Consider the following 57,671-nt stretch of genomic DNA (forward strand, 5'->3'; position numbering starts at 1 on the left):
TCAGATGTTGTAGGCGACATCTGCTACAACTTTATCGATAAAGATGGAAATGCATCAAAAAATTATTGGAATGAAAAAGTTGTTTCTTTGGATTTAAATAAACTCAAGAAAATTCCGTTAGTTATTGGTGTTGCAAGTGGTAAGGAAAAAATTGAGGCCATAAAAGCTGCACTTCACGGTAAGCTCGTTCATGTTCTAATTACTGATGAGATAACTGCAGAAGGTCTGGTACAGATTTAATGAAATTTTCTTTCTTAAAATCATGTGATACTAGCAATCCGCTAGTTCAAATATTTTTCAAACTTAATAGACTTAAAACCATCTAAAGGAGGGGGTTGATTTGTGGGGAGCCTTCATAGCAATATTCGCAGGGATATGGTTATTACAAATTTTTCTAACACAGGTTCAACTAAAACATTATCGAGATACGATTAAATTAATGAGTAAAAGAGCTTCTGGTTATCTGGGAGCGGGGGTAGAGAAACGTAAACTAGGGGTAGGAAAAGTAGTCATTATTGTTTGTGATGAAGATGGTGTTATAGTAGATAGTCAATTGATGAGTGGGGTAACCGTATTTGTACGATTTAAAACCTTCCATGAAATCATAGGAAATTCAATTTATCAAATAGAAAATAACAAAGAACTAGAAGATTTACGTGTACCAATATCTATGGCTATCACAAATATTAAGGCTCAAATGAACAAAATATAATATAAGGTAAGGGGGAAGTTTAATGGATTTTTTAGTTAAGTTAGCAGAAGGTTTTATAGGAATGTTCCAAGAAGGTGGGAATACCTTCATGGGGCTGTTCACCGGAATTATTCCAACCTTGATTGTGTTAATTACATTTGTAAACGCTATCATTCGTTTGGTTGGTGAAGAAAGAATTCATAGACTTGCAGAGAAGAGCACTAAGTATTTTGTTTTAAGGTACACACTGTTTCCGGTATTGGCCGTATTCTTCCTGACAAACCCAATGGCTTATACATTTGGTAAGTTTCTTCCAGAAAAGCAAAAGCCTGCATTTTACGATTCAGCAGTATCTTTCGTTCATCCAATTACTGGATTGTTCCCGCATGCAAACCCTGCAGAGCTGTTTGTCTATATGGGGATCGCGGCGGGAATTACCGAATTAGGTTTATCATTAGGACCATTAGCAATTCGGTTCTTTATCGTCGGTGTAATAGTTATCTTAATCCGTGGCATGGTAACTGAGTTTATTACTGCTCGTATGATGCAAAGACGAGATCAAGAAAAGCAAGAGCAAGGTGTGGCATAAAAATATTAAAGCCAAAGGAGGAGAATTAAATGAGTGAATACCAAGCTGTTAAAGTTTCAAAGGGTTCAAATGGCTGGGGAGGACCTTTAGTAATAAAACCTACTGACAAAAAGAAATACATCGTCTCTGTCACGGGAGGTGGAATCGATCCGGTTGCAGAAAAAATAGCAGAAATGACCGGAGGTATTGCTGTAGATGGATTTACGAGGAAAGTAGAGAATGATGAAATGGCATGTGTTGTTATCGACTGTGGTGGTACAGCAAGATGTGGAGTCTATCCCAAATTAGGTATCTTGACCATTAATTTAACAGCTACACCTCCATCAGGACCATTAATGCAATTCATCAAAGAGGATAATTTTGTTTCTGGTGTAAAATTAAAAAATATTGAATCTGATGATGGTTCTGGACTCGAAATGGATTCCTCTTCAACTACTATTAAAAAGTCTGCTCAACAGTTAAAAGAGGAAGCAAAGAAAAAAGTAGCATACACTAATACTCAGAAAAAGAAAGTGCCACTCCTTGAAAAAATAGGTCGAGCGATGGGTGGAGTTGTTAACGTATTTTATCAGGCTGGTAGGGAAACAGTTGAACAGGTAATAAAAAATATTCTTCCATTCATGGCTTTTGTTAGTACATTGATAGGTATCATTACTTATACCGGAATTGGAGACTTTATCGCTAATGTTATTTCACCTTTAGCTGGAAACATCGTTGGTTTGCTTATATTATCGGTTATTTGTGCAATACCAATTCTTTCTCCAGTACTTGGACCAGGTGCAGTAATAGCTCAAGTCGTTGGGGTGTTAATTGGGGTAGAAATTGGACGTGGAAATATACCACCTCAACTTGCTTTACCAGCTTTATTCGCAATCAACCCTCAGGTTGGGTGCGACTTTGTTCCTGTTGGTTTAACGCTTGGAGAAGCTGAACCAGATACAATTGAAGTTGGGGTCCCAGCTGTATTGATTTCTCGTCAGTTTACAGGACCAATAGCTGTTCTTATTGCATATGTATTTAGCTTTGGTCTATATTCTTAATATATAAAAAACAGCTTTTTAGGGGGACAACACCATGAATACCATTTATAGTTCAGTAATTAAAGACCTAGGTAATGATGTGGGAGAAATTTTACAAGCAGATGTGTTAATTATCTTTAATGATACGGTACCTAATGAGCTGAAAAGTGTAGCAGCTATTCATGAACAAGGTGAGTGGCATGGTGAAGTGGAAATTGGAGATGACTTAATCATTGGAGATATCGTGTATCGAGTAACGTTTGTAGGTGAAAAGGCAAACGAAACCCTACACAAGCTAGGGCATTGCACTATTAAGTTTGGTCATGAGGGACCTGATTTACCTGGTACAATTTGTGTGGGATGTAATGAAACACCACAGCTTGAGAAGGGTCAATCAATTAAGTTTGTAAGAAATTTATATTAAAAAAACAACGTTTGCTTGTAGTTACAAGCAAACGTTGTTTTTTTAACGGATAACTGGATGAACGATTATTTACATTAGATACGGTTGAATGTTGAATAAACTTAGGGAACTTTAATGAATATAGAGGTTTAATTAGAAGCAGGAACCTAAAATGTAACAATAGGCTTCAACTTTTTAAACATTTTCTCTTAATAATTCTATCGCGGTTTGTTCATCAATTATAAGTACATTAATGTAATCTCCCTTTAATGCAGCCAGTACACATTCAGCTTTATGTGAACCTGCCACTACTGTAATGACTTTCTTAATTTGCTTTATTTGTTCTAAGGAAATGCCAATGATGTTTTTATTAAATGTATTGACAGGCTCACCAACTCGATTGAAGAAGCGGAAGCCCATATCACCAACTACTCCCATTTTACGAAGTTCTTCTAAATCATCTTCTTGAAGATAGCCTAGTTCCGCTAGTGTAGAATCTTTATATGGATTACCTATCCCTATTAAGGCAATATCGACTTGTTCACCTTCATGTAGAACTTCATTAATATCCTCCATCACCATTAGACGTTCCCTAAGTTCCTCTGTTTCTACCGTCGCTGGTGCATATAGATATGAACAAGAACCCCCCATTTTCTTGGCCAGCTCATAGGCCAACTGATTTGAATGTATTTCTACTCTTTTTCTTCCCATTCCACCTTCTAATGGAATAACTTTTATCCCTTCTCGTAGTTCGAAAGGATATTCTCTAACAAGAGTAGCCAAAGTGGATCCCCAAGAAACACCGAGACTATTAACACTTTTTAGATTTTTGGATAAGTAATAGGCGCCTGCTTGTCCAACGGATTGTTGAACAATATCTGGAGTTTGTCCAGAGATAGGAACAACGACAGCATCCTCTAATCCGAACTTCCTTTCTAATTGTTGTTCTAGCTCAACTGTATGAACAGTTTCATCTTTTATAAACACTTCAATAATCCCGTTTTCTTTTGCTTTTTGTAAAGACTTAGAAATAACTGGTCTTGATACCCCAAACTTTTTTGCAATTTGTTCCTGTGTCCAACCATCATTGTAGTAGAGGTTAGCTATTTTAACTAACTGTCGTCTTTCTTCCCAATTTAACATATAAAACTTCCCTTCATTTTCAAATCATGATGTGATGTGAATTTTATAATGCTTTATTTGTTCCTTTAGATTACATTAGTAATTTAATAGGTCTCTATAGATATTAATATAATTAGTTGTTTTTGTCCATTTCACTTATATATTGTTGATAAATAAAGTGTTGTGGACGCTTGACGTAATGCTATAAATATTATATTGTATTTACAAAGGTAACGCATACGAACAAATGTAAATAGGAGGTTAAAAAATGATTAAAACTGTAAAACTACCCCCTCAAATTACGGAGGAGAAATTAGTAAATTTGTTTAAAGAAATGTGGTTAATTCGTTTTTTCGATGAAAAGGTTGATGAATTTTTTGCGAAAGGTATGATTCACGGTACAACGCACTTATGTGTTGGACAGGAAGCTTCTGCATCTGGTGCATGTGCAGTGTTAGAAGATAGAGATAAAATCACTAGTACACACCGTGGGCATGGTCATTGTATTGCTAAAGGTGCTGAAGTCAACAGGATGATGGCTGAGCTATTTGGAAGAACAACCGGTTATTGTAAAGGTAAGGGAGGTTCGATGCATATTGCGGATGTTGATAAAGGTAACCTAGGTGCTAATGGAATTGTTGGTGGTGGGATTCCACTTGCAGTTGGAGCAGGTTTAACTTCTAAAATGAAAGAAGAAGGCTATGTGGTTCTTTGTTTCTTTGGGGATGGTGCTTCGAACGAGGGTAGTTTCCATGAAGCTATTAACCTAGCATCAATTTGGGATTTACCAGTTGTGTTCATTTGCGAAAACAATCAATACGGAATGTCTGGACCAGTAAAAGAAATGGTTAATGTGGAAAATATTGCGGATCGTGCAGCTGCTTATGGAATACCAGGAAAAGTTGTAGATGGTAACGACATTATTGATGTAATGAATGAAGTTAACGAAGCTGTAGAACGTGCACGTAATGGTAAGGGTCCATCAATTATTGAAGCAAAGACATATCGCTGGAAGGGACATTCTAAGAGTGACGCTAAAAAATACCGTACAAGAGAAGAAGAAAAAGAGTGGAGAGAAAAAGATCCAATTGGACGATTACGTAAATTGTTAATAGATGAAGGGATTCTAACGGAAGAAAAAGCTGATCAATTAAAACAGGAAGCAAAGAAGGAAGTAGAAGATTCAGTTGAATTTGCAAAAAAAAGTCCAGAACCATCAATTGACACTCTTATGGAAGATATTTATGCATAAACCAGTAAGGGAGGAATAAAAAGATGAGAGAGATAACATATTTAGAAGCTGTAAGAGAAGCAATGAGTCAAGAAATGAGAGAAAATAAAGACGTATTCATACTCGGTGAAGATATAGGTGTGTATGGTGGTGCATTTGGTGTAACTCGTGGAATGATTGAAGAATTTGGAGAAGAGCGAGTACGAAATACACCAATTTCTGAATCTGCAATAGCTGGTACTGCTATTGGTGCAGCATTAACAGGCATGCGTCCAATATTAGAACTGCAATTCTCAGATTTTATAACGATTTCAATGGATCAAATCGTTAACCAAGCGGCAAAACTACGTTATATGTACGGCGGTAAAGGAAAAGTACCAATGGTCTTACGTACTCCTGCGGGTTCTGGCACAGGTGCAGCTGCTCAGCACTCTCAAAGTCTAGAAGCATGGATGACGCATATTCCAGGATTAAAAGTAGTTCAACCTTCTACAGCATATGATGCAAAGGGTCTTTTAAAAGCAGCGATGGATGATGACAATCCAGTTATTTTCTATGAGCATAAATTACTCTATAAAACAAAAGGTGATGTTCCTGAAAAGCAATATTCTATTCCATTAGGGAAAGCAGATGTTAAGCGTGAAGGTACAGATGTAACAATTGTCGCAACCGCTATCATGGTTCACAAAGCGCTAGAAGCTGCAGTCGAACTTGAAAAGGAAGGAATTAGTGTAGAAGTTGTTGACCCCCGTACTCTTGTACCATTAGACACAGAAACTATTATAGAATCTGTGAAAAAGACTAGTAGGTTAGTAGTTGTACACGAAGCGGTAAAACGTGGAGGATATGGTGGAGAAATTGCAAGTGTTATTGCGGAAAGTGACGCATTTGATTATTTAGATGCTCCTATCAAACGATTAGGTGGAAAGGCCGTTCCGATTCCTTATAACCCCAAATTAGAAAAAGCAGCAGTGCCTCAAGTGCCGGATATTATTGAAGCAGTAAAAGAAACATTAAACAAACGCATTGCTACACATGCATAGAGAAGGGGGAGAATTGGTTTGGCTAAAGAAGTATTCATGCCCAAATTGAGCAGTACGATGAAAGTTGGAACCTTACTTCAATGGTTTAAAGAAGAAGGAGACAGTGTTGAAATTGGCGACCCACTTTTTGAAATTATGACAGATAAAATCAATATCGAAGTTGAAGCTTATGAGGAGGGTGTCCTACTCAAACGTTATTTTTGGGAAGACGATGAAGTTTCGGTAAATCATGTGGTTGGTTTTATCGGAGAAGAAGGGGAAAATGTACCAGATTCTCCACCAGGTGAATCTGGAGCAGCTGATGAATCGGAGAAAGAAGCCAGCTCAACAAATGAAGTAGGAGAAGAACAAAGCCAGTCAACAGAAGCAGTCAGTGAAACAATAGAAAGAGAGTCAGGGGATAAGGTGCGTGCAACACCAGCAGCTAGAAAATTAGCTGACAAAGAAGGTATTAGTCTGTTTGATGTATCTGGCTCTGGCCCGAATGGCAGAATTCATTCAAAAGATGTGAGTGACTACTCACACTCATCGCCAAAAGCTACTCCGTTAGCGATAAAGGTTGCCAATAATAAAGGAGTCGATCTATCAACAGTGGCTGGTACTGGAGTTAATGGTAAAATATATCGCTCTGATATAGAAGAGAACGAGGTACCTCTTGAAACTGAGGTTGCCACTAGTGATCGAGTTAAACTTGATGGTATTGGAAAAGTGGTTGCAAAACGTATGGTGGAAAGTGCCTTTACTGCACCACATGTTACTATCACAAGTGAAATTGATATGACTGAAGTTATCACGATGCGTAAGCAGTTATTGGATAAAATCGAAAAGCAAGTTGGATATCGGTTATCCTATACTGAAATCATTATGAAGTCTGTAGCACACACACTTAAGAAGCACCCGATTGTTAATGCTTCGCTTCAAGGCGATGAAATTGTTAAGCATAAGGATGTTAATATTGGCCTTGCAGTAGCGGTTGGAAATGGGCTACTCGTACCAGTAGTTAAAAAAGTGGACCAAAAAGGCTTAGCAAATTTGACAGCAGAATGCAAGAAATTGGGTAGAGAGGCTAGAGATAACAAGTTAGAGCCTGCCTCCATGTCAGGTGGTACGTTTACGATTAGTAATCTAGGTATGTATGCCGTTGACACCTTTACACCAATTATTAACCAACCAGAATCCGCGATTTTAGGTGTAGGAAGAATCAATGAAAAGCCAATCGGTGTTAACGGAGAAATAGAACTTAGACCTATGATGACATTAAGTCTATCATTTGATCACCGTATTATTAACGGTGCACCAGCTGCAGCATTTTTAACTGATTTGAAATCGGTTCTTGAACAACCGTTTGAATTATTAGTCTGAGGGGTAGATAATCTTGAAAAAATATGAGGTAGTCGTAATAGGAGGCGGCCCGGGTGGTTATGTCGCTGCGATTAGAGCTGCAAAGCTAGGGAAAAAGGTAGCGTTGGTTGAAGCAGATTATCTTGGTGGTACGTGTTTAAACCGTGGGTGTATTCCTTCAAAAACATTACTTAGGCATGCTGAGGTTATTGAAAATATTGAAAAAGCAAAGGCTTGGGGGATTGAGACGGGACCAGTAACCTTCTCTTTATCAAAGATGTTAAAACGTAAGGACCAAGTAATTGAACAGTTGAGAACAGGGATTGGATTTTTGTTAAAAAAAGGAAAAATTGAAGTTTATGAAGGTTTTGGTGTAGTCCAACCTAACCATGAGATTACTGTTCAGTTGAAGGATAGAAAGGAAACCATTCAAGCAGAAAAAATTATTCTTGCAACTGGTTCCACTCCAGTCATACCAACAATTGAGGGCGTGAATGAAACTCCATACTTCACGAGTGATACCATATTTAATATAGAAAAAATTCCGGAATCTATAGTAATTATAGGTGGTGGTATAATTGGAGTTGAATTTGCTTGTATATTCTCTAGTTTAAACGTAGACGTTACAATCGTAGAGATGGCTGACCGAATCATTTTTACAGAGGATCTGGAAGCTTCTAAAGCACTTAAAAAATCATTAGAGATAAAAGGCGTAAAGTTTTTAACGAAAACAAAAGTTATGAAGCTTGGACAAACTGATGGTAATAAACAAGTTCACATTGAAAAATCAAATGGTAGTAGGGAAATAATTGATACTGAGATTATCCTATTATCTGTTGGTCGTAAGCCGAACCTTTCTGCAGCCAAAAATTTAAACTTGAAAAAAGATGGTCCATTTATAGAAATAAATAAAAAAATGCAAACGAGTGAACCATCAGTGTATGCGGTAGGAGACGTAATTGGTGGTTATCAACTAGCTCATGTTGCGAGTGCCGAAGGACTTGTAGCGGGAGCGAATGCTAGTGGTGAAAATGAAACAGTCAATTATAAAGTAATTCCTCGTTGTGTATATACAAACCCAGAGGTAGCAAGTGTTGGGTTAACGGAGGAAGAAGTGAAGGAGAAAGGTATCAAATATAAGGTAGTAAGAGTTGACCATAATAGTAATGGGAAAGCATTAACTTTTGATGAGAAAGAAGGCTTCGTTAAGATTATTGCAGGTAAAAAATATGGTGAAATTCTTGGTGTAACAATGGTTGGTCCCCATGTTACTGAGATGATTACAGAACCATCAGCATTTATTCATTTAGAAGGAACTATTGAAGAGCTTGCCAATATGATTCATCCCCATCCATCAGTATCTGAATCTCTATTTGAAGCCGCAGCAGTATGGTTGGGAAAAGGGATGCACTCTTAATTATTATTGAAAGGTTTTTGTTGAGCCCCTTCTACTTTTATGATGACTGTGTTGTACTGTATTAAATAGTGAAATCGACGATTCAATAGCTTCTTTAATGTTAGGGTGACGTAATAAACAAATATAAAAAATGGAAAATTAATATTTAAGTGGGATATTCTACATCTTTTTGTACTATAATAAATGTAAATAAATAGGCTGTGAGAGTAGGGGGAAGTTTAGTGAAACAAACATATCTAGAATCTGAGTTGTTTTGCATTCAGTGTTTGGACCATACTGTTCATAAAATAACATATGTCAATAATCAAATAACTAAGGTTGAATGTGAAGAATGTCACAACATACTCGAAATTAGAGTAGATATAATGAACGAATTATTCAAAGAATCTTATAATAGAGTTGCAACCAAACCCTCTAGAGTGACTAAAGAATATAGAGAGGATTTAAGTCATTTTCTGTTCAGTTTACCCATTCGTGTTATGACTAAACCGTACCGAGTTGCAAAAGATATTAAAGGAGCGCGAAAAATAATAAAAGATTATAAGCAGCAATAAAAAACAAAAACTAACACACATAATAAGCCTCATGATGTAATACTCCACCTCTCTCTTATCAGAAATGATTAAGTGAATTTTCCCACCTAACTTAAAACATTATTTGTTTCTTAATAAAAGACTACATCCGTTCAGGAAGTAGTCTTTTTATGCATTAGGCAACACATTAAACTACTGGGTGGAAATTTCTTGCACTTTTGAAATGGCAAAAGTTTAACACAAGTAGTGCATGTCCAAGTGGAATTGTGCGAAGTAAGGGAGCCCCCATAAATAGACGAGTTAAATCAAGTTGGCTTAGAGAATCAGACAATACTTATAGTTCTTCATAAAGCCACTAAAAAATGTGACGTCATATTAGGTCTGTTCAAAAACTAAGAGAAAATAAGTGTAATGAAGAGAAGTATATTTTTGGTTTAAGTATTGTTTAAATATGATTTAAAAGTAAGACAATTTTGAGTATAAAATTCTTAATTGAAAGCGGATACATAATTGGTGCGACAGTGGTAAAATGAAAAAGTAAGGAGGAGCTCCGAATGTATCTTGATAAGAGAAGTAAGAGTATTTTGGAAGACCTGATCAGTCATCCAAATATGTCTAGTAAAGAGATTGAGAGTAAAACTGGACTTACTAGAAGGCAAATTAAATATAGTGTAGAAAAAATAAATAATTGGCTAGAGGATAACAATTATCCTTTGATAAAGAGGCTGAAAAACGGGAAATTTATTATTCACCCAGCGTTAGCTGAATTACATGCTAATGACGAACTGCGGGTTGCAGAAAATTACATACCATCAGAAGAAGAAAGGGTTTTGTTAATTCTCTTTATACTTTTAGCTCAAAGTGATTTGTCCTTAATCCATTTTACACAAGCTCTTAAGGTTAGCAATGTAACAATATTAAGTGACATGAAACAAGCGCAACAACAGGTGAAGGGGTTTCATTTAGAAATAAACTATTCACGGGCTGAAGGATATCGATTGGTTGGTGAAGAGTGGAGTCAAAGAAACCTTTTGTATTACATTCTTCATGAGTTAAGTGTTAGGTATGGTGGACTTGCTTTGATTCAAGATTTTGCCACTCTAGATGAACAAGAACTCGATTTTATTTTTTTGCAGTTGGAAAAAATCGAGGAGTTCCTAGGAATCAAATTTACTGATGAAAAAATGCAACTGCTACCATATTGTATTGGAATTATCTTAGAACGAGTAAAGCGAGGAAACATTATCACTTTTGATTTTCAGATTCAATACAAAGAACTGTCGGATACAAGAGAATATGAAGCGACCGAACATCTTATAAAGAACGAAACGAGCTTGCCTGAGGTTGAAAGATTATATATTACGTTACAACTTTTATCTACAAATATATTCTCCGGTGAAGTACTATCTGAATATGGTTTAAAAGGTGCTTTGTTAGAAACACTTAATTTATTTGAAAAAAATGCATTTATAGAATTGAGAAATAAAGATTATTTAATGAAAAAGTTGATGTTGCATTTAAAGCCTGCTTATTATCGAATTAAATATAATCTGACTACTTTTCATGAAACAGCAGTTCGTTTAGATAAAGCATATATGGAGCTTGAACACATCGTTGGAATGTCTTTAAAGCCACTTGAAACGTATATAAATAGTAAAATCCCAACAAATGAAAGGTTATACATGACTTTATTTATTGGTGGACACTTAATTGAGACAAAACAAGTTCTTATTGAAAGAAAAAAAGCTGTTATTATTTGTCGAAACGGTGTTACCCTATCAAAATTATTAAGAGACTCATTGACCAAATTATTTCCGGAATTTTACTTCTATGAAACTATGTCTGTAAGAGAATTCAACGAGAAGAAACCAGATGATGTAGAAGTAGTTTTTTCTCCAGAACCAATAAAATCTAGTGTCAATCTCTTTATTGTTAATGGATTTCTAACTGAAAAAGATAAAATCCAATTAAGGCAAAGAGTAATGAAGTGGTTATATGGATTTAATAGTGAAACACTCGACATAGAACAATTGATAAGCATTATTGGAAAATCTGCTGATATTCATTCAAGTGAAAATTTAATATTAGGTATACAAGAATTTTTCAATCCAATAAAAAGCGAACCTTTTGAAGAAGAACCAAAGGATGAAAATCCAGATTTATATCAACTAATAAATGTAGATTCGATTCAAATGATTGATGCTGTACCGGATTGGAAAACTGGAATACGTTTCGCAGCAAAACCATTATTAGATAACCAATCAATTACAAAAGAATATGTAGATACAATGATTAATTCCCATGATTTTAATAACCCATATATGTTTTTAGGGAAATTAATGGCTATACCGCATGCGAGTCCAGAAAATGGTGTGAACAGACTTAGTATGAGTTTGCTAATTATAAAGAATGGTGTGTTATTTTCGAAAGAGTTAAACATCAACTTTATTGTTGTTATTGCACCTACAGATGCTACACAACATGTAAAAGCAATCTATCAGCTTAGTAAGTTGGCCGAAAATGATTTACTGTTACAGAAAATTTTGGATGCAAATAGTAACAGATCCATCGTGGAGACCCTTGAAGACTTACAATTAGTCAATCAGGATATAAAGAAGGAGGGCTCTTAATGATTATAGATGATGAATTAATTTTAATTAATCTTGTAGCTGAAACCAGAGATAGAGCTTTAAGTGTACTTGGTAACCGATTATTCGAGGAAGGTTATGTGACTGCGGATTTTGTTCGAAGTGTGATGGAAAGAGAAAAGGTTTACCCTACTGGATTACCAACAAGTCCATATGGATTAGCCATTCCTCATACGGATTCAGATAAAGTCATTAAGCCAAAGATTGCAATTGCTACATTAAAAGATCCAGTTAAATTTTTATCGATGAGCAACCTGGAAGAGGAAGTCGATGTGAAAATAATCTTCATGTTAGCTTTAAAAGATCCTCTTGAGCAACTTGAAGTTCTACAAAAATTGACTGGGATTTTTCAAGATAGTGATGCTGTAACAAGGATTGCCAATGTAGAAAGTTCTGAGGAATTCTATCAATTATTAGTTTCGTTGGATTCAATGTAGGTGGTTATGTTTTACCCATATAAAAAAACTAAGAGGAGGATTCGCAATGAGTGTATTACAGTGGTTTGTTGACTTAGGTGCAAGTGTTATGTTACCGATCATTATTTTCGTTTTTGCCTTGGTATTAGGTACAAAAGTAGGGAAGGCTTTTCGTGCTGGTTTAACGGTTGGTATTGGATTTATTGGAATCAATTTAGTTATTGGATTATTAGGAAATAGTTTAGGACCAGCCGCTCAAGCAATGGTAGAAAATTTTGGTGTGGAACTTAGTATCATTGACGTAGGATGGCCGGCTGCAGCCGCAATTTCCTATGGTACGGCTTTAGGAAGTTTAGCAATACCAATTGGTATTGGTTTAAACGTAGTATTGCTTGCATTTGGTCTCATGCGTACCCTTAATGTAGACATTTGGAACTATTGGCACGCTGCATTCACTGGTGCATTAGTGTATGCCCTAACTGGTAACTTTGCAATCGGTATTGCGACAATTGTGGTCCACTTAATGCTATTATTCTTGCTTGCTGATTTAATTCAAAAAGATATTGAAAAATTCTATGGGTTTAAGAATATTACGTTTCCCCATGGTACATCAGCACCATCGTATATAGTAGCTAAACCATTAAACTGGTTGTTTGATCGTATTCCAGGGTTTAACAAATTAGAGGCGAATCCCGATACAATCCAAAAACGTTTAGGTATATTAGGTGATTCAACTGTTATGGGTGTTATTATTGGTTTAATAATTGGTATTTTAGCTGGTTACGATATTAAAGGAGTATTAAACTTAGCAGTTCAAACAGGCGCAGTTTTGTTACTTCTTCCTCGTATGGTATCCTTGTTAATGGAAGGGCTTTCACCTATTTCTGAAGCCGCAGGTAACTTTGTTAAGAAACGTTTTCCAGGAAGAGATTTATATATTGGTATGGATAGTGCAATAGCGATAGGGCACCCTGCTGTATTATCAGCATCTTTATTACTTATACCAATAACATTATTCTTGGCAGTTTTTCTTCCTGGAAATAAAGTACTACCTTTTGCTGACTTAGCGACTATTCCGTTTATAATAGCCTTGATGGTACCTGTTTTTCGGGGTAATATTATTCGTACAATTATTGGTGGTTCCTTGTACATTGGTGTTGGTTTATATATTGCAACATGGGTTTCCCCGTTATTAACCAGTACGGCTGCGTCTGCAAACTTTGATATAGGCAATAATGCTAGTATTTCTGCATTAGTAGATGGTGCTGTTTGGACAACATTCATATTTGTATGGTTGCCTAAGATTTTCAGCTGGTATAGTATTGCGTTTATTGGAGTTGTCGTACTAGGATTAATGATTTATATAAATAAAATTAAAGTCAAAAAAGTAGTTGAAGAGTCTGACAAACAAAAGGCAATTTAATTTAATTTATAGGGGTGAGCAACATGAAGAAACTATTGATCATGTGTGGAACTGGAGTGGCAACTTCTACGGTTGTTACAGGGAGAGTAAAAGAATGGTTAGAAAAAGAGGGTTTAAAAGATAAGGTAACTCTTTATCAATCAAAAGTAGCTGATGAAATTAATAGAATTCAAGATTATGATATAGTAGTTTCTACTACCATTGTTCCAGACCATGTTAAAGAACACGTAATTGATGGGTTACCTTTATTAACTGGAATGGGTATCGATGAGATGTACGAAAAGATTAAGAGCAAAATTAAAAATTAATTTTGATAAGGCTATGTCGATATTTGGCATAAGCCTTTTTTTTATAAGTTTCACTCTTAATCCTAAATCTTGAAAAAGATACATTTTGGGATTAGTTTTATTTCCAACCTGAATGGAAAATCGATTTACATGGGTTAGTAAAATGTATCACTGATTAAATTATGATGTTCAATATCAGTCGGTATCCGCTTTAATATCGTAAGGTGGAGGCTGTTTAAGGGGCGTGTTGCACTAAGGGAACTTAAACATACAGGACGAAGATAACCCATGAAGCCGGAACAATTGCCGTTGCTCTTTATGTTGTTGATTGTTAATATGCAAGTGGCTTTCATATAAATCAAAGGGAAAAAACGCTAGATACATTATCGAGTCGAAAGCACTTAGATTTTGCATTAATCATGAAGGTTTGCTAAAGGGTATCAGATATATCAAACCTTAATTAACACTAAATTTTAAGGCAAGCATTTTTCAGACTTTGTCCGCAATAATTCAACGTGGTACAGGTTGAGACAGGGAAGGTGTTGGAAAAGGAAAAAGTATTGAGGTCAACTAGTAGAGTTGTTTATATGGGGTAGTGGTTGAACCAAACGAATAATTGAGGGAGAGAGTAATTTCTAGCTAGCCAGTAGCAATTCTCCTTACTTGTTGGTAGTTAAGAGACTGGGATATCTGGTGGTTCCTTACAAAGAGTCTACAAGAATAAACTAAGACTACCATTATGGTAGTCTGGTTTTTCAAAGCAGGAACAAGCGCCATGCCTGAAAGCCGTTTTAAATTCGATGATTATTTGTCAATCATTTAGTCCATCATTGAGTAAAGTGGAAGATTTAACCTTTTTGGGGCTTGATTGATTTTTGTCTAGCACCCAAGTTCCTCCAATCTTTTTACATTCAACAAGATCGTTGGCACAAAGGTTTTTGATATAGCCAGGTGATAAATCCCATAACACTGAAGCTTCTTCGACACCCATAATATCTTGTAATGGTCCCATCTCTAACCATTTCCTTTCCTTTTTAAATGGAATTCTATTGTTTTTTCAGTAGTTTTATTTACCAATACTTGAAGGTATATCATAATGAGTGGATAATAAAAAAAAAATGGCAGTTTGATCAAAAAAAGCTTTTATTGTCGCTTATTTTGTTTGGTATTCCTATAATGACGTTTCTGAATAGCGCTTCTTTGCAAGCCATCTAAGAAACTCCTTCTCCCTCATGGTCAGTGAACGATTAAGCTTCCTTTCAAATTCATCGTTCAATCGTTTGAAGTAAGTCATCTCTCGCAAGGTCAAACTAGATACCCCCATTCAGATTAGGAAAATCATTGTTCCTTTATTAGTTTTCCAATCTTTTCGTGAATCTCATTCAGAACTTTCTCTTGTTTTTCCATACGCTCCATTAGTGTATGGTTGTAAGCCTCATGTCTTTTTTTAAAATCCTGTATTTCCTTGTGTAGTTCGTTATAACTAGCGTTATGACGAGTGTACGAAAATATATTATCATATATTTCAGCTTCTGACAAATCATCACCTTGGACCCAAGACATTACCGCGGAGGCTGATCGTTTAAGTGTCATTTCGGGAAATTCCTTGATTTCTAATAACTTTTTTAGAGAAACTATGTCGTTTTCATAATACCCCCGGTGTCCTAACTCATTTTTATGAAACTTATAACCAGCATCCTCAAGCAATAAAACATATTTTCGTAAAGTTGACTCTTTAATATTTAATAAAGCCGCAGATTCGCGGCTGTTGAAAATCTTTTGTGTTTTTTCCTGATTTCTGTTCATCATAGCCCCACCCCTCGTATATTGTTTTAAAGATGAACGCTTTCTCAAAGGCAAAACATTCATTGTTGCTCCGTAATTACTATCCTAATATTTTATTTTACTATGTGCGCCATCGCATTTCAATATGCATTTAATTTTTAAATAATTCACAAAATACTTTAGGTATGAATTGAAAAGGATGCCACGGGGGTTTTACTAATTATTGTCTCCTTTACCCTCATTTATACACTCGTAAAAAAAGTTCAGCCCATAAAAATCTAACTATTTAGAGTGGATGTGGTGCCTTTTGTAAAAGTCAGTTTTTCCAGCTGAACTCTGGCTCCCAAAAGAGGTGGACAAGCTAAGGCTTGAAGCTTGATTATTTCTTTACCTCATTATATGATTGGGAGCGTATGTTCTTTTTAGATGTGAATGAAGATACTGAAACTATGAAACTATTTATTTCGTAGATAGATTAACTAGTTTATCAATTTAAATTTTTTTAAAAAATGAAAGTCAATCTAGAGAGTACGCCTCCCGTGTTAGCAAAGGGTTAAATAATTGACTACATATAAAAAACGAGTTGTTAAGATAGAAAGGACGTGCTATGAATAATGAAGGACTTGGCTGACCAAACCCTAATTGAAGCATATATAAAAGCAAAAGAATTGAGTTTAGACCCAGAATTTATCTCTATTATTGCAGATGAAATAGAGCACCGAAAATTAAATTTAATTGATATCAATGCTGATTAATAATCATGGGGCGGTTCGTGTGTTTAACTATGCGTAATTATATAAAGTGTCAGGCACAATATGGATAGATGTCCATTTTAGTACCTGACACTTTTTTTGTTCGAGTATAGAGAAGAGTAATCTTTGTTAGTTTGGGACTGCTTCTTAAATTACCTAATTAGGTTAGATTTTGTGCCAAATATTTTTTTATTGGAAAAAGAGGCGAAAGAACCGTCCCCTGATATTATCTTCTGAAATTACCTATTATTTCTACAGTTTCATTGATACTTGCAAATGCTTTGGGATCAACCTTAGTAATAAGCGATTTAACTAATGTCAGCTCATAGCGCGAAATAACTGTGTAGAGCACTTTGCGTTCTGTATTAGAATATCCACCTTGACCGTCCATTACGGTGATTCCACGTATTAAATTTTTAATCAGCTCATTTTTCAATTCTTCTCCACGGTCGGTTACAACCATTAAGCTAAGCTTAATATGACGGGTATGGATACGGTCAATAACTATTCCGAATATATAAATGGAGGCCATTGTGTACATAGCTAATTCCCATGAAAATACAAAACCAGAGATAAAGACGACAATACTATTCAAAGCAAAAATTAATCCTCCGAGCGGAATATCACGTTTCAATGTTAGCAGAAGTCCAATAATATCAGCTCCGCCAGTTGATCCATAAAACCTGATAATAAGACCGACTGCTACACCTGCAATGACTCCTCCAAATACAGATGATAACAAGGCATCCTCCGTTATTTGAGAGACAGGGACATATTGCATTGTTATGGAAGTTATGAATACTGAAAATATGCTATTCAAAATAAATTCCTTTCCTAGCTTCATCCACCCGACAATAAAAATTGGGGCATTAAGAATCACTAGCCAAATACCAGAATTTATAGGAGTGAGTAATCCAAATAACATAGCTAGACCGGTTACCCCACCAGATAAAACCTCATGAGGCAGTAGGAACAGGTTAAACGAAATACCTAAAATTATCGAGCAAACAAAGAGTATTAATAATCTATTTAAACGTTTCATTACATTTCACTCCAATTTTAGTTATTCAAAATGCTAACCTGAATTCTAATTGGTCATTATGTCGGAAGTCAATAGTGTATAGCCAGAAAAGCAGTTTTCCTTTTTTGTAAAGTTATGTGAATCGTATAATGTTTCTTGCACAATCGAAACATGACTCTATAGCTGGGACCTAATTCTAAATATTACAAAGAACTCTGGAAAGCAATTATCAACAAGGATTTTCGAAGTAAATAACTTCATTTAAATGGAATCCCGTTAGAAGCAGTCAACCAAGAAAGTTTAGTGTTATAAACTTAAAGTGAAAAGTGTGATTTGGGCTGATTAGAGTACTTGGCCTACTTCTCGTAGCAAAATGTAAAAGGCGTATGTATAGTGCCGAGTGAGGAGGGGTTATATGAAAAGATGCAAAGTTTGTAGGAAGAAACCACGAATCAGGAGACGAGTTAATAATGAAGGGATTCTTTTTTGTTCAGACGATTGCTATGAGGAATTCGAGGATTCTCCAGATGACATTGATCATCCTTATATTAATGACTACGAAGCTATTCGGTACGAGTACATTCAGTGGATGAACAACTACGTAGACGATCTCTATATGTATTGGTTGTATGGTGCACCGAAGAAAGAAAGTCTACTCGAACAGATTGATGACTTGTTAGGGGAGTTTATTGATTTTTATGCATTAGAAGGTCAGGATGGTGTATTTTCTGCTGAAATCTACAACTATCTAATCGATTTTGAACAATTGCAAAAAGAGATAAGGAATTTTGAGGTAGATGAGAAAGAATTGAAAAAGCGCCGCGAAGTCTTGTATGAAGAAAAAAGAAGACGGACAGAGAAAGAGATGTGGGGGTAGACTTGTCTTCTTTGGGTCTTGGAGCAAGCGGGCTAGATAGTACGTAGGAGACATATACTACATAATAAAAACTTTACTTAGGTGCCTTCGAGAATGAATGTATAGAAGCAAATAAGTACTCCCCAATTAAAGGGAGTGCTTTATTTTCTGTTTTCGATTTGTTTGACCTTAATTATTGTCCACCTAAAAATCCAACCAATAAAAATGTAAATAGGGAAAGAATAGATGTGTTTCCAGTTATAGATTTCATAAATACCTAACCACTCCGTCAAAGGTTCAAAAACAAAAGAAAAAATAAACGATGCGATTGTCATAACTGTTAAATATGATTTCCAAGTAGTAAAGAATTGATAAATTATCATATAAATAATTGGTAGATGCACATGATGAATTTCAATTATTGGAGGTATCACTGGTATTATTGTGTCTGGATAAGACCATAAAACTAATGTAATACCGATTATATCCAAAATAAAAGTTGTAGTTCCTATTATAAGACCAAACGAAGCGATTTCAATAATTCTTTTCTTATCGACAACGATGACCCATATGACAAAAAAGATAATTGTAATGGTTAAAAGGAACCACCAATTAAAAGAAAATAAAGTATTACTTAGCCAATGGTCCATCAGCATATCTCTAATTTGTCTGCGTTGTCTGATTATTTCATCCCAATTAGGACTTATCGAAAATAAATTTAAGGTTTTCACCAAAGACATTATGTCAAATCTCCTCAAAAAATAATCCTATATAAGTTATAATGGGCTTTTAAGTGCTTAAGTATTCTTAAACGAGTGCTTACTCAATTCAATAGAAAAATGCTCACAAACGGATGTGTTTGTGAAGAAAGTTCAAACTAAAAAAGAAAACAGCTTTAAGAGGTATCCGAAAGTTTAGGTGGATACCTTTTGCTTTTTAGAATATTATAATGCCCGACACTTTGGAATTTAAATATAATTCGTAGGGGAAAGTGGCGAAAGAACCGTCCCTATTGCTTCACCCACTTAATCCTTTTTAAAAGAATAGAAAACATTAAATAAACATTGATCAATGAAAGCCTGTAGTAATTTAGGTAATTGATAAGAATATTGACATATAACAAGCACCCCACTGTTTGATGAAATAGATTTGTCGAAAATCACATTACCATACAGAAGAGGTGCTTCCTACAAGATAGCTAATAATACCCAAAATACTCTTAGGATATAAAGCAATTAACCGTTATTCATCATCAATTTCTCCGTCGCCAATTTCATCTTCTTCTTCAATTTCTTCAATTTCTTCCCCTTCCTCAGGTGCTTCTTCATCACAACCTGCTAAAGAGAAAACTGAAAAGGTTAAGAAAAATACTAAATAGAATTTTTTCATTTATTAATAACCTCCTTTTGTATAAGTCTTCCCATTCTTATTTTGTAATATGAATTTTATTCATTTAAACAGTACATAATTCAGGAAATGGTATCCATTCCTATTGATTATGGGACGGTTTGTGTGCATTTCATCATTCGTATCAGATATTAGAAATGTCAGATGATCATTTAGTATCTAAGATTTTGGGTATTTTTAATCAAAGAAGCAAAAGAACCGTCCCTATATTTTCTTTGTAGTTGAAGCAAACTAAGCAAAAAACGAGAGGAGTTTCAGCCATGGAGTTTGAGATAAAAGCAAAAGATGGTGCGTTTGCATGCGAGGTAATTATTGACGAGGATAACGGTAGGTATATGCTCCGAAATGCGGACACAACGGGAGAATTTTTTAACGATCCTGTCCAACTAAAAGAATGGATTAAGAACAACTGGCACGCTAATCGGTTTGAAGATCCAAACAAGTACCAGCAGCTCATGAATGAACTCGAGACCTATTCTTAATAAAACCCATCAGATCTTGCCTATGGATAAGGGTTAACAATAAATATCATAACCAATTAATTTTAAGGAACACTATAATCGGAGGTGATTAGAGTGTCAAAAAGAAAAGCTAATCCGACAGAAAGTGGTTTGGGTTCATCAGAAACTAAAGGTCAAGGAACAACATCAAGAGAAACTGGGAGGGTAAAAGCTGACTCTTCCAGAAAGAAACAAAAGCGTACTTAAATAATCATAGGGACGGTTCTTGTGTTTCCTTTCAATATGTAATCAAAGTAATATATTAAAGTGTCAGGTACCTATGGACAGAAAGATGTCCATTTTAGTTCCTGACACTTTTAGTATTTAAGCGAAGGTCTTCAAATTGAAGGTTTATTTTTTGTGCTTAATAGATTTTTGATTAGATAAAGAATCGGAAGAACCGTCCCCTTGAATAGACTTTTTGGTTATTTACTTTTGCTATTTGTACCGTTATTTATAATAATAAAATCAGACCCTTGGTTCAGACACTTTTTTATCTAATTGCCTGGTCCGATTGCGTGAAGGGGCTTGATGAGTTGGGTTTGTTTAATAAAAACAAGAATGTTTTTTCTGAAATGAGTACGAAATCTTTCATTATAATGTTCCACTGTTCTATTTTTTTATGTTCGTTCCGAAGCCTGAATGTAAAAACAATTCATAAGGGGGATGAGTAAAATGTATCAAGAACTGAAGGAGGTTGACCATCGTCCTTTTCCGCTTCCAAAGAGTCCATGGCTTATGACACAAGTGTGGGATCAATTGCTATTTATGCATTGGCCTATTCCCGTTGAAGAACTTAAAAAGCATATACCACCTTCGCTTGAGCTAGACTCATTTGATGGAACTGCTTGGATTGGCCTTGTTCCATTTGCGATGAATAAAATTAGGATGCACGGGTTTCCACAGGTTCCTTATGCTAAGTCCTTTCTTGAATTAAATGTGCGGACATATGTGAAATATAACGGAAAACCAGGTGTTTATTTTTTTACATTAGATGCAAATCATAAGCTAGCGGTAGCAGGTGCACGAGCGTTATTCTCCTTACCATACGTTAATGCAGACATGAAAATGACAGCTGTAAATGGAAGAATTGATTTTAAAAGTGAACGCACACATCGAGGTTATCCAGATGCCAGCTTCCATGTTGCTTATCGCCCAACGTCCCCGGTCTTTACTGCTAGAAAAGGTAGCATAGAAGATTGGTTAACTGCCCGGTATTGTTTATGGACAACGAAAGGTAAGCATGTTTATCGAGGAGACATTCATCATGTTGCGTGGGATCTACAACAAGCAGAAGCAGAAATTAAAATTAATAAGATAGCTCCTTTTCTATCAGAGACTTATTTCGATAGTGATCCGTTGCTTTTATATGCACCATCGAATCGCGCTTTTGTGTGGAAGCTTGATCGTATTAGATAATCTTTTATATTACTTTATTGAAATAAAACGTTATTGGAAAGTAAAAAAGTGGAGCATGTTTTATTTGTTATAGCCAATAGTAACTGTTAGGTAAGTATCAACTGCATTAACATTAGTAGTTAGTATCAAATATAAAGTGAGATGGAAAGCAGCAAACAGGGTACTATCCGTATGTTTCCTTATCAAGTATATTTAAAGTGTCAGGCATTAGATATGGTCATGATGTCCATTTTAGTGGCTGACACTTTTGGTATTTAAATTATTCACGGGAAAAAGAAGCAAAAGAACCGTCCCTGAATTCAAATCCTCAACCCAGTACGGTACTGTAGCATATAGTTTGTGCTTGCTAACTCGGAGGGTTTTAATTCGTTGCCAATCGACCCATTTTCTAGTAAAATAATTCGGTCAGCCAGGGCGACGGCATCCGTTTGATCATGGGTTACGAAGATGGAAGTAGTATTTGTATGTTTTAGTATCTCCCTTAGTTCGTTCCGAATCTTTATTTGCAAATGAGCGTCCAGATTACTAAATGGCTCATCAAATAATAACAACGAAGGTGCCGGTGCTAAGGCTCTAGCTAAAGCTACACGCTGCTGTTGCCCACCGCTTAACTCATAGGGATAGCGATTTTTGTAATCTTCTAACCTGACTAATTGGAGCATTTCGTCTAATCGTTGTTGTTTCTGAATTCGTGACATTTTTCTTAGGCCGTATTTAATATTTCTTTCCACTGTCATATGAGGGAAAAGAGCATAATCTTGAAAAACGATACCAACTTCTCTTTTTTCAGGAGGTAAGAAGTGATGGTGATTAACAATTACGTTATCATTAATGGAAATGGAGCCAGAATTAGGCGTTTCTAGTCCGGCAAGTAAGCGTAAAATCGTACTTTTACCACTACCACTCTCCCCAAGAATAGAAATAATCTCTCCCTTTTTGATCTTTAAAGAGAAGTTCTGAATGATGGCTTTCGTTGACTTATTGTACTGGTACTTCAAGTTCTCAATCATTACAAACATTACTTCTCACTTCCTTTTTCAGAAATTTTATGAAAGAAATAAATACAAATACCGCTAATAAATATTATGATTAAAGATGCCGATGCAGCTTCGCTAACCATCTCGTCGTTTGCATAGCGGAAGGCCCTCGTTGCTAAAGTGAAAAAATTAAAAGGCTGCAATAGCATCGTTAATGGCAATTCTTTTAAAATATCAATAAAAACAAGGATGAATCCTCCAAATATTGCTCCCTTTACCATTGGAACGTCGACTTTAAAAAACGTACCTATAGTAGAAACACCAAGCGTCTTAGATGCTTCGGTAAAAGAATTACCAATTTTTTCGAACCCAGATTCAATACTGTTATAACCAACTGTTAAAAAGCGAATGACATATGCTGTGATTAGCATGATAATACTCGTTCGGAAAATAATTAGAGGATCCATTTGAAAGTAATTAAAAACTGATAACAAATAGTTATCAAGCGCAACAAAAATGGAAAGAACTGAAATAGCAATTACTGCTCCTGGTATCGAGTAACCGATTACAGTTACTTTTGAAATCACTTTCGCGTAAATACCTTGATAAATTCTTGTGTAGTTCGCGATAATCACGCCAACGATGACGATAATAACTGCTGAAATAGCCGCCACAAAAAAAGAATTTTTTATAAGTCCGAAAAACTCAACTGTTACGATTTTATCATAGGTCATGACCATCCATAGAAATAATTGTGCAAACGGAATTAAAAAAGCAAGGCAGAAGATTACTGCGCAATATCCGGATGCTAGCATTGCTTTTGATTTTGTTAGTTTTTTAGGAATAATTGGTCTGATTTTTGAAGTGGAATAGCTATAACGTTTTCTCCCTCTAGCGAATTTTTCAAATAGTAATAGCAAAATTACAACTACCATTAAAGTTCCTGCTAGTTTAAACGCTGAGTCCAAATCACTCATACCAGCCCACGTTTGGAAAATTGCTGTGATAAAAGTCTGAATCCCAAAGTATTTTACCACGCCATAGTCATTAATTACTTCCAAAGCGATAATACTGACTCCACCGATAATGGCTGCCCGTGAAATCGGAAGAATAATTCGAAAAAATATCTCGATTGAGTTCCCACCCAGAATACGGGCATTCTCAATAATAGATGAAGATTGATTTTCTAAAAAGCTCTTTGTGATCACATACATATATGGATAGAGGAATATGGTAAAGATGAAAATTGCGCCTCCAATATTCATAATGTCAAAGTATTTTTGTTCTACTTGTACATCAAATTGGTTGCGAAGGGTTGATTGAATAACACCGGTATAGTTTAGTATGCCATGGTAGGTGTAAGCGCCAATAAATGGTGGAATTGCTAATGGTAAAATCAACGCCCATTTAAAGAAATTTCGAAGGGGGAATTGATAAACCGTGATCAGCCAGGCTAGACTAACGCCGATCGCCGTCGTTAAGATACCTGTCATAGCCATTAATACTAACGTGTTGGATAGAATATCTAGCAGCAAATATTCTTTTATATGTAACCAATTCTCGTTTGGTTTGGCAAAAAAATGTTTACCAACAAGCATTGCTGGTAGCAAAATAACCAAAATAAACATACTGCTTAGGATAGCCCAAATATTTATTTGTTGTTTTACTTGCTGTATGAGTCTCATTGTCCAACACCTTAACCTAGTCTAATATTGTAGTGAATGATTTATGCCCAAAAACTAATGTAACCGTACCACTGGTAAGTGGTACGGCAATGTATATCATTTTATTTCCAACCAACCTCATTGAAAATTTGAATTGCTCTAGTGTTATTTGTTCCAAGGATTGTCAAATCAATGTCTTGTTCTTTGAACTCTCCCCATGAATTTAATAGCTCAGATGCCTTCGCTTCTGGATTAACAGGATATTCGTTGTTTCCTTCTGCAAAAGCTTCCTGCGCTTCAACACTGGATAAGAATTCAATAAATGCTACAGCATTGTCTACGTTCTTAGCATGTTTTGTTACAGCAACTCCACTGATGTTTACGTGAGTACCAGTCGTTTCTTGATTAGGGAAGAATACACCAACCTGCTCAGCGATTTTTACATCTTCTGGATCTTCAGAGTTTGCAAGTCTACCAACGTAATAAGTATTTGCAATTGCAACATCACCTTCACCAGCTACAACAGCTTTAATCTGGTCAGTATCGCCACCTTGTGGGTCTCTAGCCATGTTGTTCACAATGCCTTGTGCCCATTCCTTAGCTGCTTCCTCGCCGTTCAACTCAATTAATGAACCAAGTAACGATTGGTTATAAATATTTTCTGATGAGCGAATTAACACCCTATCTTTCCACTGCGGCTCTGTTAGAGCTTCATAAGTTGATAGTTCACTAGGGTCAACGCGGTCTAGTGAATACACAATGACACGGCCTCTTTTCGTTACACCAAACCACTCGTTATCAACATCACGTAATTTTTCTGGAATATTATTTAAAATTGTTTCGCTTTCAACTGCTTGTGTTAAACCTTTTTCTTTTAAACGAGCTAGGTTACCAGCATCAGCAGTGATAAACAAATCAGCTTCTGTTGCTTCAGCCTCAAGATCAAGGCGCTCCATTAATTCATCGCCATCACCTTGTACAACATTTACTTCAATACCAGTTTGTTCGGTAAATTGCTCATAAAGTGCTGTATCTGTATCATAGTGTCTACTTGTATATAAATTGACAACTCCACTTTTTTCCTCTTCAGCTTCTGTTTCATTCTCATTGGAAGAAGATGTTTCTTCCGAAGATGTTGCCTCAGGCTCCTCAGCAGCTGCATCTTCGGATGATGTATTACATCCAACCAATGCAAATAACGATATTACTAAAACAATAACCATACCAAAAAAATTTTTGTTCATTTTGTCCTCCTATGTATGCGTTTTTATTGATAATCACTTTCAATTAGAATTATAAATGATAATGATTATCAATGTCAATAACTTTTTCGATATTAGTATTTGGGATAAATCACGTGGTGCCTGTATCTTTATATAAATATAGAAGTTGAAAGAGGGAATAGGTGAACCTCTTCTATCAATTCTCTCTCTTTTGTACAACACTTAGCACAAAAGTTTAATATTTTCGTAGTGATCCGCTGCTTTTATATGCTCCATTGAATCGGGCCTTTTTGTGGAAGCTAGATTGTATTCGATAATGTTTTATATTGAAATAGAGCATTATTGGAAAATTAAAAAATGGAATATGTTATATTTGTTATAGGTCAATAGTAACTGTTGGATAAATATTAACTGCATTAATAATTGTAGTTAGTATCAGTAAGGATTTTTATAATAACGCTTCCATCGAATATAAGTGAGATGGAAAGTACAACAGTAGAAAGGAATTACTTTATGGAATTTGTTATTAATCAAGAAATGTTGAAAAATGTATCTGCTGCAGATGATAACTCATCAACGCTAGGTTCATTATTTTATCAGGAAAAAGAAGCTTTTAGTGGTGTCAATAAGATTGCGAGCAAGGTTATGCATGATATCGAGTTGGTTTTCGGATATGCACCACAAGTAACCACAGATAGAGAGAAGCTAGGGAAGACTGCTATTTTGTTTGGAACAGTCGATCACAGTCCAATGCTTGAGGAACTTAATGAGAAAAAGCTGATAGATCTATCAGAAATAACAGGAAAGAGAGAAGTATTTTTGTTTCAAGTGATTGAACATCCATTTGAGGGTGTTGAAAAAGCCTTGGTAATCGCGGGAAGTGATAAACGCGGTACAATTTATGGTCTTTTTCATCTGTCGGAGCTACTTGGTGTTTCTCCACTGGTAGACTGGGCTGATGTGAAGCCAAAACGTAAAGATTCCATATCCTTAAATGGAGACTTGAAATACATATCTAAAGAGCCATCTGTTCGCTACCGTGGCTTTTTTATCAATGATGAATGGCCTGCTTTTGGCAACTGGACGATGAAGAGATTTGGTGGTTTTAATGCAGAAATGTATGAGCATGTATTTGAACTGTTGCTAAGAATGAAAGGAAATTACATGTGGCCTGCCATGTGGTCAGCACGATTTTTTGATGAAGGACCTGGACTTGCTAATGCTGAACTTGCGGACGAGTATGGCGTAGTAATGGGTGCATCCCACCATGAGCCTGCTCTTCGTTATGGAGAGGAATATAAGTATCTGCGCGGAGAGGACTCTATTTATGGAGACGCTTGGAACTTTGTCACGAATAGAGAGGGAATCACGAAGTTCTGGGAAGACGGATTAAAGCGTGGAGGTCAATTTGAAAATGTCATAACTGTCGGTATGCGTGGTGAACAAGACACTTCCATTATGGGAAAAGGATCCACATTGGCTGACAATATTGAATACCTAAGAGATGTGATACAAACTCAAAACGAGCTGATCAAGGAAAATGTCAATCCTAACCTTTCAGAAGTGCCAAGAATGTTAGCGCTATATAAAGAGGTAGAACCATTCTTTTATGGGGATGAGGATACACCGGGGTTGATGAACTCGGAGGTGCTTGAGGATGTCATCCTGATGCTTTGTGATGATAACCACGGTAACTTACGAACATTACCTACAGAAGAAATGCGTAGCCATTCCGGTGGCTATGGCATGTATTATCATTTTGATTACCATGGTGGACCAGCATCTTATGAGTGGATCAACAGTTCTTACCTTCCTAAGGTATGGGAACAGATGACGATGGCTTACGACTTTGGTGTTAGCGATTTATGGATTGTAAATGTTGGTGATCTTGCTACGCAGGAATTCCCATTATCTTATTTCATGGACTTGGCGTATGATTTTGAAAAGTGGGGAACAAATGCGATTAATTCAACAGATATTTATACAAGACAATGGATTGACAGACAGTTTGATGGTGTATTCGATGCGGAGGATAAAGAGAAGGTATTTGAATTGCTCACAGGCTACACAAAAATAGCACATAACCGTAGACCTGAGGCAATGAATGAAGCTATTTATCATCCGGTAAATTACAAGGAAACAGACCATACACTGGAGCAAATCGATTACCTTTTAACTATTGCTGAAGAAATATATAAGAAGGTGGATAATGGTGACTTTTCCACTTATTTTACACTCGTGTACTATCCTGCAGTAGGAAATCTGAACTTGCAGAAGATGTGGTTGCTTACCACAAAAAATCATTATGATGCTAAGCTTCGTAAAATGGAAGCAAACAAACTGACAGATCAGATTAGAGCTTGCTTCAAAAGGGATAAAAAGCTAGTCGAACAGTATCATACAATTGATGAAGGTAAATGGTATGGAATGGGACTTTCTGAGCACATCGGTTTTACCAACTGGAATGAAGAAGAAGCCAAGAACCCAGTGCTAATGAATGTATTACCTGCTAATAAGCCTAGAATGGTAGTCACGGTGGACGGAACAGAACAGTACAACGAAGGTCCTGAATGGCATAATAATACAGTATATTTAAATGATTTCTTACAGCCGGATATTGAAGAAGCAACATTTACCATATCTAGTATGAGTGACAAACATGCAGATTATGAGATTACTTCTGAAAATCAGTGGTTGACATGTTCTAAGACGAGCGGCAGCTTAGATGGTGTAGAAAAAACAACCGAAACAATCAATGTAAAGATTGACCGTAGTGCGATGAATGATGAGACAGAAGGAAAAATTGAAGTGAAAATGTCGATTGGTACCTGTATCATTGTTGTAAATGCTACACCAAAAACTGAATTCAGTGAATTCCCTGAAATGACCTTTGTCGATACAAATGGATATATATCGATAGAAGCAGAGCATTATTCCGTAAATAAGGAAGCAACGAATCAACAGGGTGATGTTAACAGGTTTGAAGTCCTTCAGGAATATGGCAAGACATTATCTGCAGTAAAGGCTTTTCCAACAACGGAATATTTTACGGTAGAGCAGGACGCGCCATATCTGGAGTATTCTTTCGTAGTACAGGAAGCAGGCTCTTATGAGTTGGAATTATATATGCAGCCTTCCAATCCGGTCACTAAAGACAATTTGTTATTCTGTGGGATACAAGCAAATGAGGATGACATTAACATTGTTAACGTCAAGCCTGAAGGATATCGTGTTAATGGTGATGAATGGGCAGAAGGCGTCCTTGATAATATCCATAGGCATTCCAATAGAATTAATTGTAAGGCAGGATTAAATACACTAAGGATTTATGCAGTGAGTCCTGGGTTCGTGTTAGAAAAACTAGTAATCTACCCAGAAGGAAAGCAACCTGCAAAAAGCTATCTGGGACCGACAGAATCTTATTATGTAGGGAAATAGTAAGGTAACACCAGAACGAAAACCGTAAAAACAGTATTTTTTTACGTAAGGGGTCAGACTTCTACGTGGGCATTTGTCCATATGGTGAGTCTGACCTTTTATCTAACATCATGGTACTGACATTTTTCAAAAGAGAAGATGAAGCTTTGGAGGAGGATCATAATGCCGTACAAATTAGGGAAGCAAACATTCTTGGAGCATTAAAGGGATCTGCACCACAAGATTTCATCTTAAAATGCTTGGATTGTGGAGATCGATTTACGTTTACAGTCGGTGAACAACAATTTTTATAAGCAAAAAAAGGATTTGATTTTCCAAAACGATGTGAAGAATGTCGGGTAAGACGAAGGTTTGGTGAGTTATTTGATTATAGGGGTAAGGAGTGAAACGTGTGAAAAGTATAGATACTATTTTAGAGGAGTTTCTCTAAGAACAAGAAAATAGATTAATGCCAAGAACATATAGGGATTATGATAAAGTCATTGTTCTTTTCAAGGATTATTTAAATCATTATGGATATCAGTATTTGGACAGTGATGTCGAAGAAAAATTTGATGAACAGTTTGAAGAAGACGAGAATTGTTTTACTAAATTATTTGGGCAAGACAAATTAACGCCAACTGCTGCAGGAGAATTTTTAGACTACTTTGTCATTCATAAAGTTATTGTTGATGCAGAATTTATGAAAAAGTGTGTCTAAACAATCAAAATTAATGGTTTGGTATTTCGACGTACTAATTATACCATTTAGGTTTTTTTTATGGAGAAAATTTGTTTTCTAAAAATCGTAAATTTTAATGGACTTTTTCACTGGTCCCGGACGGTTCGTCTGTTTCCGAACGTATATTAAGAAATATATTAAGTAAGGGTTAGGCTCTTCAAGTGGACATTTGATCATATGGGAATCTCCTCGGCTGACACCTTTTTGCAGGTGTGGAGGATCACGTTGTAACATTTCCCGAAGGTATGAATAATAAAAGAAATGTAGAAAAGAGGAGGCTTTAACTAAGTGGTTTTATTTACTGAGGATTTTCTCTAGGGAGTTCTGTTCATCTCGAGTTGTAATAAATCTAGTGTAAATCCTGCTTTTAATAATAAATCTAATCCGAGTAATCCATTAATGTCATCATAACCAAAGTCATTGAAATCCACTTCTACACCTTCAAACAAACAATCGTCAATTTGAATTTGATCAACTTGTTTTCTAAAGGCATGCTCTTTTCCACCTACTCCAAAGTAAGTCACGATTGTATCATGTAAATCAACTTGGATCCCAATATCTTCAACAATATTTTGAGAAATTAATGTTCTAGCAGCACCTGTATCCACAACCATATTCTCAATTATTTTACTTTTTCCGTTAAAAGATAAAGCAATATTGACTAAAAGCAACCCATATTCATATTTTATTTTCATGGTAAGTCAAATCTCCGTAATCCTACATCTTGTCGTACTTCCAAAACAATATTTTCATTAACTGTATGATAAACCAACTCATCACCCTTTGACCTTAACAGTTCCTTTGTTGCTATTTCATCTGCTACTGGTTTAATAACTGCAACATCTTCTATAAATTCTTGATCATTTGCTAAATGAGAAGTTAACGCTTTTAATTTTACAAATTGGTTGGGGTATAATCTTCTAACTTCTGACCATTTCATGTTTATCGCATCCCTTCTTTACTACACTTATTATATCATTTTCCTCATATAATCATCTAACTATTGTTTCTTTCAGAATGAACAAGTTTAGAGTAAAGGAGTTATTATTTTTAATAATGATCAGCTGATATACTTTGTCTCATCACCTTTACTATGTCTTTACCTTTTTAGTTTGGTTGAAACAACATTTTAATGGGTTAGACACTCCACATTTACATTTATCCGCGTGTGACATGAACTTCGATTAATTAATCGGAAAAGCTAAGATAAGTTGAACAAATTAGAAAAACTGTTGGAATTAAGGGGTAAATTACATTAAGCTAATATATTTTTGAAATTTTTTCCAAATAATTTGGTAAAATATGATTAAAGATAGAACTGGTAAATAGTACTCCAAATTAGTGAGAAAGAAGGTGTACAATCATAGATCGTTATGTTGACATATTACAAGATTATAATGGAAAAAGGGAGGAAATATTATGAGTTTATACAAAGATAAGTGGTGGTACTCAACTAGTCTTATTCTAATCCTATCACTGTTTAGTTTTCTTATTTTACCTGCTATCCTAGCAATTGCACTGTACATCATCCAATTTGTAAAAAGAAGAAAGGCATATACATTTTTGAAGGAAGACGAACTAGTTAATACACCGATAAAAGAAAAGAAAGCAATTCTTGTAGAGCTAGATAGCAGCATTGAACAAAAAAATAATGAAGTTGAAGAGAGAAATAATGTACTAAACAATAAAGAGAATCTAGTGCAAAAAATAATAAAAGAGACAGTGGATTCGGTTAGAAAAGAGAATAACAAACTTATTGAAGATGCAGAGTTACAAGCAACAAAAATAGTACAAGAAGCGAACGAGAGTTTACATGCGGTAGTTGAAAAGACCACAGAGTATCAGAATAATATAAATGGGTTGACAGAAGAGTATGAGAAATTAGTTAAAGAAGTAAATAGATATCAAAATCAAGCTAGGAAATTTAAATCAGAGGTAATGGGCTTAAAAAACTTTGATCAACGATTTCCGCATACTATAAACTTTGATAGTGTCGAAAGTTCAATAAAAGAATTAGAAGAGCAGTTAGATGCAGATTCTCTTCTAGGAACCGTAATTAAGCTTTATTTGCATTCTGATAATTCAAAGGAGTTACGCAAACTTTCTAATGCAACTAATAAAGAGATTAAGAATGTACTTGAAAAGTATGAAGGTAGGTACACTACAAAAGCAAATAAGACCATCTATAATTTAATGATCATAGGCTTGCAATCAGAAATGCAGCTTTTATTATTCCAACTGAGATACAATAAATTAGATGAATCTATCCAATTAGTTAAGGATATTTTTACTAAGTATTTGGCAATCTGCGGAAGTGGAAATCAATCGATACTCTCAACTATAACTAAATTTTTATCAGAGATTGAGCCACTTTATGTGGAGCTAATAAATATTGAATATAAATATTACGTATATAGAGAACGAGAGAAAGAAGAACAAAGATTAATTAAAGAACAAATGAAACAGGAAGTAATGGAAAGAAAGAAATTGGATGAAGAACGTAAAAAACTTGAAAAAGAAGAGCAAAAATTTGAAATTGAAATGACTAGAAATAAAGAATTATTAGAAACAGAAACTGATCAGGAAAAGATTAAGCAATTGATGGACAGATTAATTGAGTTGGAAGTCCAAATGAACAATATAAATGAAAAGAAAGAAGAAATTGCCAGTCTATCACTAGGTAAGGCAGGATACGTTTACGTAATCTCAAACCTAGGGTCCTTTGGTGATGAATTGTTTAAAATAGGGATGACAAGAAGAATGGTGCCTCAGGACAGGATTGATGAATTAGGGGACGCTTCGGTTCCATTTAAATTTGATGTCCATGCCATGATTTTTAGTGATGATGCAGTTGGTTTAGAGCAGAAGCTTCATTCTATTTTGAATGAACAGAGGGTAAATAAAGTTAATTATCGTAAAGAATTTTTCAAGACGGATATTGATAGCCTAAGAGAAATTGTTGAAGACATAGATCCTACTGTTGAATTTGTAACAACAATGTTAGCAGAAGAGTATAATCAAACATTGTCTCTTGAGAATTCCGTTGTGGCTTGATTTATTTATACAATAACTTGACTTTAACAAGTCTCTCCGAACTAAATTGCTTTAAAGGAAGGACGACAACCGTCTTCATATGGTTTTTAAAAAAGAGCCAGTCACTTTTGTTCAACGTCAAAAGTGACTGGCATTTCTTTTATAGAGTTAGTCAATAGATGGATTATATAGTGAAAAGGTTGTAATAAGGCGCAAAAGAACTGTCCCTGTGTAATTGGCCCCTCTAGTCACAAAAAAGGCTTATGTATAGTTTGCAGTGAGGAGGGAATAGGGTAAAACTATTTTGATAAGAATCAGGGACGGTTAGTATGTTTCCATTCGTGCGTAATCAAAGAAATAACTTGAAGTGTAAGGAGGTAGATATGGACAGTTATCCATTTTAGTGACTGACACTTTTTGTATTCAAAATCTAATTCAACAGAAAAAGAAGCAAAAGAACCGTCCCTATGTTAAAATAGGAACTAACGTTCGATTATGAAGTGTGTAAAGGAGAGGTGTTCATGAATGACTTCACTCAATTTGACAATCGGATCATTGCGCAAAAAGTAACGCCGGAGCGAAAGGCTCAATATAAAAAGTTTCCAGATAGACTATTAACTAGCTTACAAGATTATCTTAAGGAAAATAAAATTAAGCAGCTTTATAGTCATCAAGCAGAGATGTTCGACCAAGCATTGGATGGGAAAAACGTTGTCATTACGACGTCAACAGCGAGTGGTAAAACACTAAGTTTTTTATTGCCAGTTGTACAAGAAATACTGAAAAATCCAATGACACGAGCAATTTTTGTCTATCCCACAAAAGCATTAGCCAATGACCAATACCGCAATATCCAGCCCCTGTTAGATTACTTTGGAAAAAATAAGATACAAGCTGGAGTCTATGATGGCGATACCCCTGTTAATGAACGAAGTAGGATCAGAAATAGCGCTAATATTATTTTAACGAATCCTGAAATGATCAATACTGCATTCCTACCTAATCATAATAACTATGGGTTTAACTTTATCTTTTCCAACTTGAAATACGTGGTCATTGATGAACTGCACACCTACAGAGGGACGTTTGGCTCGCATTTGTCCCATTTAATGAAACGATTAAATCGGATAGGAAACTATTATCATTCATCGCCGCAATTTTTATGTAGCTCAGCAACGATAGCTAATCCAGTGGAATTAGCAGAGAAGATCGCTGGTAAACCTTTTACACTGATTGATAAGGACGGCTCGCCGGCCCCAGAAAAGAATTATTACATATGGCAGCCACCTATGATAAAAGGTACCGATTATCCGGTAAGTCCAGCTCAGGAAGCTACCGAATTTTTACCAGAGCTGGTGATGCAAGATAACAGCTTTATTGCCTTTTGTAAATCGCGAAAAACAGTCGAAGTGGTGCTAAAAGAAGCTCGGGATAAATTAAAGTACGACGGCACAAAAGTACAGGATTATTCCCAGTTGATTTCTGGCTATCGAGGAGGTTATAAGCCGAAAGAGCGTAAAGAAATAGAGACTAAGATGGTGAACGGTAATTTAAAAGGGCTTGTCTCCACCAATGCACTTGAGCTTGGGATTGATATCGGAAGTGTGGAATCGACGGTTTTAGTAGGATTTCCAGGGACAAGGGCTTCGTTTTGGCAACAATCTGGACGGGCAGGCCGTAGTGGCGTCGGTTCATCTACCTATCTACTATTAGATAATCTACCTTTTGATCAATACATTGGCATTAATCCGGAGTGGCTCTTTTCCAATGGCAGTGAAAATGCCGTTGTTGATACGAATAACTTATTTATTCAACTAGCCCATGTTCGCGCGGCTGCACCTGAAATTCCTTTATCGTTAGATGATATTGCTATTTTTCCGCAACTTGGAGAAATCGTTCCTGTCTTGATTAAAGCAGGGGAGCTCAGAAGTGAAAATGGCAAGTTCACTTGGATTGGACCTTCTTTTCCAGCCGGGGACTTTAGCTTAAGAAATATGGATAAAGAAAGATATAAGCTCGTGAATAAAACCGATGCAACGGTGCTTACGGAAATGGACGAATTACAAGCGTTTAAAGAAATCCATCAAGGTGCGATTTATTTACATGATGGGCTGCTTTATCAAATTGAGAACTTAGATGTAGAAAATAGAGTAGCTTACGGCCTACCGATGGATGCCAATTACTATACGGCCTCACATAGTGGCACATCAGTGATCAAAATAAAGGATTTCAAAGAGGATGACATTGGCAGAACAAAGCAACATTTTGGCGATGTCAATGTGACGGAATCGATAACTGGTTATAAAAGAATCCAATTTCATAACCATCAAAATTTAGGCTTTGAAGAACTTGCCAAGCATTTATCCAAATCATTTGAAACAGAAGGTGTTCGGTTACTAATCCCTAAAAATGTTGATATTCTTTTCAGGAAACTAGTACCTAATCAGGGAACAGACTTACCAAATCAGTTCTGGGAGACTTATTTTGGTGGCATGAGTTATGCGCTACTCAATGCGACATTGATGTTAACGATGGCGACCAAGGAAGATGTCGGTACATCCATGTTGGAGGAATCAACCAATGAGGAGAGAACAACTTCCATCTGCATTTATGATCGATATATCGGTGGACTCGGCTATGCGGAGAAGGCTTTTGACCATTTTACAGAAATTATTGATAATGCGATAAAAATGGTAAGCGGATGTAAATGCAACGAAGGGTGTCCGGCTTGTATCGGTGACTACAATCTCGATAAGACAATCGTGCTGTGGGGACTAGAAAGTATATTTAAACAATTGGTACCACCAAAGGGTATGAAAGTACCAGTCGCTGCCCCGCAAGTAGTGATAGAAAAGAAATTTGAATTCTCAAAATTACAAGCAGAGTGGACCAATTTCACTAGATTCATGAAAGCAACAGGAGAATATTTATCTAATTTTCTAGCGAGTGTACCAGCTGTCAGAATGGAAGGCTCGACATTAATTCTTATTCTAGATAATCCTTTTTATAAAGAGTGGATCAATGAGAGTGACAATAAAGGCAAGCTGAAAAATATGATTAACCATTACGTCAACACACCGAAGGATTTTGCTATCGATTTCGAAACGGCACCAAAGGGAAATGTGGCAACTAGAGATAAAATTTCTAGACGATATTCAGATTTAACTGAAAGATAGGTGGGTCCTATGATTAAAACGGATGATATGCTCAACAAACTAAATACCTATCAAAAAGATGCTGTTTTAGATAATAGTCCTGCACTACTTTTAAATGCTCATGTCGGAAGTGGAAAAACAACCGTTCTGATAGCCAAAGTGATGTATCTTCATTTAGTCAAAGAGATTGATTTAAAAGATATGGTTGTTCTAACTTTTACTAATAAAGCGGCCGAGGAAATCAAGGATCGCATTAAAGTAGAAAATCCGGAGATAAAAGAGAAAGACATGCCTTATTTTGGTACGTTTCATAGTGTTGCGGCTAAATTGTTGTCTCAATCCCTACCAATTCAAGATATTGGTTATACCAAAGATTTTACCATTATGGACCAAGATGAGTTAATCGAATTGGCGAATCGATTAATAATTGAGCATCGTTTTACGATTAAATTTAAAAATAAACTCACAAACCGGATCGAAGCAATCAAGAACGGAAATAAGTTGTATGGAAACATGAAAAGAGAAGATGATATCGGATCATTATGGGAGTGCATGGTAGAAGAGAAACAAAAGCAAAACAAAATGGATTTTGATGATTTAATCGTCCATGCGATGACACTATTGAAAACAGGGACATTTACGCCGAAGTGGGTCATTATTGATGAATTTCAGGATTGTGATTCAGCCCAGCTAGCATTCATGAAAGCCATGTGTGGAACCGGCACGAAATTGTTCGTCGTCGGCGACCCTAATCAAATCATTTACTCCTGGAGGGGTAGCGAGAAAAACATAGTTAAGACATTCAAGCAAACGTATGATGCCAAGGAAATGTCCCTACCAATTAACTATCGATCAAGTTCCACTATCCTTGATGCAGCCAAGCAGTTTTTAGCAGATAGCTCTGAGCTAGAAGGTGTACGAGAGGAAGGGAACAAAATTGTCGTTAAAAATCATTATAATCCGTTTAATGAGGCCCAATATTTGTGTGATCAAATCAAAAAGCTGACAAGTGAGGGTACTGTCAGCTATAAAGATATTGCTATCTTTTATCGCACCCAAAGACAGTCAAAGACGATTGAAGATGCACTCACTAAAGAAAACATTCCTGTTGAGGTTTCCATTAAAAAGTCATTAAAGGACATTCCTGTTCTCAGGTGGTTTGTTAGTTTACTGAAGGCATCGATCAATAGCAATGATAAGAACAATATCATCACAGCTTTAAATGATAAGGGGTTCGGGGAAGGACTTTCTTTTGCAAAAATAAGAGGATTGTTTAATAACAAGGCGGAGGATTCATCTGTCTTATTGGCTAAAATATTTGGCTTTAACACATGGTTTAAGGATGCGGAGGTAGGAAATAGTTTAGAAATCTATGATTACTTTGAACTGGACAATTACTTATCGCCAACATCATCCACTTATCTAGAAAATAAAACATTTATTCTGGATTTCTTCGATAGTATGGCGCATTTTATTGAAGAAAAAAATTTATCTCTAACTGAAGGAATGCGAGACTACCTCAATTCATCAGCATTGTATGGCATACAGATAGTGAAAGATTCAATAGATGAAGAAAATGATAGTGTCAAACTGATGACCTTACATGCCTGTAAGGGATTGGAATTCAACCGTGTCTATATCGTTGGCGCAAATGATGGATTAATTCCACTTCGTACTGCATCATCGGAGGTGCAGGAAGAAGAAAAACGATTATTTTTTGTAGGAATCACGAGAGCTAAAGATGATTTGGAAATCTCCTATTATACCAATCCTGGCGATTATCGCGTGTTGGAAGGACCAAGTAATTTTGTTTATATGCTACCAAGTCACTTGGTTGCTAAGGAAGAGAATGAGGCGCAAAAAGTGGACCTACAATCGATTCGAAAAGAGATCCTGGCAAATCAATCCAAAAATACTCAAAGTCTAGATGCCGAGCCGATAAAGGAAGTTGATCCAGAAGAGCAAGCTAAAGACGGAAAACGTGTGAAGCACGAAAAGTATGGTGAGGGAATTGTTGAGTCGGAAGATGAAGATTCTATCACAGTTATATTTGATGCTTATGGGAGTAAGACGTTTTCTAAGCTTTTTACTAGTTTGGAGTATTTAGGGTGAGTGGGGACGGTTCTTTTGCTTCGGAAGCAAAAGAACCGTCCCTATGTTTTGTTTGACATGCAACTTTATGGTTGCATATACTCGATATATGAATTCGAACAAAGACGCTATATTCAAAGCACTTAGTGATTCGACTCGACGGCTTATGTTAGATGAGCTATCCGAACGCAATGAACTAACGTTGTATGAACTTACAGCACGTCTCATTATGAAGCACGACTTAGCCATTTCACGACAAGCGATAGCAAAACATCTTTCTGCATTGGAAGATGCTGGACTTGTAAAATCGAAAAGAAGGGGGAAATATCGAGTACTTATATTCAACAACGAACCACTTAAAGATCTGCTGAATGGATGGATAGAGTGATTTTATTTAAACTCTTAACGTTTTTTGGTACCTGCACCAAGCTAGAAACATTAGAGCGTCAACCAAATATCAAAGGAGGAAAAAACATTTTGAAGATTATAGTAACCAGTATATTTGTAGAAAATCAAGACAAGGCACTAGAATTTTATTCAGAGACGTTGGGATTTGTTAAAAAACATGATGTTCCTACTGGAGAACATCGATGGATAACGCTTGTTTCTCCCGGTGAACAAGACGGAACTGAGCTTTTACTCGAACCTAATGAACACCCAGCCGCCAAAGAGTATCAAGAGAAGTTATTTGAAGATGGCATCCCAGTAACAATGTTTGGCGTTGCAGATATTCGTAAAGAGCACAAACGATTAATGGAAAAGGGCGTACAGTTTACTATGGAGCCGACTGATATGGGCGATTTAACAATAGCTGTCTTCGACGATACTTGTGGCAACCTTATTCAGATAATACAGCAGTAATTTGATCACGAAGTAACCTAATTATTAACGAACGAATATAGTGGATAATTTTAAATTGGTGAAATAAATTAGGTGGTGCAAAATTGGACAGTAAAATGGAATCGGAATTTGAAAAATCAAAATCAGGCGATAAAGATGAGCGTTATGAAGCATATCAAAATATTTTAAATGTAACTAATCAAAAAGTTGATTGGGCGTATGAAATATGGGACCAACTGTTAGAGGACTTATCACATAAAGATAACCATCAACGCTCTCGTGCAGCACAATATTTAGCTAATCTAGCTAAAAGTGATCCAGAGATGAGAATTATCAAAGATTTCCCTAAGTTATGGGAGGTAACATATGATGAAAAGTTCGTGACAGCTAGACATAGCCTCCAATCTATATGGAAGGTTGGAATTTCTGGTACACCTCAAAAAGAAATGGTTATGGAATATATGGTTGAACGTTTTAAAAATGGAACAGATAAGAAAAATTTCACTTTAATTCGTAATGACATCCTTCATAACATGAAAAATTTATATAACTATTTTAATGATGAGACAATCAAACAAACTGCTTTAGATTTGATTGATACTGTAGACGACAAAAAGTACAGAAAAAAGTATATGGATATATGGAAATAAATCATGGGGACGGTTCGTGTGCTTCCACTCTATGACACTATTAGTTTGCTAGAAATAGATGTCTTGGGAGCAAAAGAACCGTCCCTCTGTTCATTTAAGGTGAAAACAATCGGTTATCTTTATATAACATTTGGGGGAATTGCAAAATGAGTATGTTAACAAAATTGTCTTTTCGTGATTTATTAGTAGAAGAATGTGATCGAATTTCAGAAATCGATCCAAGTCAGTATATTGAGAAAGTTTGGAGATACTTGGATAGAGAGTATCAGTTGATTTCAATTGATTATATGGAAGAAGATTGGCCAGATGGCTACGAAAAATACCGTGATGGACTGAAAGAAACAATTTTAGCGGGTGGTGTAGCAATTGGGGCATTCGATAAAGAGGAAAGATTAGTTGGCTTTGTAACATTAAATAGTTCTCTTTTCGGTGAATCCGCGAAGTACGTCCTGCTTGATTCAATGTTCGTTTCAAATCAATTTCGTAACTATGGAATAGGAAAACACCTTTTTCAAAAATGTACTGAAAAGGCAAAGGAATGGGGAGCCGAAAAACTTTATTTGTGTGCAGCATCGTCACAAGAAACAATTGCATTTTATCGATCTCTTGGGTGCGTTGATGCAAAAGAAGTGAATAAGAAGCTTTATGAAAGTGACCCACGCGACATCCAGTTGGAATATGAACTAATTTAGTGGGACAGGGTGCCTGTGCCTCGGTTTTTCTAACTAACGGAGAAGAACTGTAAAAAATATGGATGGTTCATATGCTTCCATTCTATGATGCATTAGTTGATAGGAATAGGTGTTTGGAAGCAAAAGAACCGTCCCTTTGGATACTTGTCCATTTAAGGATCTGACCCTATTACATAGGTCTGGTATTTATAAGCTTAATTCCTTAACTGTGAGGGCTTGGGACAGCTTATTGGTTTTACAATCTACGAATTCATCTTCCTTAACTAAATCAATTTTAATTGCAGCTTCTAGTTTTTCTGTATCTGGTCGTTTTACTTGTAAGATAAGGTCTTCTAAATTTAATTCTTCCAATTTTTGTACTGTCTTCTCTTCATCGTAATTGACAGAAGAGCGAATTGTTCTTATTGCTTTATATTTTCCTCGTTTCACTTCACCTTTTTGTTCTTTGCCAAAGCTTTCATCTAAATAGGTATGAATTTGTTTTTTGATCTGATTCATTTCTGCTTCTAATACTTTTTTTTGATTATTTAAATCATAGTATTTTTTTAATACTTCCTCCGATATTTCAACGGACTCTTCCACTTCTAGTTCATTAGTCATCATCATTCCCCCAGCTTATTATGATTAGTTAATTTATATGAAACTGGAGGTTATTTATGCTGTCTTTACATTTATAAAGTTATTTAGTTTTGTTGATTGGTTACAGACTGGCATAATGTTTTGTTTCATTAACCATAATAACCTACACTGAGATTGTTGGATAATAGGTATCTATTATCATTATCAATTTTCAGCAGATATCCTTAATAGACATGATAATAATGACGTTGTTTACTCTGGTATATTTGAATAAGGAGGTGCTCAAATGATCAAATTAACGAACCGTCAGGCACGGCAATTTTTGTTGTTGAAACACGGACTGCTGGGCGAATACAAATTTGCAAAAAAACAGGGTGTATTAGATTTCGTTCGGCAAGCTGGCTGTATTCAATTTGATCCTATCGATGTTTGCGGAAAAAACGCTGAACTGGTGCTACAGTCGCGAATCAAGGGATTTACCAAGGAAATGCTCGACGAGTTGTTGTACACAGATAGAAAATTGGTCGATTATCCCGATAAGAACCTGGCGATTATCTCTGTCGAGGACTGGCCGTATTTTGAGAGATACAGGCAGGTCGCCCGACAACATGCCGAACACTATCCTCAAATGCAAGCTTTGACAGAGCAAGTACGGACTCATATCGAAAATCAAGGTGCTCTAAGTTCGAAGGATATAAAATTAGATGAGGATTTCTCTTGGCAATCAGCCATTCACTGGAGTGGTGGAAATAATTCATCCCGTTCGGTATTGGAACAAATGTACTCGACAGGCGATTTGATTATCCATCACAAAAAAGGCACGCGCAAATACTACGATATCTCGGAGGAATACATAGAGCCAAATTTGCTGAATGCACCGGAGCCGTTACCCAATCAGCTTGAACATCACAAGTGGCGAGTACTGCGCCGAATCGGTGCGGTTGGCCTTTTATGGAATCGCGCATCCGATGCCTGGCTGAACATATGGGGGCTGAAAGCGGAGCAGCGCAAAGAAGTTTTCCGCCAGCTATTGGACGAAGCTCGAATTATTGCTGTCTCCGTGGAGCAGATGAAGGATACGCTGTATTTCTGTGCGGAGGACTTACCAATTATCGAAGCAGTCTTAAAAAATCCGACTCCGAAATTTCGCTGCGAGCTGATCGCCCCGCTGGATAATTTAATATGGGACAGAAAGCTTATCAACGAACTATTTGGCTTTGATTACACCTGGGAAATTTACACGCCTGCAATCAAACGGAAATTCGGCCATTATGTGCTGCCTCTATTATACGGAGAGAGCTTCATCGGACGTGTCGAGGTAATCGTGGAGAGAAAAAACAAGAGGCTTGTCGTTAAAAACATCTGGTATGAGAATGGTGTAAAGCAAACAAAACAATTGCGAACAGCCTTAGACAATTGTTTCAAAAGGTTTGCGATATTCAATGGGTGCGATGCAATAGCTGCTGATTGAGATTCTTTTGGGAGGGGGATCAATGGAAAAGACTGTTAAAAATCATGATTACGGTAACACTGTGAAAGCTTCAATTGAAGAGGAGCAAACAGACTTCTCCCCTTTTCTATACCACTAACAAGAAAAATCCGTTTTTTACCAATTTTAACGAAAGTATTTCCACAACGACAAAATTCTTATATCATAGACTATGAGGTGAGAATTTTGTCGAGAATTGATACACATACACAGACTAACCGAAAAAAAGCTCCTTATATCGTTGCATTTTTGTCATTATTATTTATTGGTTCCTCTATAACGTTTTGGCTTATCTATCCATTTCCTTCAGATGAGGAAGTAACATTTTTTGAAGGGGGAGATTGGCCTCTTATTTTTGACAACACTGTTTTATATGATCAGATTCAACAAATCGATGGTGAAACGTATCTTTCTTTTTCTTTTTTAAAAGAAAATATAGATCAATATATTACCTATGATGAGAAAGCATCATCCGTTATTGTTACAAGTTCAAATGAGGTCTATCAGATGCCAACAGACCACCTTAATTATTATTTGAATAACAAGGAATTTCAACTTTCCTTTCCTGCGATTAAACATACGAATGGTGATATATTTGTTTCAACATCATGGCTTACAGATATTTATCCGATAGAGTTTAAGTTTGTGAGTGAAACAAATACTACTTTTATTTATAAACACAATCAAAGCTACCAAACAGGTGTCGTTATTGAAGAAAATGATAATGTAGATCAACTGCGGATGAGAACGGAACCCACATTGACCGCTCCATACGTGCAGGAGTTAACTTCAGGAATCCAAGTGACGATTGAAGAAGACAATGGTACGTGGTATAAAATACGCGCCTCTAATGGAATTAGCGGTTATTTAGAAAAGGACACGATTAAGTTGAGTGGCATAAATACAATCACCACAAAATCGAAGCCAGATGACCGCTCGTTTTACCCTAGTAATCTATCGTGGCCAATTCATGTCACTTGGGATGCGATTTACCAGGCAGAAGCCACACCTAAAACGGTACCAAAACTTGAAGGAGTTCAAGTACTTTCCCCAACATGGTTTCACCTTAACGAAGAAAATGGTGAGCTACGAAATTATGGGTCGAAGGACTATGTAAAGGATGCCCATGAAAAAGGGTATGTCGTTTGGGGTCTTTTTTCAAATGATTTTGATAAGGATTTAACCAAAGAAGCATTGAGTACCTATGATAAAAGGCAAACGATTATAAGTCAGCTACTCTCTTATTCTGAAATCTATGATTTAGATGGTATTAACCTAGATTTTGAGAATGTTTATGAGGAAGATGGCGTGCTACTAACCCAATTCGTAAGAGAGTTAACACCTTTAGCGCATGAAGCGGGGCTTGTTGTTTCCTTAGACACAACTTTTATCTCAAGTAGCCCCACATGGTCAAAATTTTATGATCGAAAAGCATTAGCAGAGACCGTTGATTATATGATGGTAATGGCCTACGATGAGCATTGGGGTTCATCGCCAGTAGCAGGAAGTGTCGCAAGTTTGCCATGGGTAGAGAAGAATCTACAACGCTATCTAGAAGAAGTTCCTCATGACAAAGTTTTACTCGGTATTCCATTTTACACAAGACTTTGGAAAGAGGTAGAACTGGAAGATGGATCAACCGAAGTCAGTTCAAAAGCTTTATCAATGGATGAAGTTAAGACTTGGATAAATGATAAGGGTCTTGAACCTCAACTCGATCCAAAGACAAAACAGCACTATGTTGAGTACAAGGATCCTAAAGAACCAATCGTATATAAAATGTGGTTAGAAAACGAACATTCACTAAAGCAAAGAGCAGAACTTGTTCACAAATATAACTTGGCTGGAATTGCTAGTTGGAGTAAATATTTTGCAAATGAATCAGCATGGGTTACGCTTCACGATGAATTAAATTATAAAAAAGTTATAAAAAAGTAAACCTTCAGTGCGGTGAAAACCAAAAAGTTAAATTGCTTTAAGGGAGAGATATCCAAAAGGTTTTGGGTATCTCTTTTTTTTTGGAAGATTAATTACAGTAATTTTCGGACTGTTTTTAAGGACATGTTAGTTCATATAACTTAAGGTTATAAAAGTGGGAGTTAAAATAGATATCCGTATTTTTTTTGTTTAAAAACCATTGCACAGTAGACAATACTTCGCAGTAATTGTCTTCAGTTTTGGATAACTTGTGAAAAGAATGTACTCAAGCTATTCCTGAGAAAGCAATAAAAGGTATTTTATAAACAATATAGAGTTAGTATTAAAAGAGTTAAAATAAGGAAATTGCTAAGAAATTTAAAGCTTTTAGTTTTATATTGTACGAGATTTAGATATACCATGATTAATTAATAAATAATAAAAGAGAAGACGTTTAAAGATATGGGAATTGAATTAAATTGATTTAAAAACGGTTAAAACAGACTAAATTGAGGTTTGAGTAGTTGAATGGACTCATCTATAATAATCTAGTCAGTTAGAAGTACTGACTAGTAAATGTATTTGACGGAGGCTGGATTTTTTTGGGTATAGAAATACCTATATTAGTAGTTCTTATTTTATTAAATGCTTTTTTCGCCGCATCAGAGATTGCATTAATTTCTTTAAATGATAACAAGGTTAAAATGTTGGCTGATAAAGGAGAAAAAAAGGCAATCTTGCTTCACCAACTCTTATCAGAACCAAGCCGCTTCTTAGCTACCATTCAAATTGGAATTACCTTAGCGGGATTTCTAGCCAGTGCGTTCGCAGCAGAGAGTTTCGCAAGAGGATTTACCGATTGGCTTATAGCCTTGGGTGTTCCAGGGACTGCAAAATTGCTTGAAGCCTTTTCCGTTATAATTATTACGCTTATCCTTGCTTATTTTACATTAGTGTTAGGCGAATTAGTCCCTAAAAGACTTGCATTAACAAAAGCTGAGGCTATTTCCAATCTTGCTGTGGTTCCTCTTACAGTATTATCAAAAATCTCTTCTCCTTTTGTAAAACTTTTAACTGTCTCAACGAATATAATCGTTAGACTATTTGGAGTAGATCCTAATGCACAGAATGACAATGTAACTGAAGAAGAAATTAGGATGATGGTAGATGTAGGAGAAGAAAAAGGGACAATCCAGCAAAATGAAAAAATGATGATAAACAATATTTTTGAACTTGATAATAAAGATGTATCAGATGTAATGACGCATCGAACAAATATTGTAGCATTACCACTTCATTTAAACTTTAAGGAAGTTATTCAAATAGTCAATGTTGAAAAATATACCCGCTTTCCTATTTATGAAAAAAATTTGGATAATATAATCGGTATTCTCCATGTAAAAGATTTGATTCAATTTATGGAGAGTGGTGATGTGGAAAAATTTAACCTAAGAGATCTTTCAAGAGAACCTTTATATGTAATAGGGTCAAAAAAAATCGATGATTTATTGAAAGACATCCAAGAGATCAATACACATATGGCTGTCGTTATAGATGAATACGGCGGAACGGACGGTATAATAACTATTGAGGATATTATGGAAGAAATCGTCGGTAGCATCACAGATGAACATGATGAAGCGGAAAATGAGGAAGATACAATCATCGAGATAGATGAAAGGAACCTTATTCTACCAGGTACTGCCAATCTCTATGAAGTAGAAGAGGTGTTAAAAGCGAACCTGCCGGTAGAAGATTACGATACGTTAAGTGGTTTCATGATTGGAATGCTTGGGTATATTCCAAGTGAAAATGACCATCCAGAAATTAAATATAAGCACATTCGTTTTATTGTAGAAGAATCCAGGGAGAAAAGAATTGTAAACATAAGAGCTTCCCTAGAACAGATGGAGAAAATTTAGACTAACAACAAGATGGGAAAACGAACTTTTGACACACATGAGATGTAAGAATTAAATTCCTGAAGGTGAAACGATCTTCGTTGCAATCAAGAAATAAATAAGCATTCGCCAATAAAAGAGAATGCTTTAACTTCTGTTTTCGATTTGGTTGACCCTAATTATGTGCACCTAAATATTCAACCAATAAAAATGTAAAAAGGAAGGAATATATGTATTTCCAGTTATAGATTTCATAAATCCCTAGCCACTCTGCCAATGGTTGAAAAACAAAAGAAAAAACAAACGAAGCCATTGTCATAGCTTTTAAAAAAGATCTCCAATTATTAAAGAATTGATAAATTAACATATAAATAATAGGTAGATGCACATGATGAATTTCAATTATTGAGGTATTACTGGTATTATTTTGTCAGGATAAGACATAAAACTAATGTAATATCTAAAATAAAAGTTGTAGTTCCTATTAAAAGACCAAACGAAGCAATTTCAATAATTCTTTTTTTTATCGAGAATGATCAGCCATATTATAAAAAAGATAATTGTAATGGCTAAAAGTAACCACCAATTAAAAGAAAATAAAGTATTAGTAAGCCAATAGTCCATAAGCATATCTTTTATTTGTCTGCGTAGTCCGCACTTGCTGGACAGTACAACGATACAGTGTTATAAAGGCTTGAAAGTGGTTTACCGAATTATTGGTAACCACTTTTTATTTGCCAAATAAAAGTTTTTACAATAAATATCGAAGTATGTATTTACTTAATCTCATAACATGGATTATATGAACTATAGGTAAGTGTTGAATAATAAGCAATCCGGCCATATTGTGGAATAGCTCTTATATTACGTAGTAGACCATTTCTGTGCAATAAATACCTTAAACTGATTTCTGATGAAGTTACCTTGTATAAAAAGGTATTCAATTGGTTTTTCAGAATCTAACCTATATTACACTTTGATTAAATTATGGATCCAGAAATAATAAAGAAGAGCAAACACTTTAACAGGGTTGCTCGGATGCGTTCAGAAGTATTTGGTAAAAATTCTTTCCTAATCCTACCACTGTTCTACAGAAAGGACTCAGTTAAGCTAACTTGTGAAGCAATGTACAACTGCTGGTTGCTCGTTAATGGAACAAGAGCTATTTTTATATCAATAAATAAAACAGACAGAAATCTTTTCTATCGGTTCTGATTCTTAACATGAAAATATAATCTAGCTTTCAGCTAAGGATAGATTGTTCTAAGCTTTATCAATAATCTAATCGTACTACTCTGATGTTTAATTTCGGAAAATAATAAAAGTAACGTAAATGATATAGATAATCGCTAAAATTGTACCTTCTATCTTTGAAATCTTGTAATGGGTTCTTGATAGGATAAGTAATAAAATGGTCACAAAAATCATTAGCCACATATCTAAAAATATTTTTGGATCAACAGCTAATGGATGGATCGTTGCTGAAGCTCCTAAAATGAAAAAGACATTGAAAATATTACTACCAACGATATTACCTATAGCAATCTCAGTCTGTTTCTTAATGGCTGCAGTTATAGAAGTGACCAATTCAGGAAGCGATGTGCCTACTGCCACTATAGTCAAACCAACTAGAGTTTCACTCATCCCAAGTGAGAGAGCAATTTGGATACTATTTTCGACCACTAGGCTGCCCCCAAATACAATACCAACAAGGCCTCCAATTGAAAATATAAGGTTTTTCGTCCATGATGTATTCAAAGTAACAGAAGGATTCTCTTCTATCTGATTTCGATTGTTCCTTGCCATCTCAAAGACATAGTAAAGAAAAACAGCAAAGAAAAGTAGCAGAAGAATCCCTTCGGTTCTCGTAATAAGATTGATTTCTGAGTATTGAAGTTGAATATCACTTATGAGGAGTAGCAATGCAACGGCTGCCAACAAAGCAAATGGGATTTCTTTTCTTATTGTATCGCTCTGAACTGCCAATGGGAATACAATTGCTGTAACTCCTAAAATGAAAGTAGAATTAAAGATGTTGCTTCCAACGACATTTCCAATAGCTACATTGCTGTTTCCTTCGAATGCAGCAATAAAACTGACGGATGCCTCAGGTGCGCTCGTACCAAAGGCAACGATTGTCAAGCCGATTAGCATTGGTGATACTCTCAAAGTTTGTGCAATCTTCGAGGATCCATCCACAAAATAATCAGCTCCCTTAATTAAAAGAGCAAATCCTATTAACAATAAGAGATAGGTCATGTGTTCACCTTCTTTCAGTACGTCTTTTTAATTGTTTATCAACTTATACATAAGTCTACCACAGGGGGGATAATTTTAAACGGGTTTGCTCCCTCTGTTGGTCGAAGTATATTTTTCATGCTGAAAAGGACTCTAAGAGGGAATTGCTCTTGGTGTAAGGCATTAATTGAGTAGGTTAGTTAGGCAACTTTTCTACAGTATCGTTGTACTACGCAGCAACCAATTCTCATCAATAATATTACCTAAAGCAATCTCAGATTGTTTCTTAAGGGCTGCGGTTACAGAAGTGATCAAATAAGGAAGAGAAGTATCTACAGCCACTATAGGCAAACAAACAAGAGCTTCACTCATCTCGAGTGAGAGAACAATTTGGATACTATTTCGACTATCAGGGTACCCCCATGCCTCTTTCTTTACAGGTAATAAAAGCATGCGTAAACTGAACATATGCTCGTGTGTGAATTCATTATAGCTTTAAGAGATATGGTATCCAGTTAACGCGAAATTTATTGGTTTATGTTGAAGATGAATCTCGTTTAAAGGCTGTGTTTATGATTATAAAGAAGAAGGGGTGTTAAAATGAGAAGAAAGTTTACATACGTATTAAAAGTGGCCCCGAAGTTTTTTCAAATCGTTTTGAATGTGTCTCTTCTTTTCTTAGCAGCAATTCTGTCATTTTTATTAGTACAAGAGTTGTTTGCTTTCTTTAACATATTATGGACGGCTGGTGTTAATGATTATAAGGAATTTCTAGCAAGAATTCTAATCTTTTTCCTATACTTTGAGTTTATTGCAATGATCGTAAAATACTTCAAAGAGGATTACCATTTTCCATTAAGATACTTTTTGTATATTGGTATTACGGCAATGGTAAGATTAATCATTGTTGACTATGATCAACCCATAGACACGTTAGTTTATTCACTTGTGATATTGGTGCTCATTATTGGCTATTTCATTATGAATATTACACCACGCGAAAGACCAGAGGTAAATGCCTTGTTGAATAGGGAGAAGGAAGAGTAACTTCTCTCCCAAGCTCGAATAGAAAATGCACACAAAAAATAACCACCTTGATTCTACTAAAGAGTTAAGTGGTCACTGATTTATAGGTGGCAATAGGAGAATACTGTGACTTGTTGTTTCTAGGTTCTCTTTGCTACACAGTACAAGAATTCTATTCAGTGGAAAATGATATTCAATGGTGAAGACCAAAGCCTAATTCTCGGTAATAATATGAGGAATTAGGCTTTTTTTCTTCAAAATTTCTTGTGTTTTTCAACTGGGAAACGAGTTGAAAGCAAACGGTAAATTTCATGGTAACTGCAGGTGAAAAACATACAGAGATGGTACATTATTGTGTCTTTTTTATTAAAGAGCGAGGAGAGAACTCGATTAATTGTTAAGGGAATTACCAGACGATTCAGGTCAATGTCAACTGAGTTATTGCTATCCAATTTGGAAATAGCAAAAACGAAGTAGGGGACGATTCGTGTGTAATCAAATAAATACATTAAATTGTCAGTCTCTAAATGGACAGATGCCCATTTAGAGACTGACAATTTTGATGGTTAAATTCAATTTAATGGAAGAAGAAGCAAAAGAACCGTCCCTATATTGCAGGATTTCATCGAGACTTATCGAATTATGGAAGTGGAAGTTGGTTTTTAAAAGGTAATATTATTTAGAAGTGGGGCCGTTAAATGTCTAGCAACAATCCTGGGTGCCTTGGATTCATTTTTAATTTATTTGGCATAGCACCAAAAGAAGATGTTATTGAAGTAGTTAAATTACCCTATTCAAAACGAGATGACTTTCTATCGAATGCTGAGCTATCCTTTTATAAGGTTCTTCAGCAATATATAGGAAATAAAGCAATCATATGTCCGAAAGTTTCACTACAGGATATCTTCTTTGTGAATAAAGGTAATCAGAGTGAAAGAAGTACCTATAACAACAAAATTAGCAGAAAGCATGTTGATTTTCTGTTATGTTCAACAGACACAGTAGAGCCAATATGTGGAATTGAGCTAGATGATCGTTCTCATCAAAGAGCAGATCGGATGGAACGTGATAAATTCGTGGAGCAAGTCTTTGAAACAGCTGAATTACCTCTAGTAAGATTTCAGAATAAAAGTGCGTACTCCATGTCAGATTTACAGGAAAAACTTGATTCAGCACTTAATGGATTTGAAAAAGCAACGCCTATAGGTAGCCAGACGAATTCCACTGAAACAAACAATGACTCAGCGCCAGAATGCAAAAAATGCGGAGCACAAATGGTTAAGCGTGAAGCTAAGAAAGGCGATAATAAAGGAAAGTTATTTTACGGCTGTCCCAATTTTCCAAAATGCAGAGAAGTTGTTCATATTACCTGATACTCTTATTCATGGGTCTAAAGGAGTAGAGCAATATTAACTGATTTTGCTAACTTGGGAGAATGATAGCCCAATTAGGTGAGGTCAAATCTAAGTAGCAATTCCTTCAGTTTTTCTGTGTCATTTGCTCTGGAGTTGAGACTGTTTCCATTTAGAAGGAATCACGACAACTGGCATTAAAAAATAATTTAGTCTATAAATCAGGAGGACATCATTATGAAATTTGGTATTGTAGGGCTCGGCTGGCCGGGACAACAGCATGTTAAAGCGATTTTGACACATAACAAAGAAGCTGCATTGTCTGCAGTATGTGATTTAGATGAATCTAAATTAAAAGAATTCGAGGGACGGTGCGATACATTTAATGACATTGATCGTTTCTTTACAGAGGCAGACATGGATGCGGTCGTCTTGGCAGTTCCCCACCATCTTCATGAGAGTTTGACTGTCCGTGCCCTTAACCTTGGTAAGCATGTTTTGATTGAAAAGCCAATGGCGCGGACGAGTGAAGAGTGTATGCGGATGATTGAGGCCGCAGAACAAAATAATGTAACACTGATGGTTGCCCAAAATTGGCGTTATACTCCTTGGTGTGTTGCTGCCAAATCCATTGTCGAAGCTGGTGAACTTGGAAACATCCAAGCAGTTCGAACAGAATGGTTACTCAACTTTAGAGATGCATTTCCTAAAGGAAACTGGATCTACGATGGTGAACTAGCTGGAGGAGGAGCAATCACAAGCTTAGCCATACATAATGTGGATGCACTTCGATTCATTATTGGTGACGTGGAAGAGGTATATACGAATCAATTATACACTGATGATTGGTCCTCAAACGGAGCGGAGAACTGGGCGATGTGTCAAATGAAGTTTGCAAATGGAGCTTTAGGACATCTTTTTACAGGATTCACCCCATTTTTCCCACCTGACAATGGCATGCTATATGTTTACGGAGAAGAAGGTACCATGTTCTTTGGTCCTTACCAAGGTGAATCTGGGTTGTGGATTCGTTCTAAAACGAGATCTGTTGATCCTACTGCTGGCTATGAACACGTAGATGTCGCAAGTTTAGCTCCAGGGCTAGTTGAACATGCTCAGACAAATCAACTTAAACACTTTATTGATAGTGTGAACAGTCAAACGCGTCCGGAATCGGATGGTCGGGAAATTATAAAAACAATTGAATTGGTAGAAGCAATGTATGCTTCAGGAAGTAAAGGAACTCCATTAAAAAATGAAGGAAAAACAAATACTGGTTTGTAATCATGCCAGAGAAGTGAGGTGCAGCACATGGGATTTCAAACAAAGTACACGGAAGAAAAAGCTTTTTGGGAAGTGAATTTAAACGGATCGAAGGTATTGGAATACGTTTATGGCGAAAATGATGACATAAATCCATCGTTTCGCCTGGTTAAAACAACTGGTGGAAACACAATTACCCTATATCGTCCATGGGATCATCCCTGGCACCCGGGAATGTTCTTTTCATGGAAGTACATTAACGGAATGAACTTTTGGGAGGCAAGATATCACGGTCAAGATAACAAAATTGTAACAGATTCTTTTGCACCAGTGGAAGAGGATGGACCTGGGTTCAACCAAACACTCTCCTATATAACTCATGAAGGGCAAAAGGTATTAGAGGAAAGTAGAGAAGTCCGTTTAGAAGAAGGACCTGGAGGATATTTGATCCACTGGCAAGGGACTTTTACTCCTAGAGCTGATGTTACTCTCGATCGAACAGAGTACACCGAACAATCTCCTTGGGGTGGATATGCTGGTTTGTCATGCCGATTAAATCGTAACTTTTTGGGCCCGGTAATTAAAACGGATTTGGGTGAATATACAGCTGAGGAAGCTTATTCAAAGTCATTCAAATGGTGTGATTATTCTGGGAAATTAGACGGTTTCATTGAAGAACAATGGGCTGGAGTATCTATTATTGATCACCCGACTAACTTACGACATCCTTCACCGAAACTCACGTATGACTATAAAGACATGCAGCTTTTATCAGCATCGTTCTTATTCGATGAGCCTTTTGAATTGAAAATGGGTGACACATTGACACTAAACTACACGTTCTATGTCCATGATGGAAAAGTAGAAGAAAAAAACATGAATCAAATTTGGGGGAAAATCTGCAATAGTGAAAAACTAGTAAAATAAAATACTACTATGACTGTTGATTGTTTTGTTTTAGATTGTACAGGTGCAATAAATATTGTTGGAGATGATCCAGTTTCATTGAAAACACTCAGTGCCGAATAAGTAATGAAAAGGCAGGTTGCACAATTACCTGCCTTTTTTATTGGATGGATAGGAGTAGTGATTTATGGTCGACAACTACCAAATGTTGAAAAAAGAGCTTGCTAAAGGATGGAATACATGGAATACAAGAAGTGTACTTTCCCATGTATTATTACCTGAAGGATTCGCGATTAACTTAGGAATAAAAGAATATTCAGATGGCGATTATTTAAAGGAATCCTTAATAGGAAGATTAGACGAAAACGCAGAAAAGGTAATCCCAGGTTCGCGTGCCTACGATAGCAGTTATACAAGTTTAACAGTTTTATGGAAAGGTATAGAACTGGTTGTGGAGTCAGCGACCATCAATGATGATCTAGTGCTGCTAGTTACCCCTTTCAAGCAAACGATAAAAACACCTACATTAATTATAGAATCAGGTATCTTATGGAATAGGGAAGGAACCGTTTCTCGTGAAGGTGAAAGCTTACTGTGGTCTTCGAATAATGGAACAGTAAAAGGATATGCAACAGGGGAGGAAGTTATCGAACCAACCGTCCAAACCCAGACCCCGTACATCGCTTTGAAATTAGATTCTAAAGTTGGCTTTTCGACAGGTAAGAACAGAAGCATAGAAGAAATCCAGAACGTGATAGCCGATCAAAAGCAAAAACAGCAAGAACAAAAATCAAAGTATGGAGAATTACAAGAGGTATATGAAGCTATGCAGACATGTATCGCTTGGGATACGATTTACGACCCGTCTCATGACCGAGTGGTGACACCTGTAACCCGTATTTGGAATTGTACCCATGGTGGATATGCTTTATTTTGTTGGGATAATTATTTTGCGGCTTATATGGCATCAATCGATAACAAGGCGCTAGCTTATGCGAATGCAATTGAAATTACTAAGGAAAAGACTGAAGCTGGATTTGTACCAAACTGTGCTTGGGGGAACGGATTTAAAAGCTATGATCGTTCTCAACCACCAGTAGGATCACTAATTATTCATGAACTATATCGGAAGTTTGGTGACAAGTGGTTACTAGATGAGGTTGTCGACGACCTGCTAGGGTGGAACAATTGGTTTTACGAGAACCGATTGAATGGGAACCTTTTATCATGGGGTTCGACACCGTATGAACCAAAGTTTGATAATTACTGGGAGACAGCTGGAGTAAATGACACGTTTGGTGGAGCACTAGAATCTGGTTTAGATAATTCTCCTATGTATGATGATATTCCATTTGATTCGGAAACACACATGATGAAATTACACGATGTTGGTTTAAACGGTCTATATATTATGGATTGTCAGACGCTAGCGGAAATATGTGAGGTTTTAGGTAAAACAGAAGAGAAAGATTTATTAATCAGTAGAGCAGAATCTCTTAAGGGAAATATGAGCGAACTTTGGAGTGAGAGTGAAGGATTTTATTATAATAAGCTAACGGACAGCGGTGAATTTAGTAAACGTATTTCGCCAACGAATTTTTATGCATTACTAGGAAATGTGGCTAGCCAGGAACAAGCACGCCGGATGGTTGATGAACATTTCTACAATCCAGATGAATTTTATGGTGAATGGATCATGCCATCGATTGCTAGAAATGATGAAGCTTATCCTGATCAAGAATATTGGCGAGGTAGAATCTGGGCACCAATGAACTTTCTTGTCTATTTAGGATTAAGAAACTATGACCTTCCGGATGCTCAGAAAGATTTAGTAGCAAGATCAAAAGCTTTATTGTTAAAAGAATGGAATGCTCATGGGCATATCCACGAAAACTATAATGCTGATACTGGTGAGGGATGTGACCAGACATCTAGTGATAGATATTACCATTGGGGCTCCTTACTAGGGTTCATTTCATTAATAGAAGAAGGATACCTTGAGGGATGGGAGAAACGTATTAAAGCCGATTAGTTATTGAATTAATTGCATTGGTTTCTAAGTCAGAACTAGAATGAATGGATGCGACCCTGGCATCCAAAGTATAACGTATGGCAGACTATAACTGTGAGTATACAGATTAAGAAGTGTTTGATGTCGAGGCTTACTATTGCAGTATGGATAAATATTGAGAAGTAGAAGCAGAGAGAAATTGTATTAGGAAGTTGATGTCAGATAAAATTTTAGGAGTCCAGTCCCTTAGGAACCATGAAAAAGGATCTTTGGCCTAGGGTCATCATTTGGCTTTCAACTGAAGAGAATTTGTTTATTAGAGCAAGCGAGGTGGATTGTGTATATCATTTATTTGTCATTACAAATTAGTATTCTATATATTTTCTATGTAATTGGTACTTGGATTCAAGAAGCACTTCATTTATCTATTCCAGGTAGCATCATCGGGATGTTGCTTTTATTTCTCTTGTTATCAATGAAAATAGTAAAAAAAGAGTGGGTTGAACTTGGATCTAGCTTACTTGTGAGGCATTTGCCGCTTTTATTTCTACCAATTATTGTAGGAATCATTAATTATTTTGATTTATTTGCCGGAAAAGGACTATTGTTAATCGTTATCACCATTTTCAGTACCATTCTTGTTATGACCTCTTCTGGATTGGTAAGTCAGTGGACAGGTAGGAGAGTGGAGAAGAATCGTGAATGATACAGTTTTGATTGCAGTAACCTCGATTGTTGGTACCGTTGCTGTTTATATAGGAGCGAGGAAGATAAATAAAAGGTATCCTTATCCATTGACATTGCCTATTCTGATTTCCTCTATGTTGATCGTTCTTGTATTAGTGACCTTTCAAATTCCTTATGAAACGTATCACATTGGTGGTCAATGGATCGAAAAGTTACTTGGTCCGGCAGTTGTAGCATTAGCGGTTCCTTTGTATAAACAACGGAAAATACTAAAAGCCTATCTTATCTCACTACTAGCAGGCACCATAGTCGGATCTATTGTTGGAATTAGTAGTGGCCTACTTTTTACATACTGGGCAAAATTTGATAAAGAAATCATTCACTCAGTAATTCCAAAATCAGTGACCACACCGGTCGCGATAAAAATAATAGATTCTATCGGAGGCAATCCTACTCTGACCTCCATCCTCGTTATCATTGCAGGAATGAGTGGCTCCATTTTATATACTAACCTTTACAAATTGTTAAAGATCACCCACCCAATTGCTAGAGGAGTTGGAATGGGCAGCTCATCACATGCAATCGGAACCGCCCAAATGGTGGATGATAGTGAACAAGAAACGGTAATTAGTACGGTGGCTATGACTATTAGTGCTATTGTTGTATCGGTATTGGCTCCAATAGTAGTAGCTTTTCTTAGTTAGGTCAAGAATAATCATAGGGACGGTTCTCGTGTGCTTCTTTTCATACGTAAAAAAAAATTAAAGTGTCATTCACTATATATGGATAGATAATTGTCCATTTTAGTGACTGACACTTTTTGGTATTTGAAAAAGAAGCAAAAGAACCGTCCCCTCGATTTTTTATGGTAAAAGAGGCAATATAGCTTTATCATTAATTGATATAAAGAAGTCCTAATTGTATATAAGGGGAATCACTTTTATGAGTAGAATACATAATCATGATACATATGGGTTTAAATTGAAGGGAGAACATCAACAACGTGTTGCTGGAATTCATTCCATTGGAAAGGAATATAGATCCAATGAGTTGTATCGATGGGATGGTTTAAAACGTAATGAGACTGGTAGAATCGTATTTCAGTTTACATTAGACGGGGAAGGGGCTATTCGGATTGGTGAACAATTATTCACCTTAAAAAAGGGACAAGCTTTCTTGGTTCAAATCCCTAGTGATCATTGTTATTACTTGCCAGATGATTCAAGTCATTGGGAATTTATATTTATTACTTTGTACGGTCAAGAAGCACTTCGTTATTTTAGTGCGATTACGGAGAAACAGGGTCATATTTTAGATTTAGATACAAATGCAAGACCAGTAAAACATATACTTCACTTATTAGATAAGGTTCAAACCACAGGTATTCATCATGCCTATGAATTGTCAGGGTACGCTTACACTTTTTTAATGGAATGTATGCAATATTTTGAGCATGATCAAAATAAGATCGAGAAGTTACCGGTCGCCATTGCAAAAACGATTCAATTTATAGAACAACACTATCAAGAAGATTTAACATTAACTGATATGGTTGAAGTCTCTGGTTTGTCAAAATACCATTTCACTAGGCTATTTCATCGAACAGTTAAGGATACACCAATCAAGTATCTAACTAAAATACGAATGAATCATGCGCTGGAGTTATTACAGAATAAGGAATTAACCATTGAAGAAGTTGCAAGAACTTTAGGTTATACAAATGCTAATTATTTTAGTAAAGTTTTTAAAAATGTGTTAGATGTGAACCCTAGTGAGTATCGCAATAGTCAATCTTTTATGCCTGTTAATCAGTTGTTTCTCGACTAAAAAAAGAGCAATATTTTACTTATTTCAAATTTATTTGCGATTGTAAAAACGCATTCCTTCCCTTATATTGTTGGTAAGACAACAATAT

56 protein-coding genes (1 of these 56 running past the window's edge) are annotated in these 57,671 nt (G+C 36.0%); 41 read left to right on the forward strand and 15 right to left on the reverse strand.

Features of this window, described 5'->3' with window-relative positions; translation table 11 throughout:
- The 5 genes from GH741_RS02370 to GH741_RS02390 all read left to right on the forward strand — a co-directional run.
- A protein-coding gene (locus GH741_RS02370) for a sugar-binding transcriptional regulator (protein ID WP_153735170.1) crosses the window boundary here: on the forward strand, window positions 1-240 show its 3' end. It extends 702 nt beyond the left edge of the window; the window shows 240 of its 942 coding nt (coding positions 703-942); the start codon falls outside the window, past its left edge; its stop codon occupies window positions 238-240.
- Window positions 241-340: 100 nt separating this feature from the next.
- A complete protein-coding gene (locus GH741_RS02375; protein WP_153735171.1) occupies window positions 341-712 on the forward strand; it encodes a transcriptional regulator GutM in 372 nt (123 codons plus the stop codon).
- 22 nt (window positions 713-734) lie between these two features.
- Window positions 735-1,280: a PTS glucitol/sorbitol transporter subunit IIC gene (srlA, locus tag GH741_RS02380; protein WP_153735172.1), complete on the forward strand. Its 546-nt coding sequence runs from the start codon at window positions 735-737 to the stop codon at window positions 1,278-1,280.
- Window positions 1,281-1,309: 29 nt separating this feature from the next.
- Window positions 1,310-2,320: a PTS glucitol/sorbitol transporter subunit IIB gene (gene srlE / locus GH741_RS02385; protein WP_153735173.1), complete on the forward strand. Its 1,011-nt coding sequence runs from the start codon at window positions 1,310-1,312 to the stop codon at window positions 2,318-2,320.
- Between the two features lie 34 nt (window positions 2,321-2,354).
- Entirely contained in the window at window positions 2,355-2,723 is a 369-nt protein-coding gene (locus tag GH741_RS02390; protein WP_153735174.1) for a PTS glucitol/sorbitol transporter subunit IIA, read from the forward strand.
- A 174-nt stretch (window positions 2,724-2,897) separates the two neighbouring features.
- Here GH741_RS02390 and GH741_RS02395 read toward each other — a convergent pair whose 3' ends face one another.
- Complete coding sequence (locus GH741_RS02395) at window positions 2,898-3,845, reverse strand: sugar-binding transcriptional regulator (RefSeq protein WP_153735175.1); 948 nt, start codon at window positions 3,843-3,845, stop codon at window positions 2,898-2,900.
- 247 nt (window positions 3,846-4,092) lie between these two features.
- On the opposite strand from GH741_RS02395, the gene GH741_RS02400 reads away from it, so the two are divergent.
- The 9 genes from GH741_RS02400 to GH741_RS02440 all read left to right on the forward strand — a co-directional run bounded on the left by GH741_RS02400 (window position 4,093) and on the right by GH741_RS02440 (window position 14,184).
- Window positions 4,093-5,076: a thiamine pyrophosphate-dependent dehydrogenase E1 component subunit alpha gene (locus GH741_RS02400; protein ID WP_153735176.1), complete on the forward strand. Its 984-nt coding sequence runs from the start codon at window positions 4,093-4,095 to the stop codon at window positions 5,074-5,076.
- Between the two features lie 23 nt (window positions 5,077-5,099).
- Window positions 5,100-6,098: an alpha-ketoacid dehydrogenase subunit beta gene (locus tag GH741_RS02405; protein ID WP_153735177.1), complete on the forward strand. Its 999-nt coding sequence runs from the start codon at window positions 5,100-5,102 to the stop codon at window positions 6,096-6,098.
- 18 nt (window positions 6,099-6,116) lie between these two features.
- Complete coding sequence (locus GH741_RS02410; RefSeq protein WP_153735178.1) at window positions 6,117-7,460, forward strand: dihydrolipoamide acetyltransferase family protein; 1,344 nt, start codon at window positions 6,117-6,119, stop codon at window positions 7,458-7,460.
- Window positions 7,461-7,470: 10 nt separating this feature from the next.
- Window positions 7,471-8,856 (forward strand): dihydrolipoyl dehydrogenase, encoded by a 1,386-nt coding sequence (gene lpdA / locus GH741_RS02415; RefSeq protein ID WP_338079236.1) that lies wholly within the window; start codon window positions 7,471-7,473, stop codon window positions 8,854-8,856.
- A gap of 221 nt (window positions 8,857-9,077) precedes the next feature.
- Window positions 9,078-9,410 carry a bh protein gene (locus tag GH741_RS02420; protein WP_338079204.1) on the forward strand — a complete coding sequence of 111 codons (333 nt, stop codon included), beginning with the start codon at window positions 9,078-9,080 and terminating at the stop codon, window positions 9,408-9,410.
- A gap of 533 nt (window positions 9,411-9,943) precedes the next feature.
- Window positions 9,944-12,019, forward strand: coding sequence for a BglG family transcription antiterminator (locus GH741_RS02425; protein ID WP_153735180.1), 2,076 nt, complete (start codon window positions 9,944-9,946; stop codon window positions 12,017-12,019).
- On the forward strand, window positions 12,019-12,474 hold the full coding sequence (locus GH741_RS02430; protein ID WP_153735181.1) for a PTS sugar transporter subunit IIA: 456 nt from the start codon (window positions 12,019-12,021) through the stop codon (window positions 12,472-12,474). The genes GH741_RS02425 and GH741_RS02430 overlap by 1 nt, the downstream gene beginning before the upstream one ends.
- 46 nt (window positions 12,475-12,520) lie before the next feature.
- The gene (locus GH741_RS02435; protein ID WP_153735182.1) at window positions 12,521-13,876 is read left to right on the forward strand and encodes a PTS galactitol transporter subunit IIC; all 1,356 of its coding nucleotides are present in this window, start codon (window positions 12,521-12,523) and stop codon (window positions 13,874-13,876) included.
- 23 nt (window positions 13,877-13,899) lie between these two features.
- Entirely contained in the window at window positions 13,900-14,184 is a 285-nt protein-coding gene (locus tag GH741_RS02440) for a PTS sugar transporter subunit IIB (RefSeq protein WP_153735183.1), read from the forward strand.
- 790 nt (window positions 14,185-14,974) lie between these two features.
- Here GH741_RS02440 and GH741_RS02445 read toward each other — a convergent pair.
- The 3 genes from GH741_RS02445 to GH741_RS21740 form a co-directional block, all read right to left on the reverse strand.
- Window positions 14,975-15,175 carry a helix-turn-helix domain-containing protein gene (locus GH741_RS02445; RefSeq protein WP_153735184.1) on the reverse strand — a complete coding sequence of 67 codons (201 nt, stop codon included), beginning with the start codon at window positions 15,173-15,175 and terminating at the stop codon, window positions 14,975-14,977.
- Between the two features lie 159 nt (window positions 15,176-15,334).
- Complete coding sequence (locus GH741_RS02450; RefSeq protein WP_153735185.1) at window positions 15,335-15,472, reverse strand: hypothetical protein; 138 nt, start codon at window positions 15,470-15,472, stop codon at window positions 15,335-15,337.
- Window positions 15,473-15,501: 29 nt separating this feature from the next.
- Window positions 15,502-15,969, reverse strand: coding sequence for a MerR family transcriptional regulator (locus tag GH741_RS21740; RefSeq protein WP_205677304.1), 468 nt, complete (start codon window positions 15,967-15,969; stop codon window positions 15,502-15,504).
- 593 nt (window positions 15,970-16,562) lie between these two features.
- On the opposite strand from GH741_RS21740, the gene sda reads away from it, so the two are divergent.
- The gene (gene sda, locus GH741_RS02460; protein WP_153735186.1) at window positions 16,563-16,703 is read left to right on the forward strand and encodes a sporulation histidine kinase inhibitor Sda; all 141 of its coding nucleotides are present in this window, start codon (window positions 16,563-16,565) and stop codon (window positions 16,701-16,703) included.
- 223 nt (window positions 16,704-16,926) lie between these two features.
- On the opposite strand, the gene GH741_RS02465 is transcribed toward sda, so the two are convergent.
- Window positions 16,927-17,742: a YitT family protein gene (locus tag GH741_RS02465; protein ID WP_153735187.1), complete on the reverse strand. Its 816-nt coding sequence runs from the start codon at window positions 17,740-17,742 to the stop codon at window positions 16,927-16,929.
- Between the two features lie 394 nt (window positions 17,743-18,136).
- On the opposite strand from GH741_RS02465, the gene GH741_RS02470 reads away from it, so the two are divergent.
- Window positions 18,137-18,598 (forward strand): hypothetical protein, encoded by a 462-nt coding sequence (locus GH741_RS02470; RefSeq protein WP_153735188.1) that lies wholly within the window; start codon window positions 18,137-18,139, stop codon window positions 18,596-18,598.
- A gap of 140 nt (window positions 18,599-18,738) precedes the next feature.
- On the opposite strand, the gene GH741_RS02475 is transcribed toward GH741_RS02470, so the two are convergent.
- Together GH741_RS02475 and GH741_RS21535 are read right to left on the reverse strand one after the other, a co-directional pair.
- On the reverse strand, window positions 18,739-19,317 hold the full coding sequence (locus tag GH741_RS02475; RefSeq protein ID WP_153735189.1) for a CBO0543 family protein: 579 nt from the start codon (window positions 19,315-19,317) through the stop codon (window positions 18,739-18,741).
- A 502-nt stretch (window positions 19,318-19,819) separates the two neighbouring features.
- Complete coding sequence (locus GH741_RS21535) at window positions 19,820-19,966, reverse strand: hypothetical protein (protein ID WP_170287534.1); 147 nt, start codon at window positions 19,964-19,966, stop codon at window positions 19,820-19,822.
- Between the two features lie 278 nt (window positions 19,967-20,244).
- Between GH741_RS21535 and GH741_RS02480 the strand changes: the two genes are divergently transcribed.
- The 3 genes from GH741_RS02480 to GH741_RS02490 all read left to right on the forward strand — a co-directional run bounded on the left by GH741_RS02480 (window position 20,245) and on the right by GH741_RS02490 (window position 21,903).
- Complete coding sequence (locus tag GH741_RS02480; RefSeq protein ID WP_153735190.1) at window positions 20,245-20,466, forward strand: hypothetical protein; 222 nt, start codon at window positions 20,245-20,247, stop codon at window positions 20,464-20,466.
- 93 nt (window positions 20,467-20,559) lie between these two features.
- Window positions 20,560-20,691 carry a YuzL family protein gene (locus tag GH741_RS02485; RefSeq protein WP_338079207.1) on the forward strand — a complete coding sequence of 44 codons (132 nt, stop codon included), beginning with the start codon at window positions 20,560-20,562 and terminating at the stop codon, window positions 20,689-20,691.
- 468 nt (window positions 20,692-21,159) lie between these two features.
- Window positions 21,160-21,903: a YqjF family protein gene (locus tag GH741_RS02490; protein ID WP_153735191.1), complete on the forward strand. Its 744-nt coding sequence runs from the start codon at window positions 21,160-21,162 to the stop codon at window positions 21,901-21,903.
- A 299-nt stretch (window positions 21,904-22,202) separates the two neighbouring features.
- On the opposite strand, the gene GH741_RS02495 is transcribed toward GH741_RS02490, so the two are convergent.
- The 3 genes from GH741_RS02495 to GH741_RS02505 form a co-directional block, all read right to left on the reverse strand.
- Entirely contained in the window at window positions 22,203-22,922 is a 720-nt protein-coding gene (locus GH741_RS02495) for an ABC transporter ATP-binding protein (RefSeq protein ID WP_153735192.1), read from the reverse strand.
- Window positions 22,922-24,565: an ABC transporter permease gene (locus GH741_RS02500; RefSeq protein WP_170287535.1), complete on the reverse strand. Its 1,644-nt coding sequence runs from the start codon at window positions 24,563-24,565 to the stop codon at window positions 22,922-22,924. The genes GH741_RS02495 and GH741_RS02500 overlap by 1 nt, the downstream gene beginning before the upstream one ends.
- Before the next feature lie 101 nt (window positions 24,566-24,666).
- Entirely contained in the window at window positions 24,667-25,788 is a 1,122-nt protein-coding gene (locus GH741_RS02505) for a Fe(3+) ABC transporter substrate-binding protein (protein ID WP_153735193.1), read from the reverse strand.
- 492 nt (window positions 25,789-26,280) lie between these two features.
- On the opposite strand from GH741_RS02505, the gene GH741_RS02510 reads away from it, so the two are divergent.
- The 3 genes from GH741_RS02510 (at window position 26,281) to GH741_RS02520 (ending at window position 29,905) form a co-directional block, all read left to right on the forward strand.
- Window positions 26,281-29,205: a glycosyl hydrolase 115 family protein gene (locus tag GH741_RS02510; RefSeq protein ID WP_153735549.1), complete on the forward strand. Its 2,925-nt coding sequence runs from the start codon at window positions 26,281-26,283 to the stop codon at window positions 29,203-29,205.
- 65 nt (window positions 29,206-29,270) lie between these two features.
- Window positions 29,271-29,498 (forward strand): zinc-ribbon domain containing protein, encoded by a 228-nt coding sequence (locus tag GH741_RS02515; protein WP_338079208.1) that lies wholly within the window; start codon window positions 29,271-29,273, stop codon window positions 29,496-29,498.
- A 155-nt stretch (window positions 29,499-29,653) separates the two neighbouring features.
- Window positions 29,654-29,905: a hypothetical protein gene (locus tag GH741_RS02520; RefSeq protein WP_153735194.1), complete on the forward strand. Its 252-nt coding sequence runs from the start codon at window positions 29,654-29,656 to the stop codon at window positions 29,903-29,905.
- A 335-nt stretch (window positions 29,906-30,240) separates the two neighbouring features.
- On the opposite strand, the gene GH741_RS02525 is transcribed toward GH741_RS02520, so the two are convergent.
- Together GH741_RS02525 and GH741_RS02530 are read right to left on the reverse strand one after the other, a co-directional pair.
- On the reverse strand, window positions 30,241-30,621 hold the full coding sequence (locus GH741_RS02525; RefSeq protein WP_153735195.1) for a retropepsin-like aspartic protease: 381 nt from the start codon (window positions 30,619-30,621) through the stop codon (window positions 30,241-30,243).
- Window positions 30,618-30,866, reverse strand: coding sequence for a hypothetical protein (locus GH741_RS02530; RefSeq protein ID WP_153735196.1), 249 nt, complete (start codon window positions 30,864-30,866; stop codon window positions 30,618-30,620). The genes GH741_RS02525 and GH741_RS02530 overlap by 4 nt, the downstream gene beginning before the upstream one ends.
- A 479-nt stretch (window positions 30,867-31,345) precedes the next feature.
- Here GH741_RS02530 and GH741_RS02535 point away from each other — a divergent pair, with 479 nt between their 5' ends.
- The 8 genes from GH741_RS02535 to GH741_RS02570 all read left to right on the forward strand — a co-directional run bounded on the left by GH741_RS02535 (window position 31,346) and on the right by GH741_RS02570 (window position 40,387).
- Window positions 31,346-32,980 (forward strand): GIY-YIG nuclease family protein, encoded by a 1,635-nt coding sequence (locus GH741_RS02535; protein WP_153735197.1) that lies wholly within the window; start codon window positions 31,346-31,348, stop codon window positions 32,978-32,980.
- Between the two features lie 500 nt (window positions 32,981-33,480).
- On the forward strand, window positions 33,481-36,135 hold the full coding sequence (locus tag GH741_RS02540) for a DEAD/DEAH box helicase (RefSeq protein ID WP_153735198.1): 2,655 nt from the start codon (window positions 33,481-33,483) through the stop codon (window positions 36,133-36,135).
- Between the two features lie 9 nt (window positions 36,136-36,144).
- The gene (locus GH741_RS02545; RefSeq protein WP_153735199.1) at window positions 36,145-38,226 is read left to right on the forward strand and encodes an ATP-dependent helicase; all 2,082 of its coding nucleotides are present in this window, start codon (window positions 36,145-36,147) and stop codon (window positions 38,224-38,226) included.
- 88 nt (window positions 38,227-38,314) lie between these two features.
- On the forward strand, window positions 38,315-38,593 hold the full coding sequence (locus GH741_RS02550; protein ID WP_153735551.1) for an ArsR/SmtB family transcription factor: 279 nt from the start codon (window positions 38,315-38,317) through the stop codon (window positions 38,591-38,593).
- 89 nt (window positions 38,594-38,682) lie between these two features.
- Complete coding sequence (locus tag GH741_RS02555) at window positions 38,683-39,066, forward strand: VOC family protein (RefSeq protein ID WP_153735200.1); 384 nt, start codon at window positions 38,683-38,685, stop codon at window positions 39,064-39,066.
- An 83-nt stretch (window positions 39,067-39,149) separates the two neighbouring features.
- Window positions 39,150-39,695: a hypothetical protein gene (locus GH741_RS02560; protein ID WP_153735201.1), complete on the forward strand. Its 546-nt coding sequence runs from the start codon at window positions 39,150-39,152 to the stop codon at window positions 39,693-39,695.
- Between the two features lie 3 nt (window positions 39,696-39,698).
- Window positions 39,699-39,845, forward strand: a complete 147-nt coding sequence (locus GH741_RS02565; RefSeq protein ID WP_153735202.1) for a hypothetical protein — start codon at window positions 39,699-39,701, stop codon at window positions 39,843-39,845.
- Window positions 39,842-40,387: a GNAT family N-acetyltransferase gene (locus GH741_RS02570; protein WP_205677305.1), complete on the forward strand. Its 546-nt coding sequence runs from the start codon at window positions 39,842-39,844 to the stop codon at window positions 40,385-40,387. The genes GH741_RS02565 and GH741_RS02570 overlap by 4 nt, the downstream gene beginning before the upstream one ends.
- 186 nt (window positions 40,388-40,573) lie before the next feature.
- On the opposite strand, the gene GH741_RS02575 is transcribed toward GH741_RS02570, so the two are convergent.
- Entirely contained in the window at window positions 40,574-40,987 is a 414-nt protein-coding gene (locus tag GH741_RS02575) for a hypothetical protein (RefSeq protein WP_153735203.1), read from the reverse strand.
- 265 nt (window positions 40,988-41,252) lie between these two features.
- Between GH741_RS02575 and GH741_RS02580 the strand changes: the two genes are divergently transcribed.
- The 3 genes from GH741_RS02580 (at window position 41,253) to GH741_RS02590 (ending at window position 46,294) form a co-directional block, all read left to right on the forward strand.
- Window positions 41,253-42,437: a winged helix-turn-helix domain-containing protein gene (locus GH741_RS02580; RefSeq protein ID WP_153735204.1), complete on the forward strand. Its 1,185-nt coding sequence runs from the start codon at window positions 41,253-41,255 to the stop codon at window positions 42,435-42,437.
- Window positions 42,438-42,641: 204 nt separating this feature from the next.
- Complete coding sequence (locus GH741_RS02585; protein WP_153735205.1) at window positions 42,642-44,393, forward strand: glycosyl hydrolase family 18 protein; 1,752 nt, start codon at window positions 42,642-42,644, stop codon at window positions 44,391-44,393.
- A 581-nt stretch (window positions 44,394-44,974) separates the two neighbouring features.
- Complete coding sequence (locus tag GH741_RS02590; RefSeq protein WP_153735206.1) at window positions 44,975-46,294, forward strand: hemolysin family protein; 1,320 nt, start codon at window positions 44,975-44,977, stop codon at window positions 46,292-46,294.
- A 1,281-nt stretch (window positions 46,295-47,575) separates the two neighbouring features.
- On the opposite strand, the gene GH741_RS02595 is transcribed toward GH741_RS02590, so the two are convergent.
- Both GH741_RS02595 and GH741_RS22400 read right to left on the reverse strand, forming a co-directional pair.
- Window positions 47,576-48,532, reverse strand: coding sequence for a calcium/sodium antiporter (locus GH741_RS02595; protein WP_153735207.1), 957 nt, complete (start codon window positions 48,530-48,532; stop codon window positions 47,576-47,578).
- Between the two features lie 192 nt (window positions 48,533-48,724).
- Window positions 48,725-48,979, reverse strand: coding sequence for a hypothetical protein (locus GH741_RS22400; RefSeq protein WP_420809380.1), 255 nt, complete (start codon window positions 48,977-48,979; stop codon window positions 48,725-48,727).
- Between the two features lie 132 nt (window positions 48,980-49,111).
- Here GH741_RS22400 and psiE point away from each other — a divergent pair, with 132 nt between their 5' ends.
- From psiE to GH741_RS02640, 8 genes are all read left to right on the forward strand, one after another.
- Entirely contained in the window at window positions 49,112-49,558 is a 447-nt protein-coding gene (gene psiE / locus GH741_RS02605; RefSeq protein ID WP_153735208.1) for a phosphate-starvation-inducible protein PsiE, read from the forward strand.
- Window positions 49,559-50,235: 677 nt separating this feature from the next.
- Entirely contained in the window at window positions 50,236-50,910 is a 675-nt protein-coding gene (locus GH741_RS21835; protein ID WP_153735209.1) for a DUF2726 domain-containing protein, read from the forward strand.
- A gap of 216 nt (window positions 50,911-51,126) precedes the next feature.
- A complete protein-coding gene (locus GH741_RS02615; protein ID WP_153735210.1) occupies window positions 51,127-52,173 on the forward strand; it encodes a Gfo/Idh/MocA family protein in 1,047 nt (348 codons plus the stop codon).
- Window positions 52,174-52,200: 27 nt separating this feature from the next.
- A complete protein-coding gene (locus GH741_RS02620) occupies window positions 52,201-53,079 on the forward strand; it encodes a DUF6807 domain-containing protein (protein ID WP_153735211.1) in 879 nt (292 codons plus the stop codon).
- A 166-nt stretch (window positions 53,080-53,245) separates the two neighbouring features.
- Complete coding sequence (locus GH741_RS02625) at window positions 53,246-55,090, forward strand: MGH1-like glycoside hydrolase domain-containing protein (protein ID WP_153735212.1); 1,845 nt, start codon at window positions 53,246-53,248, stop codon at window positions 55,088-55,090.
- Between the two features lie 331 nt (window positions 55,091-55,421).
- On the forward strand, window positions 55,422-55,775 hold the full coding sequence (locus GH741_RS02630; RefSeq protein ID WP_153735553.1) for a CidA/LrgA family protein: 354 nt from the start codon (window positions 55,422-55,424) through the stop codon (window positions 55,773-55,775).
- A complete protein-coding gene (locus tag GH741_RS02635) occupies window positions 55,768-56,460 on the forward strand; it encodes an LrgB family protein (protein ID WP_338079209.1) in 693 nt (230 codons plus the stop codon). The genes GH741_RS02630 and GH741_RS02635 overlap by 8 nt, the downstream gene beginning before the upstream one ends.
- 238 nt (window positions 56,461-56,698) lie before the next feature.
- Entirely contained in the window at window positions 56,699-57,583 is an 885-nt protein-coding gene (locus GH741_RS02640) for an AraC family transcriptional regulator (RefSeq protein WP_153735213.1), read from the forward strand.
- The last annotated feature ends 88 nt before the right edge of the window (window positions 57,584-57,671 follow it).

The sequence above is a fragment of the Aquibacillus halophilus genome (assembly GCF_009649745.1).
GTDB classification, from domain to species: domain Bacteria; phylum Bacillota; class Bacilli; order Bacillales; family Amphibacillaceae; genus Aquibacillus; species Aquibacillus halophilus.

What these genes read in the sequence shown, in the direction of transcription:
- GH741_RS02390 (WP_153735174.1), top strand. Translation starts at nt 2,355, where the DNA reads ATGAATACCATTTATAGTTCAGTAATTAAAGACCTAGGTAATGATGTG.
- GH741_RS02445 (WP_153735184.1), bottom strand. Translation starts at nt 15,175, where the DNA reads ATGGGACCATTACAAGATATTATGGGTGTCGAAGAAGCTTCAGTGTTA.
- GH741_RS02550 (WP_153735551.1), top strand. Translation starts at nt 38,315, where the DNA reads ATGAATTCGAACAAAGACGCTATATTCAAAGCACTTAGTGATTCGACT.
- GH741_RS02480 (WP_153735190.1), top strand. Translation starts at nt 20,245, where the DNA reads ATGGAGTTTGAGATAAAAGCAAAAGATGGTGCGTTTGCATGCGAGGTA.
- GH741_RS02405 (WP_153735177.1), top strand. Translation starts at nt 5,100, where the DNA reads ATGAGAGAGATAACATATTTAGAAGCTGTAAGAGAAGCAATGAGTCAA.
- GH741_RS02505 (WP_153735193.1), bottom strand. Translation starts at nt 25,788, where the DNA reads ATGAACAAAAATTTTTTTGGTATGGTTATTGTTTTAGTAATATCGTTA.
- GH741_RS02565 (WP_153735202.1), top strand. Translation starts at nt 39,699, where the DNA reads ATGGGGACGGTTCGTGTGCTTCCACTCTATGACACTATTAGTTTGCTA.
- GH741_RS21535 (WP_170287534.1), bottom strand. Translation starts at nt 19,966, where the DNA reads ATGAAAAAATTCTATTTAGTATTTTTCTTAACCTTTTCAGTTTTCTCT.
- srlE (WP_153735173.1), top strand. Translation starts at nt 1,310, where the DNA reads ATGAGTGAATACCAAGCTGTTAAAGTTTCAAAGGGTTCAAATGGCTGG.
- GH741_RS02510 (WP_153735549.1), top strand. Translation starts at nt 26,281, where the DNA reads ATGGAATTTGTTATTAATCAAGAAATGTTGAAAAATGTATCTGCTGCA.
- GH741_RS02580 (WP_153735204.1), top strand. Translation starts at nt 41,253, where the DNA reads ATGATCAAATTAACGAACCGTCAGGCACGGCAATTTTTGTTGTTGAAA.
- GH741_RS02465 (WP_153735187.1), bottom strand. Translation starts at nt 17,742, where the DNA reads ATGAAACGTTTAAATAGATTATTAATACTCTTTGTTTGCTCGATAATT.
- GH741_RS02625 (WP_153735212.1), top strand. Translation starts at nt 53,246, where the DNA reads ATGGTCGACAACTACCAAATGTTGAAAAAAGAGCTTGCTAAAGGATGG.
- GH741_RS02435 (WP_153735182.1), top strand. Translation starts at nt 12,521, where the DNA reads ATGAGTGTATTACAGTGGTTTGTTGACTTAGGTGCAAGTGTTATGTTA.
- GH741_RS02500 (WP_170287535.1), bottom strand. Translation starts at nt 24,565, where the DNA reads ATGAGACTCATACAGCAAGTAAAACAACAAATAAATATTTGGGCTATC.
- GH741_RS02545 (WP_153735199.1), top strand. Translation starts at nt 36,145, where the DNA reads ATGATTAAAACGGATGATATGCTCAACAAACTAAATACCTATCAAAAA.
- GH741_RS02640 (WP_153735213.1), top strand. Translation starts at nt 56,699, where the DNA reads ATGAGTAGAATACATAATCATGATACATATGGGTTTAAATTGAAGGGA.
- GH741_RS02530 (WP_153735196.1), bottom strand. Translation starts at nt 30,866, where the DNA reads ATGAAATGGTCAGAAGTTAGAAGATTATACCCCAACCAATTTGTAAAA.
- GH741_RS02615 (WP_153735210.1), top strand. Translation starts at nt 51,127, where the DNA reads ATGAAATTTGGTATTGTAGGGCTCGGCTGGCCGGGACAACAGCATGTT.
- GH741_RS22400 (WP_420809380.1), bottom strand. Translation starts at nt 48,979, where the DNA reads ATGTTCAGTTTACGCATGCTTTTATTACCTGTAAAGAAAGAGGCATGG.
- GH741_RS02620 (WP_153735211.1), top strand. Translation starts at nt 52,201, where the DNA reads ATGGGATTTCAAACAAAGTACACGGAAGAAAAAGCTTTTTGGGAAGTG.
- GH741_RS02535 (WP_153735197.1), top strand. Translation starts at nt 31,346, where the DNA reads ATGAGTTTATACAAAGATAAGTGGTGGTACTCAACTAGTCTTATTCTA.
- GH741_RS02425 (WP_153735180.1), top strand. Translation starts at nt 9,944, where the DNA reads ATGTATCTTGATAAGAGAAGTAAGAGTATTTTGGAAGACCTGATCAGT.
- GH741_RS02430 (WP_153735181.1), top strand. Translation starts at nt 12,019, where the DNA reads ATGATTATAGATGATGAATTAATTTTAATTAATCTTGTAGCTGAAACC.
- GH741_RS02575 (WP_153735203.1), bottom strand. Translation starts at nt 40,987, where the DNA reads ATGACTAATGAACTAGAAGTGGAAGAGTCCGTTGAAATATCGGAGGAA.
- GH741_RS02470 (WP_153735188.1), top strand. Translation starts at nt 18,137, where the DNA reads ATGAAAAGATGCAAAGTTTGTAGGAAGAAACCACGAATCAGGAGACGA.
- GH741_RS02490 (WP_153735191.1), top strand. Translation starts at nt 21,160, where the DNA reads ATGTATCAAGAACTGAAGGAGGTTGACCATCGTCCTTTTCCGCTTCCA.
- GH741_RS02475 (WP_153735189.1), bottom strand. Translation starts at nt 19,317, where the DNA reads ATGTCTTTGGTGAAAACCTTAAATTTATTTTCGATAAGTCCTAATTGG.
- GH741_RS02395 (WP_153735175.1), bottom strand. Translation starts at nt 3,845, where the DNA reads ATGTTAAATTGGGAAGAAAGACGACAGTTAGTTAAAATAGCTAACCTC.
- GH741_RS02400 (WP_153735176.1), top strand. Translation starts at nt 4,093, where the DNA reads ATGATTAAAACTGTAAAACTACCCCCTCAAATTACGGAGGAGAAATTA.
- psiE (WP_153735208.1), top strand. Translation starts at nt 49,112, where the DNA reads ATGAGAAGAAAGTTTACATACGTATTAAAAGTGGCCCCGAAGTTTTTT.
- GH741_RS02595 (WP_153735207.1), bottom strand. Translation starts at nt 48,532, where the DNA reads ATGACCTATCTCTTATTGTTAATAGGATTTGCTCTTTTAATTAAGGGA.
- GH741_RS21740 (WP_205677304.1), bottom strand. Translation starts at nt 15,969, where the DNA reads ATGAACAGAAATCAGGAAAAAACACAAAAGATTTTCAACAGCCGCGAA.
- GH741_RS02520 (WP_153735194.1), top strand. Translation starts at nt 29,654, where the DNA reads ATGCCAAGAACATATAGGGATTATGATAAAGTCATTGTTCTTTTCAAG.
- GH741_RS02540 (WP_153735198.1), top strand. Translation starts at nt 33,481, where the DNA reads ATGAATGACTTCACTCAATTTGACAATCGGATCATTGCGCAAAAAGTA.
- GH741_RS02570 (WP_205677305.1), top strand. Translation starts at nt 39,842, where the DNA reads ATGAGTATGTTAACAAAATTGTCTTTTCGTGATTTATTAGTAGAAGAA.
- srlA (WP_153735172.1), top strand. Translation starts at nt 735, where the DNA reads ATGGATTTTTTAGTTAAGTTAGCAGAAGGTTTTATAGGAATGTTCCAA.
- GH741_RS21835 (WP_153735209.1), top strand. Translation starts at nt 50,236, where the DNA reads ATGTCTAGCAACAATCCTGGGTGCCTTGGATTCATTTTTAATTTATTT.
- sda (WP_153735186.1), top strand. Translation starts at nt 16,563, where the DNA reads ATGAAGGACTTGGCTGACCAAACCCTAATTGAAGCATATATAAAAGCA.
- GH741_RS02525 (WP_153735195.1), bottom strand. Translation starts at nt 30,621, where the DNA reads ATGAAAATAAAATATGAATATGGGTTGCTTTTAGTCAATATTGCTTTA.
- GH741_RS02440 (WP_153735183.1), top strand. Translation starts at nt 13,900, where the DNA reads ATGAAGAAACTATTGATCATGTGTGGAACTGGAGTGGCAACTTCTACG.
- GH741_RS02495 (WP_153735192.1), bottom strand. Translation starts at nt 22,922, where the DNA reads ATGTTTGTAATGATTGAGAACTTGAAGTACCAGTACAATAAGTCAACG.